The organism is Pseudomonas abyssi, from assembly GCF_003444685.1.
GTDB classification, from domain to species: Bacteria; Pseudomonadota; Gammaproteobacteria; order Pseudomonadales; family Pseudomonadaceae; genus Halopseudomonas; species Halopseudomonas abyssi.
Map to the genome: position 1 here is coordinate 136,191 of NZ_LMAZ01000004.1, position 57,240 is coordinate 193,430.

Annotated in this window: 48 protein-coding genes, 1 tRNA gene and 1 pseudogene (2 of these 50 running past the window's edge); 24 read left to right on the forward strand and 26 right to left on the reverse strand. The window is 60.4% G+C overall.

Annotated elements, in window-relative coordinates; genetic code table 11:
* The 7 genes from ASB58_RS13575 to ASB58_RS13605 all read right to left on the reverse strand — a co-directional run.
* Positions 1–224 carry the 5' portion of a YbaN family protein gene (locus ASB58_RS13575; RefSeq protein ID WP_235827302.1) on the reverse strand. The gene continues 151 nt to the left of window position 1, outside the view, so 224 of the gene's 375 nt are visible here — the first part of the coding sequence; its start codon is at positions 222–224; the stop codon falls past the left edge of the window.
* Between the two features lie 5 nt (positions 225–229).
* Entirely contained in the window at positions 230–856 is a 627-nt protein-coding gene (locus ASB58_RS13580; protein ID WP_118131238.1) for a biliverdin-producing heme oxygenase, read from the reverse strand.
* A gap of 128 nt (positions 857–984) precedes the next feature.
* A complete protein-coding gene (locus ASB58_RS13585; RefSeq protein WP_118131239.1) occupies positions 985–2,454 on the reverse strand; it encodes a surface lipoprotein assembly modifier in 1,470 nt (489 codons plus the stop codon).
* A gap of 120 nt (positions 2,455–2,574) precedes the next feature.
* Complete coding sequence (locus ASB58_RS13590; RefSeq protein ID WP_118131240.1) at positions 2,575–3,321, reverse strand: Slam-dependent surface lipoprotein; 747 nt, start codon at positions 3,319–3,321, stop codon at positions 2,575–2,577.
* Between the two features lie 99 nt (positions 3,322–3,420).
* Positions 3,421–6,438 carry a TonB-dependent receptor gene (locus ASB58_RS13595; RefSeq protein WP_118131241.1) on the reverse strand — a complete coding sequence of 1,006 codons (3,018 nt, stop codon included), beginning with the start codon at positions 6,436–6,438 and terminating at the stop codon, positions 3,421–3,423.
* A 136-nt stretch (positions 6,439–6,574) separates the two neighbouring features.
* Positions 6,575–7,516: a FecR domain-containing protein gene (locus ASB58_RS13600; protein WP_118131242.1), complete on the reverse strand. Its 942-nt coding sequence runs from the start codon at positions 7,514–7,516 to the stop codon at positions 6,575–6,577.
* Positions 7,513–8,031, reverse strand: coding sequence for a sigma-70 family RNA polymerase sigma factor (locus ASB58_RS13605; protein WP_118131243.1), 519 nt, complete (start codon positions 8,029–8,031; stop codon positions 7,513–7,515). Before ASB58_RS13605 ends, ASB58_RS13600 begins: the two co-directional genes overlap by 4 nt.
* A 247-nt stretch (positions 8,032–8,278) precedes the next feature.
* Between ASB58_RS13605 and ASB58_RS13610 the strand changes: the two genes are divergently transcribed.
* From ASB58_RS13610 to ASB58_RS13620, 3 genes are all read left to right on the forward strand, one after another.
* Positions 8,279–8,824 carry a sigma-70 family RNA polymerase sigma factor gene (locus ASB58_RS13610; RefSeq protein ID WP_118131244.1) on the forward strand — a complete coding sequence of 182 codons (546 nt, stop codon included), beginning with the start codon at positions 8,279–8,281 and terminating at the stop codon, positions 8,822–8,824.
* A complete protein-coding gene (locus ASB58_RS13615; RefSeq protein WP_181977937.1) occupies positions 8,814–9,791 on the forward strand; it encodes a FecR family protein in 978 nt (325 codons plus the stop codon). The genes ASB58_RS13610 and ASB58_RS13615 overlap by 11 nt, the downstream gene beginning before the upstream one ends.
* An 89-nt stretch (positions 9,792–9,880) precedes the next feature.
* The gene (locus tag ASB58_RS13620) at positions 9,881–12,403 is read left to right on the forward strand and encodes a TonB-dependent receptor (protein ID WP_118131246.1); all 2,523 of its coding nucleotides are present in this window, start codon (positions 9,881–9,883) and stop codon (positions 12,401–12,403) included.
* Here the strand turns inward: ASB58_RS13620 and ASB58_RS13625 are convergent.
* The 4 genes and pseudogenes from ASB58_RS13625 to ASB58_RS20600 all read right to left on the reverse strand — a co-directional run.
* Entirely contained in the window at positions 12,400–12,879 is a 480-nt protein-coding gene (locus ASB58_RS13625) for a pilin (protein ID WP_118131247.1), read from the reverse strand. The two genes, ASB58_RS13620 and ASB58_RS13625, sit on opposite strands and share 4 nt — an antisense overlap.
* Complete coding sequence (locus ASB58_RS13630; RefSeq protein ID WP_118131248.1) at positions 12,876–13,715, reverse strand: hypothetical protein; 840 nt, start codon at positions 13,713–13,715, stop codon at positions 12,876–12,878. The genes ASB58_RS13625 and ASB58_RS13630 overlap by 4 nt, the downstream gene beginning before the upstream one ends.
* Positions 13,716–13,822: 107 nt before the next feature.
* Positions 13,823–14,686 (reverse strand): methyl-accepting chemotaxis protein, encoded by an 864-nt coding sequence (locus ASB58_RS20595; protein WP_425221477.1) that lies wholly within the window; start codon positions 14,684–14,686, stop codon positions 13,823–13,825.
* Positions 14,681–15,448: pseudogene (locus ASB58_RS20600) on the reverse strand (MCP four helix bundle domain-containing protein); the annotation flags it as partial. The pseudogene ASB58_RS20600 and the gene ASB58_RS20595, both read right to left, overlap by 6 nt.
* Before the next feature lie 477 nt (positions 15,449–15,925).
* Here ASB58_RS20600 and ASB58_RS13640 point away from each other — a divergent pair.
* Positions 15,926–16,408, forward strand: coding sequence for a hypothetical protein (locus ASB58_RS13640; RefSeq protein WP_147336839.1), 483 nt, complete (start codon positions 15,926–15,928; stop codon positions 16,406–16,408).
* A 318-nt stretch (positions 16,409–16,726) separates the two neighbouring features.
* Here ASB58_RS13640 and ASB58_RS13645 read toward each other — a convergent pair whose 3' ends face one another.
* From ASB58_RS13645 to ASB58_RS13655, 3 genes are all read right to left on the reverse strand, one after another.
* Complete coding sequence (locus ASB58_RS13645; RefSeq protein ID WP_118131251.1) at positions 16,727–17,140, reverse strand: hypothetical protein; 414 nt, start codon at positions 17,138–17,140, stop codon at positions 16,727–16,729.
* A gap of 461 nt (positions 17,141–17,601) precedes the next feature.
* Entirely contained in the window at positions 17,602–18,678 is a 1,077-nt protein-coding gene (locus ASB58_RS13650) for an AbrB family protein (protein WP_118131252.1), read from the reverse strand.
* Between the two features lie 15 nt (positions 18,679–18,693).
* Entirely contained in the window at positions 18,694–19,953 is a 1,260-nt protein-coding gene (locus ASB58_RS13655) for an OprD family porin (protein WP_118131253.1), read from the reverse strand.
* A gap of 280 nt (positions 19,954–20,233) precedes the next feature.
* Between ASB58_RS13655 and ASB58_RS13660 the strand changes: the two genes are divergently transcribed.
* From ASB58_RS13660 to ASB58_RS13675, 4 genes are all read left to right on the forward strand, one after another.
* Positions 20,234–21,205 (forward strand): TAXI family TRAP transporter solute-binding subunit, encoded by a 972-nt coding sequence (locus ASB58_RS13660; protein WP_118131254.1) that lies wholly within the window; start codon positions 20,234–20,236, stop codon positions 21,203–21,205.
* 78 nt (positions 21,206–21,283) lie between these two features.
* Positions 21,284–23,161 carry a TRAP transporter permease gene (locus ASB58_RS13665; RefSeq protein ID WP_118131255.1) on the forward strand — a complete coding sequence of 626 codons (1,878 nt, stop codon included), beginning with the start codon at positions 21,284–21,286 and terminating at the stop codon, positions 23,159–23,161.
* A 122-nt stretch (positions 23,162–23,283) separates the two neighbouring features.
* Positions 23,284–24,165, forward strand: a complete 882-nt coding sequence (locus tag ASB58_RS13670; RefSeq protein WP_118131256.1) for a LysR substrate-binding domain-containing protein — start codon at positions 23,284–23,286, stop codon at positions 24,163–24,165.
* 48 nt (positions 24,166–24,213) lie between these two features.
* On the forward strand, positions 24,214–25,572 hold the full coding sequence (locus ASB58_RS13675; RefSeq protein WP_118131257.1) for an MmgE/PrpD family protein: 1,359 nt from the start codon (positions 24,214–24,216) through the stop codon (positions 25,570–25,572).
* Between the two features lie 329 nt (positions 25,573–25,901).
* Here the strand turns inward: ASB58_RS13675 and ASB58_RS13680 are convergent, their stop codons facing one another.
* Genes ASB58_RS13680 through ASB58_RS13690 form a run of 3 tightly spaced genes read right to left on the reverse strand, consistent with a single transcriptional unit; the run spans position 25,902 to position 31,243 of the window.
* Entirely contained in the window at positions 25,902–27,971 is a 2,070-nt protein-coding gene (locus tag ASB58_RS13680; RefSeq protein WP_118131258.1) for an FAD-dependent oxidoreductase, read from the reverse strand.
* Between the two features lie 10 nt (positions 27,972–27,981).
* Positions 27,982–30,072 carry an acetate--CoA ligase family protein gene (locus ASB58_RS13685; protein ID WP_118131259.1) on the reverse strand — a complete coding sequence of 697 codons (2,091 nt, stop codon included), beginning with the start codon at positions 30,070–30,072 and terminating at the stop codon, positions 27,982–27,984.
* 16 nt (positions 30,073–30,088) lie between these two features.
* Positions 30,089–31,243, reverse strand: coding sequence for an acyl-CoA dehydrogenase family protein (locus ASB58_RS13690; RefSeq protein WP_118131260.1), 1,155 nt, complete (start codon positions 31,241–31,243; stop codon positions 30,089–30,091).
* Positions 31,244–31,403: 160 nt separating this feature from the next.
* Here ASB58_RS13690 and pcaF point away from each other — a divergent pair, with 160 nt between their 5' ends.
* Positions 31,404–32,606: a 3-oxoadipyl-CoA thiolase gene (gene pcaF / locus ASB58_RS13695; RefSeq protein WP_118131416.1), complete on the forward strand. Its 1,203-nt coding sequence runs from the start codon at positions 31,404–31,406 to the stop codon at positions 32,604–32,606.
* Between the two features lie 351 nt (positions 32,607–32,957).
* The gene (locus ASB58_RS13700) at positions 32,958–34,328 is read left to right on the forward strand and encodes a transposase (RefSeq protein WP_118131261.1); all 1,371 of its coding nucleotides are present in this window, start codon (positions 32,958–32,960) and stop codon (positions 34,326–34,328) included.
* A gap of 270 nt (positions 34,329–34,598) precedes the next feature.
* Here the strand turns inward: ASB58_RS13700 and ASB58_RS13705 are convergent, their stop codons facing one another.
* Entirely contained in the window at positions 34,599–35,498 is a 900-nt protein-coding gene (locus ASB58_RS13705) for a LysR family transcriptional regulator (RefSeq protein ID WP_118131262.1), read from the reverse strand.
* 152 nt (positions 35,499–35,650) lie between these two features.
* Here ASB58_RS13705 and ASB58_RS13710 point away from each other — a divergent pair, with 152 nt between their 5' ends.
* Positions 35,651–36,862: an MFS transporter gene (locus ASB58_RS13710; protein WP_118131263.1), complete on the forward strand. Its 1,212-nt coding sequence runs from the start codon at positions 35,651–35,653 to the stop codon at positions 36,860–36,862.
* 348 nt (positions 36,863–37,210) lie between these two features.
* On the opposite strand, the gene ASB58_RS13715 is transcribed toward ASB58_RS13710, so the two are convergent.
* A tRNA-Arg gene (locus tag ASB58_RS13715) sits at positions 37,211–37,287 on the reverse strand.
* A 248-nt stretch (positions 37,288–37,535) separates the two neighbouring features.
* On the opposite strand from ASB58_RS13715, the gene ASB58_RS13720 reads away from it, so the two are divergent.
* Positions 37,536–37,955, forward strand: a complete 420-nt coding sequence (locus ASB58_RS13720) for a c-type cytochrome (RefSeq protein ID WP_181977938.1) — start codon at positions 37,536–37,538, stop codon at positions 37,953–37,955.
* Positions 37,956–38,008: 53 nt separating this feature from the next.
* Here ASB58_RS13720 and rep read toward each other — a convergent pair whose 3' ends face one another.
* On the reverse strand, positions 38,009–40,018 hold the full coding sequence (rep, locus tag ASB58_RS13725; RefSeq protein WP_118131264.1) for a DNA helicase Rep: 2,010 nt from the start codon (positions 40,016–40,018) through the stop codon (positions 38,009–38,011).
* Positions 40,019–40,257: 239 nt separating this feature from the next.
* Here rep and ASB58_RS13730 point away from each other — a divergent pair, with 239 nt between their 5' ends.
* The gene (locus ASB58_RS13730) at positions 40,258–42,021 is read left to right on the forward strand and encodes a putative bifunctional diguanylate cyclase/phosphodiesterase (RefSeq protein ID WP_118131265.1); all 1,764 of its coding nucleotides are present in this window, start codon (positions 40,258–40,260) and stop codon (positions 42,019–42,021) included.
* A 138-nt stretch (positions 42,022–42,159) separates the two neighbouring features.
* Here ASB58_RS13730 and ASB58_RS13735 read toward each other — a convergent pair whose 3' ends face one another.
* Complete coding sequence (locus ASB58_RS13735; protein WP_118131266.1) at positions 42,160–43,668, reverse strand: YifB family Mg chelatase-like AAA ATPase; 1,509 nt, start codon at positions 43,666–43,668, stop codon at positions 42,160–42,162.
* Between the two features lie 47 nt (positions 43,669–43,715).
* A complete protein-coding gene (locus tag ASB58_RS13740) occupies positions 43,716–43,961 on the reverse strand; it encodes an accessory factor UbiK family protein (RefSeq protein ID WP_065336106.1) in 246 nt (81 codons plus the stop codon).
* A gap of 323 nt (positions 43,962–44,284) precedes the next feature.
* Between ASB58_RS13740 and ASB58_RS13745 the strand changes: the two genes are divergently transcribed.
* The 4 genes from ASB58_RS13745 (at position 44,285) to ASB58_RS13760 (ending at position 48,575) form a co-directional block, all read left to right on the forward strand.
* Positions 44,285–44,482: a hypothetical protein gene (locus tag ASB58_RS13745; protein ID WP_096006494.1), complete on the forward strand. Its 198-nt coding sequence runs from the start codon at positions 44,285–44,287 to the stop codon at positions 44,480–44,482.
* Positions 44,483–44,537: 55 nt separating this feature from the next.
* Positions 44,538–44,876 (forward strand): P-II family nitrogen regulator, encoded by a 339-nt coding sequence (glnK, locus tag ASB58_RS13750; RefSeq protein WP_096006493.1) that lies wholly within the window; start codon positions 44,538–44,540, stop codon positions 44,874–44,876.
* Positions 44,877–44,928: 52 nt separating this feature from the next.
* On the forward strand, positions 44,929–46,179 hold the full coding sequence (locus ASB58_RS13755; protein WP_083725579.1) for an ammonium transporter AmtB: 1,251 nt from the start codon (positions 44,929–44,931) through the stop codon (positions 46,177–46,179).
* Positions 46,180–46,673: 494 nt separating this feature from the next.
* A complete protein-coding gene (locus ASB58_RS13760) occupies positions 46,674–48,575 on the forward strand; it encodes a carboxylesterase/lipase family protein (protein ID WP_181977939.1) in 1,902 nt (633 codons plus the stop codon).
* A gap of 40 nt (positions 48,576–48,615) precedes the next feature.
* Here ASB58_RS13760 and ASB58_RS13765 read toward each other — a convergent pair whose 3' ends face one another.
* Positions 48,616–49,962 (reverse strand): ATP-binding protein, encoded by a 1,347-nt coding sequence (locus ASB58_RS13765; RefSeq protein ID WP_118131268.1) that lies wholly within the window; start codon positions 49,960–49,962, stop codon positions 48,616–48,618.
* The gene (locus tag ASB58_RS13770) at positions 49,940–50,605 is read right to left on the reverse strand and encodes a response regulator transcription factor (protein WP_118131269.1); all 666 of its coding nucleotides are present in this window, start codon (positions 50,603–50,605) and stop codon (positions 49,940–49,942) included. Before ASB58_RS13770 ends, ASB58_RS13765 begins: the two co-directional genes overlap by 23 nt.
* 159 nt (positions 50,606–50,764) lie before the next feature.
* On the opposite strand from ASB58_RS13770, the gene ASB58_RS13775 reads away from it, so the two are divergent.
* The 7 genes from ASB58_RS13775 to ASB58_RS13805 all read left to right on the forward strand — a co-directional run bounded on the left by ASB58_RS13775 (position 50,765) and on the right by ASB58_RS13805 (position 55,962).
* Positions 50,765–51,271 carry a cupredoxin domain-containing protein gene (locus ASB58_RS13775; protein ID WP_118131270.1) on the forward strand — a complete coding sequence of 169 codons (507 nt, stop codon included), beginning with the start codon at positions 50,765–50,767 and terminating at the stop codon, positions 51,269–51,271.
* The gene (locus ASB58_RS13780) at positions 51,261–52,946 is read left to right on the forward strand and encodes a copper resistance system multicopper oxidase (protein WP_118131271.1); all 1,686 of its coding nucleotides are present in this window, start codon (positions 51,261–51,263) and stop codon (positions 52,944–52,946) included. Before ASB58_RS13775 ends, ASB58_RS13780 begins: the two co-directional genes overlap by 11 nt.
* Positions 52,943–53,659: a copper resistance protein B gene (locus tag ASB58_RS13785; RefSeq protein WP_118131272.1), complete on the forward strand. Its 717-nt coding sequence runs from the start codon at positions 52,943–52,945 to the stop codon at positions 53,657–53,659. The genes ASB58_RS13780 and ASB58_RS13785 overlap by 4 nt, the downstream gene beginning before the upstream one ends.
* 139 nt (positions 53,660–53,798) lie before the next feature.
* Positions 53,799–54,539, forward strand: coding sequence for a MauE/DoxX family redox-associated membrane protein (locus tag ASB58_RS13790; protein ID WP_118131273.1), 741 nt, complete (start codon positions 53,799–53,801; stop codon positions 54,537–54,539).
* A gap of 62 nt (positions 54,540–54,601) precedes the next feature.
* Entirely contained in the window at positions 54,602–55,063 is a 462-nt protein-coding gene (locus ASB58_RS13795) for an ATPase (protein WP_118131274.1), read from the forward strand.
* Between the two features lie 27 nt (positions 55,064–55,090).
* On the forward strand, positions 55,091–55,516 hold the full coding sequence (locus ASB58_RS13800) for a secondary thiamine-phosphate synthase enzyme YjbQ (RefSeq protein WP_118131275.1): 426 nt from the start codon (positions 55,091–55,093) through the stop codon (positions 55,514–55,516).
* 122 nt (positions 55,517–55,638) lie between these two features.
* The gene (locus ASB58_RS13805; protein WP_118131276.1) at positions 55,639–55,962 is read left to right on the forward strand and encodes a hypothetical protein; all 324 of its coding nucleotides are present in this window, start codon (positions 55,639–55,641) and stop codon (positions 55,960–55,962) included.
* 28 nt (positions 55,963–55,990) lie between these two features.
* On the opposite strand, the gene ASB58_RS13810 is transcribed toward ASB58_RS13805, so the two are convergent.
* Positions 55,991–56,701 carry an HAD family hydrolase gene (locus ASB58_RS13810; RefSeq protein ID WP_118131277.1) on the reverse strand — a complete coding sequence of 237 codons (711 nt, stop codon included), beginning with the start codon at positions 56,699–56,701 and terminating at the stop codon, positions 55,991–55,993.
* Positions 56,698–57,240, reverse strand: partial view of a tyrosine recombinase XerC gene (gene xerC, locus ASB58_RS13815; RefSeq protein ID WP_118131278.1) — the 3' portion only. It continues 381 nt past the right edge of the window; the window shows 543 of its 924 coding nt (coding positions 382–924); the start codon falls outside the window, past its right edge; its stop codon occupies positions 56,698–56,700. Before xerC ends, ASB58_RS13810 begins: the two co-directional genes overlap by 4 nt.

Consider the following 57,240-nt stretch of genomic DNA (forward strand, 5'->3'; position numbering starts at 1 on the left):
TTGGCCCTGCGCGGAATGGCACGCTCGCTCTGCCACTGACGCAGCGGCGGGCCGAAGCGCGGGTGGTTGAGCAACCACTCGGCCAGCGGTGGCCAGCCCTTGCCCGCAGCCCACACGGCCAGCAGCATGAACACCGTGGTGGGCATACCGGGCAGCACCGCGCCAATCAATCCCAGGCCGACAAAAGCCAGTGCCAGCAGGCGCCAGCAAAGCCGCAGCAGCATGGCGCTTAGACGGCGGCGGCGGGCTGTTGGCCGGCCATCAGCTCTTCTACCGAGGCACGGACAAAGGCAAAGGCGTCACGCGCGCCCTTGACCGCCTCGGCCCGCTGCTCAGCTGACAGCGGCAGCGCATCCAGCGCGGCCTTGAACTGGCGCCAATGCAGCCCGCGGCCATCGGTGTGGCCGACCAGATGGCGCGCGCCAAAGGTCTCCGACAGGCCCAACTGCTCGCGGGCATGCTTGAGCAGGAAGGCCGCGCCCAGGGTCGAACCCTCGTGGGTATACAGCCAGCCCAGCGCCTCGGCAGTGCTGCCCGGGTGCACGCCATTGCCCACCTCGGCATCGGCCTGCTGCTGCGCCTGGCTGATATCAAAATCGGCGCAGTCCAGCTGAATCGCTTCCAGGCGGTTGCGCTCGGCCAGATCGGGCAGCAGCGCCTGCAGCTCGGGGTTCTGGTACAGCGGCGCGGTGGCATGGTGCAGACGCAGCTGCATGCGCAGGAAGCAGGCAAAACGCTCACGGCTGGAGAACGGCGCCAGCGCCATGATGCGCTGATCCAGGCTCTCGTGGGTCGAGGTGGTCTGTTCTTTCAGGTAGCTGCTCAGGGGCAATGCGCTGCTGTCTGCTGTGGTCATGGCGGGTCCTTGCTTGGGGAGTCTGATCGGATTGGGGCGGGGCGCGATAAAAAGCGCACGCCAATATCTACTTAACGAATGAGCACCCCCAATCCCGTAATGCGAGGGCTAAAAAAATCCAGCTGAGGCTAAAACAGCTTCTCCATGCGCAGGCTGAGCTGCGTGCGTTGATAGGAGTAGAGCCAGTTGACGTTGCTGCGCACGCGCGTGTGTTTCAGTGTCAGGTTGGGGGTAAAGCCCAGCAGTGCCCAACGGGGCGCACTGACAATCAGCGTGTGGCTGGACTCGTCATCGCGGCGGCGGCTGCCGAGCAGCGCGTTGAAGTCGTTGTATTCGCGGTGGCGGAAGCTGCTGAACAGACTCGTGTGCAGGCCGCTCTGCAGGGTCATTGAGGCGCCCAGCCTGACACCGCTTTGCAGATAGCCGTAGGCGCTTTCTGCGGTTCTGCGCTCGCTCACATCCAGCCCGCCAAACAGCGTCCAGCGCGGCGAAAGCTGGTGCCAGGCGGTGAAGTAAAGCGCGCTGTTGCCGCCGTTGTTGTAGCGATACACCTGCTCGCGGTAGCGCAGGTCGCGGTAGTTGGCCTCCAGCTTGAACGCGCTGCGCTGGCTCAGGGTGTGCAGCCACTCGGCCCGGGCACCCCAGGCCGAGTACATGGCCTCGTTGCCGACCCGGTTGGCCTCGAAGCTCGGCGCCAGGCTGTAGTGATTACGCGCGTCGCGGTAGCTGTAGCCCAGGTTGGTGATCAGCGTGCTCTCGTTGTACTCGCTGTGGTCTTGATAGCTGTAGCCATACAGCAGGGCGCGGGCGTAAACACCGTGATGGCCGCTGAGGGCGACGCGGCGATTAAGCGTGGCCTCGTAATCCAGGCCGCTGGCGCTGATCGCTTCGGGCAGGGTGCGGCGCACGATGCAGGTGCCGCTGCCGGCACTGAGCAGGCAGGTGTCGCTCTCGGAGCTTTGGTTGAGGTTGTCGCTCCAGGTCGCGCCGAGGTTGATGGAGCCCTGCCAGCGTTGGCGCTGATCCAGTGCGGCTAGAAAACGGCCGACGCTGGTGCGCACGCCCTCTGCGCGCGGGTCATCAGCTGGAAGCCGTGCCCGTATCCGCTGAAACAGGGCCTGGGCTGCGCGGTCCTGCTGATCTTCGAACAATACCCGCGCCAGTTCCAGCTGGCCCGGCAGAAACTCAGGGCGCAGCGTCAGCAACTGGCGAAAGTGCGCCTCGGCCTGGGTAAACTCGCCGCGCACGCGGGCCAGCATGCCGTCGGCGTAGGCGAGCAGCATGGGGTCGGCGTCGGGCAGGGCACGGTAGCGTTGCAAAAAAGCGCTGGCGGCCTGCCATTGTTGATGGCCGAGCGACAGGTACAGCGCGCGGCCGAGATCGTTGGCGTTGTTGCCGATGGTGAGGGTTTCGCCATTGAGGGTAATGCTGGGCTGCTCATCCAACTCGCCCTCAAGCAGCTGTTGCTCCTTAACGCTGGCGTTGCCTTCAATGCGCTGGTTGAGCCGCAGGTTGGTGTCTTCATCGGCGGCCTGCAGCCCAGCGCTGGCGAGTAGCAGGAGCAGGGCGGGAATCACAAGACAATGGTGGCGGAGCATAGAAACTCTTGCGTGGCTGGCCGTGTTGCGCGGCCGAAACGGGCAGGGCCGAAGCCACCTCTGCAGCGGTGACTTCGGCCCGGTATCAGCACCTGCCATGGCCGTGGCAGGCAAGCGCGATCAGTCTTTGGTGCCGCCGAAGGCGGTGTCGTAGTCGCGGTTGCTGAAGGTGGCGATACCCGCAAGGGCGGCTGCGTCGTTACCGAAGAAGTTGCCGCTGACCTGGCCGCCGGTTGCCACGCCTGCCGAGCCGTTGGCAGTGGCGGTTGTGCTGCTGATGTTGCCTGCACTGTCGAAGCTGGCGCTGCCGATATTCACCGCCAGGCTGCTGTTAGACAGCGAACCGGTCAGGCTGTTGGTGCCAAAGTTGGCAGTGAAGGTCCCGCTCATCAGGTTGCTGCCGGAGTAGTCATTGATGCCGGCCACGCTGTAGGTTGCCGTGCCGCTGGTGGGCACGCTGGTGCCGGTGTCGTCGCCGACGTAGTACACGGTGCGGCTGCTGTCGCCGCTGGCGCCGGTTTGTGACCACTCGCCAAAGTAGACATTGGCGTTGCTGACCTTGGCAAAGTTGAAGACGCCCATGCCACTGTGGTCAGGTTCGTCCACATCAATCGGCGCGCTTAGGGTATACACCCCGTTGCTTTGGGTGCTGTAGCTGCTCAGGCCGGCAAAGTCGACTGTATTGCTCACGCCCGTGGTGTAAATACCAATCCCCGGCAGGCCAGCGGTATGGGGCCCGGCACCGACGATGGAGGCACCAACTTTTACGTAGGTATCGTCGCTTTCTGCACCGATAACGGCGGCCTGCGACAGGGCGCTGACACTCAACAGGCTGGTGGCCAGAACAGACAGATAAATCGCTTTCATGTGAATCACCTTATGTTTGATGTGTGAGTTGTACTGCGCTTGCTTGGGTGTTGCGGTTACGGGTCTATGGGGTAGTGCACCTCCTGGTTGAGGGGTGAATCAGAACTGCGCCGTGAGGCTCAGTTTCAGCGCGCGGCCGGGGGCCGCGACGGCAGAACGGGTGGTCGGGTCGATGTAGTACTCGTCGGTCAGGTTGCTGCCGACCAGCTCCAGGGTGATGTCGTCTCTGGGCCGAAAGCTGACGTAGGCGTCGTAGGTGGTCACGCTGCCCCAGGACAGTGGCAGGTTGTAAATGGCGAGCTTGTTGGTCTCTGCGTTGGCCTTGTAATCGTCCAGGTCGCTGTTTTCATGTTTGCTGTAGTAGGTGACGCGGCTGCCGAGTTCGAGCTTGTCGTTGAACAGCCGGCCGCCAATATTGAGGTTGGCCGAGTAACGCGGGATGGCGTGGGAGATCAGATAACCACCCATAAAACCGTTCTCCACGCAGTCGGGCACTGACCCATAGTTGGGGTCAGCCAGTACGGCGGAGTTCTTGTCGCAGACTTCATTTTCCAGGTTCCATGCCAGGCTCAGGTCGCCAAACAGACCGCCGTTGTCGTAGCGGGTCTGCAGCTCGATGCCGCGCAGGGTTTGCTGGTCAATGTTGTAGAACAGGAAATTGCTGCTGCGCTCGATCACGTCCTTGGTGCGGTGCTGGTAGTAGGCCAGCTTGAAATCGGCGTAGCGTTCGGCGTTGAGCAGACCGGTGAGGTTGTGCACGTAGCCGATCTCGTAGTTGAACGCGTGCTCAGGTTTGAGGGTGTAAAACGGGTTGAGCGAGGCAGAAAAGCCGATGGTGCTCTCGAACATGCTGGGGTAACGCACGGCCTCGCTGTAGCGCAGGTAGACACGACTGTCATCGCTCAGGCGCAGGGCGGCCGAGGCGACCGGGGTCCAGTCGTGACCGCGGCGGGTTTTGACCCGTGTGGCTATGGTGCTGACGGTGGTGCTATTGGCACTGCAGCCTCTTTCGGTGTCGATGTTGTCGAGACTGCCGTTAAGGCAGGCATTGTTCTCGCGGCTGTAGCGACCATCGCTGTCGGGTAGCCAGTCGACCACATGGGTGGCGGTGTAGGTGGTGCTCAGGTTGGCAAGAATGTCGGCTATTTCAGCTTCGGAGAAGCCGAAACCTTCCAACTGTGGCCGTGTGCTCTCTCTAAGCGCCTCCATTTCTTCATCGGTATAGGTCTCGATAGTGCGATAAGTAGCACTGCGGCTTGTGATAGCGGTACCGGTAAGCATATTGCCCGCCGCCTGCTGCTCGGCCAGAAAGTCATCCTTGGCCCAGTAGGATGAGTAGCGGGCGCCCAGATCCAGGGTAAGAAAATCGGTGGGGCGCCAGTCGAAGTTGAAGTTGAACTCGCTCTCGGCGCGCCGGCCGGCACGCGGAAACATGCGCCAGCCATCTTCCACGCCGCCGTACTCATCACCGGAGCGCAGCTTCTCGTGCTGGTAGCTGCCGCCCAGAGTCAGATCCAGGCTGCTGGCCAACGCCAGCTGGTTGCTCAGGGTAATGCCCACGCGGTTCTGATCGGCATTGGCCACGGCGGTATTGCGCAGCACCGGGTCTGCCCAGGTGGCGTAGTTGGGAAAGCCGCCGGCGCTGTAGGTTTCGCTCTCGGTACGCGTGGTCCAGAGGTTGGCGTACAGGTCGATCCAGCGGTTGTCCGGGTTGAACTCGTATTCCAGGTTGTAGGCTTTGGCATCCACATGGCTGAGCGGCCATTGCACCGCGCCCTTGTCGTCGGCGTTGGCCAGCCGGGTAGGCAGGATTTCACCGTAGAGCATGTCGGTGTCGCGGTAACCGAAGGTCAGGCTGTGGTCGTCGTCGAACTTCCAGCGCGCCTTGAACAGCCAGGATTCCATCTTGCTGGAGGTGTTGGGCACCTCGTCGCCGGGGTGAAAATCCAGCGCCAGGCTTTGCGAGTATTCCTGGGTGCGCTCGCCGGTATCCGGCTGTGAGTAGAAGCCAGCGCCGTTCTTGCCGGAGAAGTAGTTGCCGTGCTCGCGAAAGGCGTAGGCGCCGAGCAGCTCGAAGCGTTCCTGCCGGGCGCCGAGCGCCAGCCGGTAGGCGTGATCGTTGCCCGACAGCAGTTTGTCGTCGCTGCTGGTCTTGAGGTTGACGCGCAGGGTCGGGTCGCTGCTGGGGATGCTTGGGTTCGCCGGGAAGCCCGGAACGTCGTAGTAATTTTCACCGGTGTGCAGCTGCGGGATGCGCGGATTGACGGTGTTGTTGCCGGCCTCCAGTTTCAGCTCGCCGCCAAAACGCTCGCCCTCGGCCAGGATGTCATCCACGTCGATGGTGCTGGCGACCACGGCGCCGCCCACCGAGCTGTTGACGTTGCGCTCGATGTTCGGGCCCTTGATCACCTTGATGCCGCCGATCAGGTTGGGGTCGATGTAGCTGCGGTTGGAGGCGCCGTTGTAACCGCGCCAGACCGACATCGCCTGCTCGGTGCCGTCGATGGTCAGCGGCACCCGGCCCGGGCCCTGAATGCCGCGAATGTTCGGGTCCAGGCCGCCGCTGTTGCGGGCGTCGCCGGTGTAGACGTTGAGCATGCCCTTGAACAGGTCAGCCGGGTTGGCACCCTTGTAGCGCTCGATCTGTTCCTTGCCGGAGTAAACGCTGGAGATGTTGTCGTCGTAGACGCTGTCGTGGCCGGCTTCATCGCGGCCGTATAGCTGATCGGCGTTGGTCTGGATGGTCAGCGGTGCGAGCGACAGGCTGTCTGGCTCGCTGCCCAGCGCGTACAACTGCCAGGCGCCGTCGCTCTGCTGGCGAGCACTCAGGCCGCTGTTGGCGAGCAGCCGCTGCAAGCCCTGATCGACGCTGAAACTGCCCTGCAGGCCGGCGCTCTGGCGGCTTTGGGTGAGGGCAGCATCCAGATACAGCTCGATACCGGCGTCCAGCGCAAAGCGGTTGAGCACCTGATCGAGGCTGCCGGCGGGAATATCGAAATGCTGCGTTGCTTCGCTCTGCGCCGCGCTCGGCAGGCTGAGGGTCAGGGCGCTTAAACCCAGGCCCAGATGCAGGGCGAGGGCGAGTGGGGCGTGGCGAAAGGCGAAACCGCGTGGCATGACTGTTCCTGTCTCGTGTTATCGGTGTTGGCTGTATTGCCCTGTACACCGAGCGAGCAGGTCAAAGCCTCAATGCAAATGCGAAATATTTTTATTTGATGGGCGTTGGGGGCTGTTTCTGCGGCCAGGCAAGCGCTCATGCTGGCTCGACACTCACCCAGTAGCGGCTGATGTAGCGCAGCTTGACCGGCAGTATTGTCGACAGGCGTGCCAGGGTTGCGTGGGTGTCCTTGAGGGAGAACACGCCGGTCAGGTGCAGGTCGGCAAGCCCCGGAGCAACGCGCAGCACGCCCGGGTGATAGCGCGCCAGCTCGCTGACAAACTGCGGCAGGCTCTGGCGCTCGGCGACCAGGCGCCCGGTGGTCCAGGCCAACTGGTTCGGGTTGGCTGCCTGGGTCGGCGCAATGCCCTGTGCCGAGAAACGCACCGCCTTGCCGGCGCTCAGGGTGACGCTGCTTTGTTGCTGCTGCAGTTGCAGATCGGCGCTGCCGGCCAGCACCGTCAACAGGCTGTCTTCGGCATTCTGGCGCAGGCACAGGCGGCTGTTGCGCGCGGTAATGCGGGCATCACGGCAATCCAGCTGCAAGGGCCATGCGTGCTCTGGGCTGTCGATCAGCAGCTCGCCCTGCAGCAGTTGCACCTGGTGGCCGCTGGCGTTGCTGTGCAGGTTGAGGCTGGTGGCGGTGTTGAGTTGCAGCCGGGTGCCGTCGTTCAAACGCAGGCTGCGCATCTCGCCGGTGCCGGTGCGTTGATCGGCCAGCAGCGGTTGCCACTGCTGGCGCGTGCCAACGCCCGCCAGGCTGGCGCTGCCGCCAAGCAGGCCGGCCACAGCGAGCAGCTGGCGGCGGGACAGCCCGCGCCGAGCAGCGAGAATGCGCCGGCCGGACGCTGCCGGCACCGCGTCGAAGCGGCTCTGCAACTGCTGTAGTTGTTGCCAGGCGTACTCGTGCGCCGGATCACCCTGACGCCAGCGGGCGCAGGCGGCGATGTCCTCCTCGGTGGCGTCTTCGGACCACAGCCGCGCCTGCCATTGGGTCGCCTCACGGATCTGCTCGGGCGAGAGCATCGGCACGCTCACAGGGTCTGCTCCAGGGCCACCATCAGGCAGTGCTGCAGTGCCCGGGCGATGTACTTCTCGACCGATGACACCGAGACGCCAAGCTGCTCGGCAATCTCGCGGTAGCCCATGCCGTCCAGCCGGTGCATCAGCAGGGCCCGGCTGACGTTGCTGGGCAAGCCGCGCAGTAGGCGGTCGATCAGCATCAGGGCTTCGACGGCCTGGGCTTGCACCTCTGGTGAGGGGTGGCTTGCCTCGGGCTGGCTGGCCAGCTCGTCCAGATAGGCCTGCTCCACTCGCCGCCGCCGGTACAGGTCGATCACCAGCCCTTTGGCAATACGCGTGAGGTAGCCGCGTGAGTGCGCATGCTCCGGCAGACGCCCGCGGGTGAGCAGGCGCAGATAGGTGTCCTGCAGCAGGTCCGCAGCACTGTGCGAGCAGCCCAGACGGCGCTGCAAAAAACCGGACAGCCAGCTGTGATGGTCGCGGTAGAGCTGCTCCAGTTGCTGCTGCTGGGCGGGAGAACGCGTGGTCATGGCGTCAGTCCTTGGCATTAGACATGCGCTTAATGAGAATCGTTATTATTTATGCTGCGACAGCAGGCCGATCATGTCAATCCTGCGGTGAAGCAATCGATAGTTGACAGCAGGCCTGCGCAGATTGAGATAATGATAATAATTCCCATATAAGGATCGTTCTGATCCTGGGCGCCGTGCGCGATCTGTCGCGCGTTGTCGGAGGCTGTTGCCGTGCTGTTCCCTTCCCTGTCCCTGGCATTGCGCCATGGATGACCTTTCCAGATTGCCGGGTGCCGCGCAGCTCAGTGGCTTGCGCCTTGAGGTGCGGCGTTTTCTCGGCAAGCGACTGCACAGCAGTGCCGATGCCGATGACCTGGCGCAGGACGCCTTTGTGCGCTGGCTGGGCAGCGCCGAAGCGGATCAGCCGGTGCCGCCGCGGCCGCTGCTGTTCAGTATCGCCCGCAACCTGCTGACCGATCACTGGCGGCGCCAGCAGGTGCGCAGTGGCAGCGGTCTGGTTGAACTGGACGAGGCCGCAGCCGAGGCCGACGACGCCCTGCAAACGGAGGGTCCCTTGCAGCAGATTGAACAACAGCAACGCTTGCACTTGTTGGCCAGCGCGTTGGAAGATCTGCCCCCAAAACGCAAGCAGGCCTTTGTCCTGCACAAGTTCGACGGCCTGTCGCAGGCCGCTGTGGCCGAGCGCATGGGGATATCCTTGAGCATGGTAGAAAAGCACATTGCCAGCGCCATGCTGCACTGCCGCCGCCATGCTCTGGCGCGCCGCAAGGGAGGCAGTGATGACCATTGAGCAGGGAATGGCCGAGATTGATGAGCAGGCTGCGCTCTGGTTCAGCCGGCGCAGCAGTGGCCGCTTGAGCGCAGCTGAAGAGGCAGAATTTGCCGCCTGGCTCGCCCACAGTGAGCAGCATGCCCAGGCCTATGCCGACATGCAGCTGTTGTGGGATGACTGCGACCAGCTGGCGCGCCCGGATGTACCGGCGGCTGAGCCGGCGCCAGTAACGCCGCTGGCGCCGCGCCGGCGCGCGCCCACAGCCTGGCTGGCGCTGGCCGCCACCGTGCTGTTGGCGGTGGGTGGGCTGCTGGGCTATCAGTGGCGCCAGTTGCCGCAGCTGGAACTTAGCGCCAGCGCCGGCCAGCATGAGCTACGCCAGCTGCAACTGGCGGACGGCAGCGAGCTGACGCTGAACCTGGGCTCCACGGTGCAGGTACGTTACTACCGCGACCGGCGCGAGGTCAGCCTGATTGCCGGCGAGGCCTACTTCTCGGTGGCGCCAGATGCCGAGAGGCCGTTTCGGGTTGATGCCGGCGCCGGCCGGGTTGAGGTGGTTGGCACGCGGTTCACCGTGCGCCGCAGCCTGGCAACGCTGGCGGTGGCCGTCGAGCAGGGCCACGTTGCAGTGCAGCCGGGGCGCGACGGGCTGGCCTTGCAGCAACTGCAACCGGGCGACAGTCTGGAGATCGACTATCAGCAGGGTGCGCTGCGGCGCAGTCAGGTTCCGACGGCTGAGGTGGGTAGCTGGCGCGATGGGTTGCTGGTCTTTCGCGACCGCCCGTTGGGTGAACTGGCGCAGGAGCTGAGCCGCTACCGTGGGCGCCCTGTGCAGCTTGACGGCGCCGGACTGGCCGCGCGCCGGTTGTCCGGGAGCCTGGATATCCACCAGCCCGAGCGCTTTGTGCAGGCGTTGCCGCAGTTGCTGCCGTTGGAGCTGATCGAGCAGGCGGATGGAGTCTTGCTGTTGCGCGAACGTAAATGAAAATTTTTTTCATTTGAGAGGTGGGGGTTTGCCCGACTGCTGCGTTCTCTGGGGTGTTACCACTCGGCGTACAGCCCAAGGAGAGCGCAATGAAGCCCTGCCACCCCCGTTCCGCCCTGTCCCGTCTGACCCTGTCCTTGCTGGCCGCCGCCAGCCTGCAGGCACAGGCGGCCAGCCTTGACCTGAACCTGCCAGCGCAGCCGTTGGCTGCCTCGCTGACCAGCCTGGCGCAGGCCGGGCAACTGCAGATTCTGTTCGACGAGGCGCAGTTGCGAGGCTTGAGCGCGCCGGCGGTGGATGGCCGTTATGAGCCTGAGGCGGCCTTACAGCTGTTGCTGCAGGGCTCCCACCTGGAGCTGGTGCCGGTTGATCAGGGCTTTGTCATTCGCCCGCGCCCGCGGACATCGGGCAGTGACAACGGCATCACCCTGCAAACCCTGACCGTGGTGGGCGATGGCCTGGAGGTCAACTCCGCCAACATCGGTCGCTCAACCCTGGGCCGTCGCGAGATCGAGCGCCAGCAGGCCAACAACATCCCCAGCCTGCTGCAGACCCTGCCGGGTGTGACCATGGGTGGCTCGGCCAAGCCGGGTGGGCAGACGGTTAATATCTGGGGTCTGGGTGACGCCGAGGACGTACCCTTCACCCTGGATGGCGCCAACAAGAGCGGCTTTGAGCGCTATCAGCAGGGCACCATCTTTATCGAGCCCGAGCTGATCGAGCGCGTTGAGGTGGAGAAGGGCCCTTACTCGGCGTTCACCGGTAACGGCGGCTTTGGCGGTACCGTGCACATGGAAACCCGCGATGCCACCGACATGCTCAAGCCGGGCCGCAACAGCGGCGCCTTTGTGAAGTACGGCTACCAGAGCAACGACCAGCAGCGCAGCTATACCGGCGCCCTGTTCGGCCGCACCGACGATGGCCTGTTCGACGGCCTGCTGTACCTCAATCACCGCGACAGCGATGACATCAAACTGGCCGGACACATCGATCAGGGCGAAGGCTACTTGTACCCCGAGCGCTACCCCTACACCGCGCAAAATCAGGATGCGGTGCTGTTCAAGGGCAACTTCAACCCGAGCCCCGAACACAGCTTTGGCCTGACCTACAGCCGCAGCAAGCTGGACCTGCGCAGCCCCTTTAGCGCCGTGACCTTTCTGGTGCCGAGCAAGTGGTCGATTGATCGCTACGGCAGCCTGGAGGCGGCCATGCACCGGCTGCTGTCCAACCGCGAGCTGATCGACACCACCTGGTCCGGCAAGTACCACTACCAGCCGCTGAACAACCCGCTGGTGGACCTGGAGATCAGCTACTCGCTGTCGGACACCGACCAGACCGACACCCGTGATGATGACGCCAGCTACAGCTCTTCCACCGGCGGCAAGTACATCAACACCCAGTACCGCGACAAGGTGTTTGAGGTACGCAACACCAGCCTGTTCGACAGCGGCGCGCTGGCCCACGAGCTGACCGCCGGTATCCAGTGGCGGCTGCATACCCGTGACGTGCTGATGTACCTGCCGACCTTTGCCAGCAACCCGGATTACAACTTTGGCTGGTATCAGCCGCAGTTCATGCCGGCCGGTGAACAGGAGGCCCGCAGCCTGTTCCTGCAGGATGCGATTACCCTCGGCGATGTCACCATCACCCCGTCGCTGCGCTATGACCATGTCACCAATCGCGGCAAGCGCAACCTGGCCGTGCGCTACAACAACCCGGACATGAACCACGATTACCGCTCGGTCACCTACACCGGTTGGTCACCACGTTTGTCGGTGTTCTGGCGGGTCAACCCGACTCTGGGCCTGTTCGTCGATTACGCCAAAACCTGGCGTGCGCCGGTGCTGGATGAGCAGTACGAAGTGCAGAGCAGCTCCACGCTCAGCGGCAGCAGCCGTGATCTGGATGCCGAACAGATGCGTGGTGTGCGCGGCGGGGCGGTGGTCAGCCTGCCGGACCTGATCAGCCAGGGCGACAACCTGCAGGTGCGTGCAACGCTGTTCCGTCACCGCATCAGCGACGAGATCTTCAAATTTCGCTCCATCGCCTGCCAGGCGCAGGCCGAGAATGGCGGCAGCATCAGCGATAACTGTGGCGACCTGCTGCCCCTGTCCAACTACCGCAACCTGGACGGCCTGACCATTCGCGGCGCAGAGATCGAGAGCTACTACGACAGCCAGCGGGTGTTTGCCAGCCTGTCCTACTCCTGGACCGAGGGCCGTCACGACGGCGCCTACAGCAACCCCTGGGGCCCCAATGTCTGGGCGCGCGATATTCCGCCGGTCAAATGGGTCGCCATGTTGGGTGTCAAGGTGCCGGAAATCGACGTGCAGCTGGGCTGGCAGGGTGAGTTTGTGCGCAAGAGCGATCGCCAGCCCTCGGATCGCTACGACGGCAGCGGCGAGCGCTACTGGGATAGCTTTGATAACGGCAGCTACGACGTTCACCGCGTGTTTGCCGACTGGTCACCACGCACTGGTCAGCTGGCCGACCTCAGCGTCAAGCTGACCGTGGACAACATCTTCAACCGCTTCTACCGCCCGGCGATGTCCGGTGACAACGCCTACTCACAAGGCCGTAACGCCAAATTCAGCGTCAGCTATGCGTTCTAGCCACGGCACGCCGCTGGCAGAAACTCGCGGTCCAGATCCGTCTTGTTGGCGCCGCGGGTTTCCATGCCGGTAACCGGTTCGTCATAGCCGCACAGCCAGGCAATCGGGCTGGTCGGGCTGCCGGTCACGACCGCCGGGCGAAAGGTCAGCGTCTTGCCCTGCAGCGGCTGGGAGGCCTTGTTGCCCAGGGTCACGTGGATGGCGCCGGACTCGACGACCACACCGGTGATGCGGTTGCCGATCAGCTGCTGCGGCGCAGGCATACCCGCCGCGCCGTTGTCCGCGGGAAAGGCCAGGCGCTGCTCGTAGTAGTCGTTGATGCGGCTTTTGAGCGAGCCGGCCATGCTCACGGCCTCGGTAATCTCGCTGCGCTGGATGTAGGTCTGGTATGAGGGGAGGGCGATGGACGCCAGGATGCCGATGATGGCGCACACCACCATCAGCTCGATCAGGGTAAAACCGTGGTTGTGCTTCATATCGCCTCTCCCAGGCTGAAGATGGGTGCATAGGCACTGGTCAGGAACATCATCACCGCCACGATCACGACCACCGCGACCAGCGTTGTCAGGGCTTTGAGCTGTTTTTCGCAGGCCTGCAAAAAGCCTTGCATCTGCACCTCGGTCAGGGCCTGTATCTCGATGGCCAGGTCCATTCCGCGCTCTTCAACCTGCTGCAGGTGACGCAGCACCGGGCTCTGCTCTGACAGCGCGTGCCGGTCGAGCGTCGGGTATTGCAGGGCATCGGCCATCTGACGGTAGGCGCGGCGGCAGCTGGGCAACACCAGCAGGCGGCAGGCCAGGCTGTCGTGGGCGTTTACCTTGAACTGGAACAGCCGCCGCATCTGCAGCGCACTCAGCAGCGCCAGTAAAATCAGCAGTGAGATGGCCAGAATGAACAGGCTCCAGTAGGTCTGGTACAGCGCCAGGTAGGCAGGAGGCGCCATCTCGAGATTGTTTAGCAGGTCGCTGAACGTGGGGGTGATCTTGAACTGGTAGATGCCTGCGACCATATAGAACACAAAGGTAACGTAGGCGAGGTAGGCCAGCGCGCGCTTGAACTTCACCGGGGCTTCGAGCTGCCGGCCCAGGTTGAGCTGCTGGTAGGTGTTGAGCGCGCGCTCGGCGTTGTCGGGGTCGGGTATGGCAGCAAGCCGCGTCAGCAGCTGCGCGGGCCAGCTGTCGGCCTTTGGCGCCGGCCCGTAGAGCGAGCAGGCCTGTTCGGACTGCGCCTGCTCAAGCCGCGCCGCGAGGCTGGCGCCGCTACTGTCGTTGCCTGCCTGGCGGCAGATATAGCCAAATCTGTCCCACGTCATGTGCGCTGTGCTCTCCCTGCTCTGACTGACCAGCCCGCGGGGTCAGCGGGCTGCGGCGCAACAATCGCACACTCGGGTCAGCGCCACAAGCGCCTGAAGGGGGCTCTTTACAGGCGGAAGCGGGCAACCAGATCCCGCAGTTGCACGGCCAGTTTCGACAGCTCCTGACTGGCGCTGTTGGTCTGCTCGGCGCCGGCGGCGCTTTGCGTCGACAGGTCACGGATATTGACCAGGTTGCGGTCCACTTCCCGCGCTACCTGCACCTGCTCCTCCGAGGCGCTGGCAATCACCAGGTTGCGCTCGTTGATCGAGCTGACCGCGCGGGTAACGCCCTCCAGCGCCTCGCCGGCGGCCTGCGCCAAACGCAGGGTGGTGGCGGCCAGGCCGGTACTGCCCTGCATGGCCTGCACCGCACTGCTGGCGCCTTTTTGCACACTGCCGATCATCTGTTCGATCTCGGTGGTCGACTGCTGGGTACGGTGCGCCAGTGCTCTTACCTCGTCGGCCACCACGGCAAAACCGCGCCCCTGTTCACCGGCGCGCGCGGCCTCGATGGCAGCATTGAGCGCCAGCAGGTTGGTTTGTTCGGCAACCGCGCGGATGACATCCAGCATCTGGGTGATGCTGTTGACCTCGGCAGCCAGCGATTCAACGTTCTCGGCGGTTTCGGTCAGGTCATTGGTCAGGGCATTGATCGAGGACACCGTCTGGCGCACCTGATCCTGGCCATTGCGCGAGTGTTCATCGGTCTCACGCGACGCGTCGGAGGTGCTCGCGGCGTTGCGGGCAACCTCTTCGACCGCGGCGGTCATTTCGTTGACCGCGGTGGCGGCCTGCTCAAGTTCGTTGTTCTGCTGGCGCAGGCCGCGGGCGGAATCTTCGGTAACCGCATTCAGCTCTTCCGAGGCGGACGCCAGTTGAGAGGAGGCGTTGCTGATGCCTTCAATGGTGTCGCTCAGGCTGTCGCGCATGGCGGCCAGCGCCTTGAGCAGCTCGGCCGGTTCGTCGTTGCCCTCGGCCTGCACGCGCTGGGACAGGTCGCCCGAGGCGATGGTGCGCGCCACCTGCAATGCCTGGTTGATCGGCCCGACAATGCTGCGGGTCAGCATCAGCGCCAGCACAATGGTGGCAATGACCGAGGCAATGGCCAGGGCGAGCACCATCTTCACGCTGCCACCGTACACGTCGGCGGTATTGCTGGCGGCAGCGGAGGCGCCCTGCTGATTCAGTTTGGTCAGCTCGGCCAGCCGGGCGACCATGTCGTCGGCGTAGCCGTTCAGTTTGCTGGATACGGCGTCTTCAGCCGCCTGCCTGCGCCCTGACTTGACCAGGTCGGTGACGACTTCTTGCTGCGCCATGTAACGGTCGCGGGCGGCAACAAACTGGCCGTAGGCTGCGCGCTCCTGCTCGGAAGAGATCAGCGCCTCGTAACGGCCATCCGCCGCGTCCAGCGCTGCCTTGCCTTCCTGCATGCGGGCCAGGGTGTCGTTGATGTCGGCCGTGGACTCCTGGGTCAGCAGGCGCAGGGTCAGGGCGCGCACCCGCGAGGTCGCCAGGCCAATGTCGTTGCTGGCGAGAATGGCCGGCAGCCAGTTCTTGTCGACCTCATCCGAGTAAGAGTGCATGCGCTGCATCTGCAAGAGCGCAAAGCCACCCAATGCCACCATGAGCAGAGTCATCAGTGCAAAAAATAGGCTGGCGCGTAGGCCGATGGTGAGGTTTCTGACTGACATGGGGTCTCCAGGTGGCAGTGGCCTAAAGATAAGGGTGCTGTTGCTGTGCTTCGACTGACACTCAAGCAGGCGAACGACATTGACCAGTCAATCGGCTGGCTCGGTTCGGGCAGCGTTCTCTACTGAGTATATCGGAGGTTTCAGGTATTTCTTGATGTTACACAGCGGAGGATTTTCACGGGCAAGCGTAGCCAATAGCATGGCTCAATGCCATTAAACCTTGGTGCTAAACGGGGCCGGTGGTTGTGCGATGCGTGCTTGTTGGTGTCGTCGGTTATCGCGCTGCTGACGGTGCCGGTATTTGCCCGGTGTTTGTCCCCAGTCTGCGGCGCTATGAGGGCAACCGGTACCGGACTTTAGGTCTGTGACGCTCTGACCTCCAGCGCCGGCATCTCTGTGTCAGCGGATACTTACACTGGACAGATGCTCACGATAGCGGCCTACTGCTGGGGTGGACGGATTTTGGGTATATGCGCGATGACAAAGAAACCGGCTTTCCTCGTAAAGTCGCTTTTCTGGGGCATGGTATTTCTGATTGCCAGCCTCTTGATAATGGCAGCCGTGTCGTTTCGCGGTGTGGTGGTTTACCAGAGTCAGGATCTGCCGGCGCTGGAAGCCAGCAGAGGCCAAAGCTTGTCGGCTGACCAGATGGCGGCGAACCAAGCTGCCGCTGAACGGCATTTCGAACAATGGATGCAACGTGAGCGCCAGCTGTCGTCGACAGAGCAGCTTGCCCGGTTTAAAGGGGGGAGCTATTACCTGACGTGGCTTCCCTGGCTTGTGTTCGGCTGGTTTTTCTATCGCTGGCCGCTGCCCAATTTGGGACTCGCCTTGCTGCCAGCGCTCGGGTTTTGCCTGGTGGGGCTGGTCTGGCCGGTTGAGGTAGTGCTGATGTTTCTAGCAACCCTGATAGCCGCCTTGGTGACGCGACTTACACGACGGGTTGCTCCTGGCCGTTGATACTGTCAAACGGCTTTGGCGCGTCCCAGCTCCTTATTCGCTTGTCAAAACCCAAACCACCAAACTAGGGAAACAAGGGCGACCAGAAGCGGCAAGAGGACCGTATCCTTGTATTCCTTTTCACTCCCAAGTGTGGCCCGCCAATACTATTCCCTGGCCACAACCTTGATCACCTTTCTACCCTTGAAGCGGAGTGCCGCTACATGCTCGTAGCGTCCGTTCGTTTTCACGTCCTTGAGACTGGGTAGTTAAACCCTGCGCTCGCTTGGCGACATGTTAAATCTGGCTTTTGATTAACTCAGCACAGTAGTGGCCCAGCTACGCACCATCGATGCCTCGGGTTTGCTTGTAGGCCGGGTAGGCCGATACGCGCCAGGCCAGCAGCGACGCCGGCAGGGTGATAACACCATACACCCAGGAAATGTCGGCGACGCTGCTCTCAAACAGATACAGCTCAACCCCGATGGCAATCGCCTGAATCGTCAGTACAAACAGCAGCAGTGACGCCCATGGCTTCAACCGCAGCAGCGCCGTAACAGCCAGCAGAACGGCACCACCCGGCAGCGCAAGCACCAGCGTCACCACAAAGCTTAGCCCGCCAATCAGCAACAACTCCGACCCCACAGAGCGCGCCGCCACAGCGACTGCGATGGCGTGAGCTACTGCGGCGAAGCAGGCCGTGATGAGGGTGGCCGGCAGCAGGTGGGCTAGGTGTTGCCGCAATCGGGGCATGGGCTTCTGTCCGTGGTGGGGTGGTGTTGTTTTGATGCAAGCGTGCATTGGTGGGTGGGCAGGGGCAAGGCGTGGGCGATGGTCGGTGGTTTTGGAAGGGCGGTGGGTAAGCTGTTTAGGGGGGAAGGTGCGGACGTTGGCAGGTTCGGCTTGGGGCGCTTCATCGGGGCGGGGCATTTGGCGGTGGCGAGGGGCTGTGTCAGATGCTGACGCCGTTGGCATCGCTGTTTTATCGGCAAAACTTGAAGGAGCCCAGGAAAAACTGATCAGGTTCTGGGACGTGAGCTGTAGCCTTCGAAGGCATTCAAAGCGTTGGCTGTAGCGGATGGTCGCCCTCGTCGCCTGGCCGGGTGCGTGGTGGAAGAATGCCTGCACAGTTCATATTGGTGGATTTGCGCTCCTGGTCGGTAGCTGACGGCAAGCAACATTATCCTTTGTGCAACTGAAGGAAGTCCTCGCTATTAATGACCACTAAACTTGGTAGAGAGCTTTATCACGAGGTTGCTGCAGACAGCGCCGCAAAGAACCACGCCGAGAAGGCGGAGAGTCTGCAGTGCGACTACGAAACTGGCATCTGATCCGGTCTCGACCGCGATGATGGCCATTGAATCCAGCCCCCCTGGGCTTGTAGCGAGAAACATCGACAAGAAGTCCTTTTGGAATACCCCGCTTAGTGGCCATGCCAGTAGGCCGCATAGAACAATAAGCACGATATTTGCTGTCAATATAACCGGTACCAGGCGTGCGACCTGAATGATGGTAGCGCGAGTGAAACGCAAGCCGATATAACCGCCGATTGCTCCGTAGGCAAGTGTCATGATGGTGTCGTTGAGGGTGATTTCCATGTAACCGGATAGTTGCAGTGCGGTACCCAGAATTATTGGTGTAATAAGCGCGCCTGCCGGAATCAGGTTGCCGCTGAGTGCGCCCATAAAGGCCAGGGCAAGTGTGGCAAGTAGTCCCAGCCAATTAGCGCCTACCTCCATTTGAGTAAGCTCATGCATCGCGCCGGGCGCAACAAGCATATGGGACACCCAGGCGCCTAGCATCACAACACAGACCACTCTGATGTATTGCATGCTGGCGACAATGCGGCTGTCGGCACCTTGCTCTTCGGCCATGGCGATCATCGCTGAGGCTGCGCCTGGGCCGGTACCCCAGGCTGCGGCATCTGGCGGGATCTTGCTGGCGCACGCCAGAATAAGTCCAACGCCGAAGCTAAGAGCAATCGTCAGCAACGTAACCAGCGCCATCAGATACCAGTCTTTAGCAAGGGCAAGCAAAACGCTTAAGGTCACGGATTTTGCGACCAAGAGTCCGACGACACCCTGTCCGCTGCGGAACAGTATGCGTGGTACCTGAATGCGTGCCCCTAGTGTGCCCATCGCGATGGCAACCAGCATGGGGCCCAGCAGCAAGGCAGCAGGCAAACCGGCTTTATGCAGAATAAAGCCGGCGAGCCCTCCTGCGACTATCAGAACTATCCATTGCAGCGTTTTATGAGCTTTGAATGACGGTGATAGGCGCAGAGGGCTCATTTGGCATTTCCAGTGTTACAGGAGGGGAATGGTATAGCCGAGGATGACTCGGTTCTCGTCTGTGTCTCTAGCGAAACTGGAGCGGAAAGATGCGTTCCGGTATCTGACGAACAGGTTCTTCAGTGGCCCACTTTGGAAGTCGTAGCGCATCTCACTGTTGCGCTCCCACTCCTGACCGGTCTGGGTGGACCCAATAACTTCCGCTCCAGAGCCACGAACGTAACGCGTCATGAAGGTCAACCCGGGAATACCAACGCCTGCAAAATTGAAGTCATATCGCATTTGCCAGGATTGCTCATCGGGGTTGGCAAAGTCATTGAGCTGGGAGAAGTTGACCAGGAAGGGGTCGGTACCGTTCACGTAGGCGAAGCCGGTGTTTCCCATCATTTTTTGCCATGCAAGGCTGAACGTGTGATTGGGAAGACTGTAGGACAACATGGTGCTGATGGCTCTGTTGTCAACGTCGCCACCCAGACTCTGCCCAATATCACTTGCTGTGAACAGGCGGGTGTCGAGTTTCAGTGAGCCTTCTGGCAAGGCGTGTTGGTATTTGGCGCCCAGATAGTGCTGACGATAGACGTCATCCAGTTCAGCGGAATACCAGGTGGCCGTCAGGTTTTCACCAAGCGGAGCGTCGGCTCCGATAAAACTGAAATGGTCTGCCTCAACCGCTCCGGCGAATCGACTGTTCTTGTTGTTTAGCTGCAAGCCCTGGAAGTCAGAGGAGTTGCGCTGTTTAACATCATCGAAGCGGCCCAGCTTGAAGGTCAGGTTCCCGATGTCGTTGCTGGTCAGCATAACCCCGTCAAATGTTTGAGGAATGATGCGGCCGTTGTTTGGTTTCAATACCGGCAAGGGTTGCAGGTGCGTCCCTACGCTCAGTACCGTCTCGGACACCTTTGCCTTGGCGGTCATGCCCAGGTGAGAAAACTCGTCGGCGGCGCGCCCATCATCATGTGTCGGCAGGAGGCCGGTATTTACACGGTCAGGGGATGAGTCGAGTTTGATCCCGAGCATTCCCAGCGCGTCGACTCCAAAGCCAATCGGGCCGGAGGTATACCCGGATTGGAACTTAAGCAGGAAGCCTTGAGCCCATTCGTCTCTCTTTGACTGGCCTGTGCCTTCGCGAAAGTCGCGATTCAGATAGATGTTGCGCAGCTCCAGGGAGGCTTCGCTGTCCTGGATAAACTCGGCGAGAGCGGGCTGGCTGCATGCCAGTGCAGCGATGGTCATCAATGAAGCAGAGGCCAGGCGACTGTTCTTGTTTTTCAACATGGACACCTTTTGCTTGTTGGTTATAGGAAGGTTGTCTGCCCGTAGCTCCGGGCGGAAATCACTCTAATCACTGGCAAGCGGGGGCGGTTTTCACATATCTCATCGATACATGATTTTTCGTAAAACCACGCTGTGGAGGCTTCGTTATGATGTGGGCTCGTGGCATCAGGCACGCCGTGGTTCGTTCTTTTCTGCAAGATGCTTGACGCTGAATCAACGGCTTGCGTTTGGATGACATGCCTGCACGTTACTGATTTGAATAAAAATATCGGAGTCAAAAATGTGGAAAAAAAATAACAAGGCTAAGGTTCGCTCGATAATTTTCGGGGCGATTGGCGCTGCTGCCTGCGTATGCGCGGTACCAGCCAGTGCAACTCAGTTGTCGATTGCTACGGCAGGTACTACAGGTGTTTTCTATGCCTATGGCGGGGCGTTGGCCAGCGTTGTGGGCAAGCATGTCCCGGAAATTTCAATGACGGCTGAGTCTACCGGCGGCACAGTCGAGAATATGAAGATGCTATCGAAGGGGCAGGCAGACCTTGCGACGGCGTCGGCCGATGTTGTTCACGAAGCCTATACCGAGTTCGCAAGCTCCAAGCACTTTAAAGAAAAAGTGGACATGTACGCGCTGTTTAATATGTATCAGCAGCCGCACCACATTGTGACCCTGCAAGGTTCGGGCGTGAATGATATCGCCGATATTCGTGGAGAGCGGGTTGTGGTTGGTGCTCCTGGCTCGGGTACGGAAGTAAAGACACGGATGCTGCTGGACTCTCTGGATATCACTTATCGTGATTTTCGTCCGGAGTTCCTGACCTTTGCCGAGGGCGTTGAAGCGCTGCAGGATGGCACCGTGGAAGCGACCTTCCTGGGAGTCAACTACCCGGCACCAGCCATCATGAGCCTGGCGCTGACAAACCCCATCGATTTGCTTTCGTTGACCGACGATCAAGTCACAACGATCCGTACTCGTTACCCCTTTCTGGATCGTGCAGTGATTCCCGCAGGCACGTACAAGGGTGTTGATCACGACACCCAAACGGTCTCTGTTCAGACTCTCGTTGTGTCGAGCACGGATTTGTCTGAAGAGACGGCTTATCAAATCGTCAAGGCTGTTTTCGAAAACAAGGAAGAGCTCGAAAGCATCAACCATGCCTTCAAGCAAACCACGCTTGAAAATGCCACGAATACCGTTGTTCCGCTTCACCCTGGCGCCGCTCGTTACTTCCGTGAAGTCGGTGTCCTCAGGTAATCGGTTGAACGATGCTGAGGAGGCTCGGCTTCTCAGCATTCGATAGGACTGAAGTTGTCCGTTAGAGGAAATAGCAACATGGCTTCTAGCAAGACTATAGGGGGGGTGATTATTGTCATTTCCCTGCTTTTTACCGTGTTCCAGGTTTACACGGCAACCACTGGCCTGATGACGGCCATTTTGCAGCGTGGAATTCACCTGTCCTTTGTATTGGCGTTGGTTTTTCTGTTCTTCCCTGCAATTAGCGGTACGAAGCGCACTTTGTTTATCGATGTTCCGCTGATCTGTGCTGCTGTTTGCAGTGGTGTTTATCTCTACATGTCATTCGATGATTTGATCTATCGAATTGGTGACCCAAATCTGCCGGATATGATCGTTGGTTGTGTCACCGTTGTCGTGCTGCTGGAGGCGACTCGCCGCACGGTTGGCTGGGTGATGACGATGTTGGCTGTTATTTCGCTGCTGTACAGCTACTTTGGTCATTTCCTGCCAGAACCCTTTGGTCACTCGGGGCGCGATCTGGAACGCATCGTTACGCAGATGTTCTTTTCTACCGAGGGTATCTACGGCGTGCCGCTGGGTGTTGCTGCGACCTACGTGTTCCTGTTTATTTTGTTCGGATCCTTCATGGAAAAGAGCGGCGTGGGGACGTTGTTCATCAATTTGGCCAACGCATTTGCCGGTAAGTACCAGGGAGGGCCGGCAAAGGTCGGCATCATCTCGACTGCCAGTGTGGGAATGGTGTCCGGTAGCCCCGTTTCAGATGCAGCGACTACCGGCGCTTTCACCATTCCCATGATGAAGCGGGTTGGCTACAAGGCGCGCACTGCTGCAGCAATCGAGGCGGTTGGCGCTTCAGGTGCTTCGCTTATGCCGCCGGTCATGGGGGCGGGTGCATTTGTCATGGCTGACATGAGTGGCGTGCCCTATAGCGAGATCATTCTGCACGCGATTATTCCAGCCATGTTGTTCTATACAGCCTTGATGTTTGTCGTCGGAAACGAGGCGCGCAAGACTGGGGTCAAGGCGCTGCCGGCGGAGGAAATCCCCGCCAAGAAAGATGCCCTGCTGAAAAGCCTGCGTCTGCTGGTGCCGTTGCTGGTGCTGATTTTTTCGCTTGCGGTTCTCAGGGTCTCGCCGTTGCGGGCAGCGCTTTTCGCCACGGCTATCGTTGTTGTTACGACGTTTCTCTACAACTTCTTCAAGCCCGAACTGAAGGTGCCTGCCAAGCACATGCTGGAGGCGCTGATAGAGACACCGCGCAAGATACTCGTCGTGTCGGTTGCGTGTGCAACAGCAGGCATCATCATTGGCATGCTGGGTATGACCGGCTTGGGGCTCAAGCTTTCCGACATCCTGATGTCTATTTCCCAGGGGCATCTGCCTATTGCCTTGCTCTGTGCCATGGTGATCTCGATTGTGCTTGGCATGGGGCTGCCGCCCACCGCAGCCTATATTGTGATGGCCGTAACTGCAGCGCCGTTTCTGGTGCAGATGGGCGTCCCTGTGGTCGTCGCACATTTCTTTGTCTTTATGTACTGCTGTTACGCGCCGATTACCCCGCCGGTTGCGCTTGCGGCTTACACAACAGCAGGTATCGCTGGCTGTGATCCCTTCAAAGCCGGTCTGGATGCGTTCCGCATCAGCCTGACAGGCTTTGTTTTGCCGATCATGGTGGTTTACAACCAGTCGCTGCTTGGGCTGGGCTCCTGGGTCGATATCTTGACGGCGTGCGCCCTTGGGCTGGTTGCCGTATGGATGATGTCCATTGCATTGGTGGGTTGGCTGCAACGCCGTGTCGGTGTGATCTGGCGCCTTGTTCTTGCCATGGCTGCCGTTGGGTGTCTGACACCGGTAACATGGGCTCACCTCTGCTCGTTCGTTGTGTTGTTGGTATTTGTCTTCACACAGACGAACTGGCTGGTGAAGCGGTTTTCTTCAGCAACCCAGCTGTAGAAAGCAAGGGAGTTCGTGAGGAGGTGCCTCGGCTACCTCCTCGCGCTGGTCCTTGCAGGCAGTTCGGACAAGCAATCATTGACTGCAGCCGCTTGCAAAACTCCCATAAAGGCTGAAACCAGATGAGAAATATCCCACCCCTAAATGCACTGCGTGTTTTCGAAAGTGTTGCCAGACTCAAGAGTTTTTCGAAGGCCGCAGACGAACTTCACGTAAGTCAGTCGGCCGTAAGCAAGCAAATTAGCTTGCTCGAGAATTACCTGGGTGTTCAGTTCTTTCTGCGTGACCGAACGGGTATCCAGCTTACGGAGCTTGGGCAGCGCTATTTTGAAGGTGTGCAGCCGGCGTTCGAGCGAATCGTGGCTGCAACTCAAGGTTTAACGGCCCAGGTAGAGGATGAGCCGCTGCGGGTCCGCGTTTACTCGACGTTTGCCGCGCGCTGGTTGATGCATCGCTTACCCCGTCTGCAAAGCAGACATCCCGACCTCCGCATTCGTATTTCGACGGCAGTTGCCCCGGTGGATTTCGCGATCGAGCGCGTTGATGCGTCGATTCAGCTGGGCAAAGGGGAGTGGGAAGGGATGCAGCAAGATTTTCTGTTTGCTGATGAGCTGCGGCCGGTGTGTCGGCCAAAGCTGGTGGCAGGGCTCCCCGCCGGGAGGACGCCAGCAGATCTTGTTGGGCGGCGGCTTGTTCACTCCCGCTACCGGAAGAATGACTGGAGCGACTGGTTTGCCTCCGCCGGTATCGAGTATCAAATGGAGGAGGACCCCTTCATGTTGCCAAGCTCCCTGCTGGCCTATCAGGCGGCGCAGGACGGGCTGGGCATTGCGATCGCGCAAACCCGTATGGTCGAACGGGAGCTGCGTGCAGGCACCCTTATTTATTTTTGTGAACACACTCTTGTTCGAGATCTGGGCTATTACCTGGTCACGCCGATGAACTCGCCAAGGGAAGACAAGATAACCCGTTTCAGAGAGTGGCTTGCCCTGGAAATAAGCTAGCCGTCTCGAGACGGGCTCAACCTACTGTGAATGGATGATGAGACTGATATGGCCACGTTAATTGAGCAACTCGCCGACTTTGCCGTAAGTACTGCAGATTCGCGGATGGACGTCGACGTTTTGCACCATAGCAAGCGTGCAGTTCTGGACTGGTTTGCATCACTGTATCCGGGCACCCGTGAGCCGGTAGCGATGAATCTTGCTGCCGCCCACGCGGACGAACGCAATCTTGGCAAGAGCAGTCTGCCGGGTTTCGGGGCGACATCCTTGCCGGCGACAGCGGCGTGGATCAATGGCACGTCTTCCCATGCTGTCGAGTTTGATGACATTTTTAAGGATGCTGTCTATCACCCGGGGGTGCCGACGGTTGCCTCAGCGCTTGCAGTAGGCGAACACATCGGTGCTTCGGGGGCCGATTTTTTGCGGGCTATCATGGTTGGCTATGAGGTATCGACCCGTATTGGCGCGGCAGTGCAGCCATCCCATTACCATTATTTCCACACTACTGGCACCATCGGCAGCTTTGCTAGCGCCGCGGCTGCGGCGTCCCTGCTAGCGCCCACCAGTCGGGATGTTATGGCTCATGCGCTTGCAACCGCCGGGTCATTTGCGGCTGGGCTTCAGCAGGCGTTTCGGTCCGACTCAATGACCAAAGCGCTGCACGGTGGACATGCCGCTTCCTCGGGAGTTACCGCAGCGCGGGCGGCTTATAACGGCGTGACTGGCGCACTGGATATTCTTGAGGGAGAGGTCGGCTTTGGTGCGGCCATGAGCAAGTCGCCTCAATGGAACAAGGTGACCCAGGGCTTGGGAGAGGTCTACAACATCACTCGGGTGACTCACAAAAGTCACTGCTGCTGCGGCCACACCTTCGCTGCTATTGACGGTGTGCAATCGCTCCGCTCGCAGTTGTCGGAGTCCGAGCTTGCTGATGTCGAACGCATTGAGGTTGACACCTATCAGACGGCTTTGGATGTAACAGGTAACTATGCGCCTGTATCAGCCTATCAAGCCAAGTTCAGCATGCCCTATGTGCTGGTGCAGGCGTTGCGCTTTGGCAGCGTCAGACTGGAAGCCTTCTCGAATGAGCGTCTGTTGGATGGCGCAACACGTGAGCTCATGCAGCGCGTCGTGCTCAATGCTTGCCCGGAGCTGAGTGCACGGTTTCCTTCGAGCCGCTCGGCACGGGTTCGTCTTGTACTCAAGGGCGGGCGTGTGTTGGAGCACTTCGCTGCGCATCGCAGAGGCGATCCGGAAGCCCCGTTGAGTGACCGGGAGTTGAATGACAAGTTTTCCGAATTGGTTGTGCCGGTTATCGGTGCTGGTGCAGCGCAGGGGTTGGCGGAGAAAATCTGGTCCCTGGATAGCATCGAGCTGCGTGAGCTTAACCTCGTCTCTCTGGGATAGGGCCATTTGTCTGCATCATGTTGCTTGCCAGGGCCGGCAGCATGATGCAAGTACACCACGCGCTTTACGCCCTTGCAGGGTTGCAAGTCAGTGGCTGTGTTCCTTTGACTCTTCGCGTGGTCTTCCGCATATATTGGTATGAGCCGCGGCGACGTGCTGGTTTAGTGGGCTGTTAATGCGCGTTGGATAGCCTTCGTCGAGGTGCTTTCCGTGTCAATGTACGCGGCTCTGGGTGTGATAGGGCAGCGTATGGACCAGGCCCGATGCTGAGCATCGGGCCTGGTCGTTTTCCGTGTGGCTGAATATGGCAGAGAAACTCTGCACAAGGGTCATGCAGAGCGTTTTGATGGCTGGTTGTGCAGGTAATGGAATACCGACAGATCACCCATTTTGAATGTACTTCCCGATACCTTCGCCAGGTTTGATTGCTGGGCGTTCAGCTTGCTCAGTGGCTGGTTTGCAGCCCAAAAGCCCGGTCCGCCCTCCCATTTCGGGAAACCAAAACCATTAACCATGACCAGATCAATGTCTGTTGCTCGCGTCGTAACGCCTTCTGCCAGAAGCAGCGCAGCTTCGTTGGCGATGGTAAGCAGTGCGCGCTCAATGATTTGCTGCTGTGTAAACGCCTGTCGGGTAAACCCCTTACTACGGGATTCCTGCAGAATCAGACTGTTGACCTCTTCTGCCTCCTGTCGGTTTCCGCGCTCGTCGTAGCTGTAGTATCCACCCTGAGTCTTTCGGCCCAGTCGGCCTTGCTCGCACAACAGGTCGGGAATACGGCAGTAGCGCTCGCCCTCGGAACGCAGATGGGCGCGAGCCTTGCGCATACGCCATGCGATATCCAGACCGGACAAGTCCGCTACCGCGAAAGGCCCCATTGCCATGCCAAAAGCCTCCATGGCCTGGTCAATTTGCGACGGCAGTGCTCCTTCCTCCAGCATGTACTCACATTGCTGACGGTACGCAGCGTAAAGTCGGTTGCCGATAAAACCGAAGGCGTTGTTTGCAACGATTGGCAGTTTGCCCAGACGCCTGGCGAGAGCAAAGCCGGTGCTGACAGCGGCGGGCGCGCTATACATTCCGGAAATCACCTCAACCAGGCGCATTACGTTGGCAGGACTGAAAAAGTGCATGCCAATGACTTGCTGAGGTTTCTGCGCGGCCTCGGCGATCTGGTCAATATCCAGATAGGAGGTGTTTGTGGCGAATATTGCGCCATCACGGAGCAGTGGCTCCACCTTGCGTAGCAGCTCCTGCTTCACTTGCAGATCTTCAAAAACAGCCTCAATGACGAATTGGGCTGCCGACAGCTGGGCCCAGTCGACAGTCGGGTTGAGTCTGGCCAGTGCATCATAAGCTGATGCCTGAGAAAGACGGCCTTTTGCGACGCGGCGCTGGTACTCCTGAGCAATCCGCTCTTGGCCGGTTTGCAGGGCGGTCGGGTTCTGTTCGAGCAGAATAACCTCAAGGCCAGCTTGCAGCAGCGCCAGTGCAATGCCGCAGCCCATCGTCCCGGCCCCAATGACGGCAACGCGGTTCACTTCAGCCCCAGGCACACCATCCAGCTCGAGCCGTTTGCTTGACTGGCGTTCGGCAAAGAAGAGGTGGCGTAGTGCAAAGGCATCATTTGACAGTCGCAGGTCTTGGAAAATGCGGCGCTCTTCCGCCAGTGCCAGGTCGGCTGGAGTGCTAGCCGCGCTTTTAATCGTATCGATGGCTGCGATGACTTGCGGACGATGTCGTCCTGCTTTGAGTGCCGCAGCCGCGGCCGCCTCGATATCCTGGGTCTCGGCGGCAGGCGTCGACAACGCCAGAACCTGACGTTTGCTGCCGAGCGTTCGCAGGTAGTCCACTGCGAAGTCGGCCAGGTTGCCAATGGAAATGGCATCAATAATGCCCAGGCGGTGTGCTTCTTCGGCTTTGAGGCGGGTGCCCGCGCAAATCAACTCAATTGACTTGGGTATGCCGACGAGGCGAGGCAGGCGCTGCGTACCGCCTGCGCCAGGAATCATGCCAAGGGTCACCTCCGGCAGTCCAACCATGCTATCGATGGCGGCTACCCGGGCATCACAACCGAGGGCTAATTCCAGCCCTCCACCCAGTGCAGAACCATGAATTGCAGCGATCACCGGTTTGCTGCAGCGCTCAATTGCTTTGATTACGCTGGGGAGCTGGGGCTCTTCCAGGGGCGCGCCAAACTCCTTTAGATCAGAGCCGGCAATAAACGTTTTTCCCGCTCCGATAAGGACGGCACCAATCAGGGCTGAATCATGCTCAACCAGCTCAATAGCCTCAAGTATGCCCCGACGGACCGCCAGTGAACCTGCGTTCACGGGCGGATTGTTTATATAGACCAGCGCAACGTTACCGTTGCGCTGGATGCTGATGTAGTCACTCATCAAAGGCTCCTCAGGCGATTCGGATCAGCGCGTCCACGGCAACCACGCCGTCGCCTTTGCCTTTCACAAGCAAGGGGTTCATTTCCGCTTCAATCACAACGCAGTCGGTCTGCATGGCCAATTTGGAGAAAGCACTAACAGCTTCAGCGATGGCTTCGAGGTCACCTTCCGGTCGTCCGCGATAGCCTGCCAATGCCTGCAATGCCTTCACCTCACTCACCATTTCCCGTGCTTGCTCAACACTAACCGGCGCCAGGCGCATGGCCCGGTCGCAGTAGATCTCCGTCAGGATGCCGCCAGCTGCGAGCATGACGAGAGGGCCCGCGTCGGGATCGCGGCGATAGCCTACCAGCACCTCACCAAGGCCCTTGTCCATCGCCTGAACCAGCACTTTTTCTATCGTTAGTTCTGGCAGATGCCTGCCGACGCTGGTGACGATCTGCTGCATCGCTTGAGCGAGCTGCTCGGCGTTCGCGACTGGCAGCACGACGCCGCCGACGTCGGTTTTGTGGGCGATTTCATCGTGCAAAACTTTGACGACAACCGGGTAATCAAACGGGAGCTCCGGGACCGGCTGGTTGACATCCAGGACTTGGAAAGGAGCATGGGTGACGCCAAGAGGCTTAATCATCCGGTAGGCGTCACACTCGTTCAGCATGCGTTGTGCGCCTGGCTCAACGGCCGGCAGTTCGCAGCTATTCGGATGGCGTCGAGAAAAGGCGGCGGTTATTGCATCGCCGCATGCCTCAGGAGTGCGGAAGCACGGCACGCCGGCGGAGCTCAGCAACTCGAGTGCTGCAGGCGCTTCAGGCACAACAAAGCAAGCCAGCGGCTTGTCACTAAAACTCAGCGAGTCGACAACCGGCTTGACCGCAAGGTCTGCGTTGAAGCGGGCAGAGGAGCCGACGGTAGCCAATACCATGTCGAACTCAGGCGCGGTCAGCATGACTTCCAGTGTCGCTTTCATCACTTCATACTTGGTTCCTGCCAGCGTCAGATCGACAATCCCGCCCGGGTTGACCTCGACGCCGCGAGCAGCCATGCGGGCCAGCGTTTCAGCAGAGGGAGGCACCACGGCCAGGCCGCGCACCCCGAGCTGATCAACGGCCATGGCGGCACCGCCACCCGTGGTGGTCACGACACCGATAGAGGGACGTTTACCGGAACGGAGGCGAGCGTTCTCCAGCGGAATGCGTGACAGCAGCGGAATAGCTTCCAGAAAGCCTTCCAGGGTTTCAACGCGTGCGATACCGCAATCTCTGAAGAAGGTCTCAGCAACGGCGTCTTCGCCTGCCAGCGCTCCGGTATGAGAAACTGCCAGCTCCGCTGCTACGTCAGAGCGCCCCAGCTTGTAGGCCACTACGGGTTTGCCTCGCTTGGCTGCAGCCAGGGCAAAGCGTCTGAGGTCATTGGCATGATGCAGCGACTCGAGAAACAGCATGTAGCCGGTGATCTTGGGATCATCCAGAGTGCTCTCGCAAATACTGCCAATGCTGATGTTGGTCTCGCTTCCGACCGATATCAGCCCCGCAAAACCAACGTTCTTACTTTTTCCGCGCGATACCAGGGCTCCCAGCATACTGCCACTATGAGATGCGCAGAATATGCCGCCGGTAGGCAGGTCGGGTTCAGCAAACGCGGCGTTGGCTGTCAGAATCAGACTTTCGTGCAAATTGACTACGCCAAGGCTGCTGGGCCCGAGGATGCGGACGCCGGTCCGTTCGGCGGTTTCGAGCAGTTTCAGCTCGCGCGCCTTGCCTTCCTCTCCCGACTCTGAGAAGCCGCCAGCCAGAATGGTCGCCACCGGAATGCCAAGGCGTCCGCATTCTTCGATGGCGCTTACTGCCAGATCGGAGTTAGTCAGGATAAAGGCATGCTCAGGAACTTCCGGTAGCGCACTCAGGGAGGGGTAGGCCTTTTCGCCCTGCACCTCTGAGCGGCTTGGGTTGACGTTGTAGATAGTGCCCTGGTAGCCGGCAGCCCGGAGAAAACGCAGTGGTCTGGATGCCGTTTTACTGCTGTCATCAGAGATGCCGACGAGTGCAACGCTTTTGGGCCGCAAAAGCGCATCCGCAACCGAAGAAGTAAGGGGTTTAAGCATAAATTCTGCTCCCTGCTCAGGCTTTCTTGGCGCGTTGATCGAAGCGGCGTCCAAAGACATCCTCGGCGATACGGTTCTTTAGAATTTCAATCGAACCGCCAGCAATCATCCAGCCGCGGGTCCGTTTGACACAGTACTCAACCAGCGCTTCTGACGAGTAGCCATAGCCCCCCATCGCCTGCAATGCGCTGTTCGAAACCTCCCAGCCAGCCATGTTGCAGGCGTACTTGGCAACGCTGGTTTCATAGGCAGACGGCAGACCGCCATCGGCGTTTGCCGCGGCCCGGTAGAGCAGCATCTGTGCCGACTCAAGCTTCACTGCCATTTCCGCAAACATCCATTGCAGACCCTGGAATTCGCACAACTGACGACCAAATTGCTCCCGGGTCAGGCAGTGCTCTTTCGCTACGTTGAATGCGTGACGACCGAGCGCCAGTGCGCGGGAAGAGTTACCGATACGCTCTACGTTAAAGCCGGAAATTTGCTTCTTGAAGCCGCCGGGGCCAAGCAGCACGTTGGCTTTCGGGATTTTGCAGTCGGTGAAGTACAGCTGGCACCATTCCTCCCCGCTCATGAACGAGGACGGCTGGCCCACTTCGAAGCCGGGCGTGCCTCGCTCCACGATGACAGAGCCGATACCGCTCAGGCCAGGTCCGAAGCGAACGTAGATGAGGAAGGTGTTGGCGTGCGGGCTGTGGGTTGAGAACACTTTTGAGCCATTAATGATGAAGTGGTCCCCATCTTCAACGGCTGAGGTTTTCAGCTCTGTTACTGCAGAGCCGGCACCAGGTTCGCTCATGCCCAATGCCAGCAGGCTCTTACCCGCAATCAGATCAGGTAGAAAGCGCTCTTTCAGCTCGGGAGATGCGTATTCGGCAAACGTGCGGATCGCACCGAAGTTGCCGGCCTGCACAACGTCCGCACTTTTGGGGCAGACCAGAGCCAGTTCCTGAATGGCAATGACGGCGTCCATCAATGAGCCGCCGATGCCGCCATCTTCCTCTTTCACGGTGATGCCAAGCATCCCTTGGGCGGCCAGCTTGGAGGCTACATCCCACGGGTAGTCGTGGGAGTGCGCTCGTTCCAAAGCGCCATCAGCGAGTTCGCGCTGAGCGAAGCGTCGTACGGAGTCTGCAAAGGCTTGTTGTTCTTCTGTGAAGTGGAAATGCATAGATCTAAATTCCGCTGCTTGGTGAATGTGACGCCGATGTTAGTCAATGCAGTAGTTATGAGGGTTTACTAAAAATCATCCTGCCATGACATATTCGAAAGCGGTTAACAGCGCGCTGCTGGCTACTATCGCCGCTCTTTCAATCGAGTGGAGCAGGCTTATGGCGACCTACATATGCGATGCAATCAGAACACCAGTTGGCCGCTTCGGAGGGGCACTGTCTGCAGTGCGCGCCGATGATCTGGCTGCCATCCCGATCAGAGCATTGATGGAACGCAATCCGGATATCCCCTGGGATGCTGTGGACGAGGTGATTCTCGGCTGCGCCAACCAGGCTGGTGAAGACAATCGGAATGTCGCACGGATGGCCGCGCTGCTGGCAGGGGTGCCCGTCTCTGTGCCGGGAACGACAATCAATCGTTTGTGTGGATCAGGGCTGGACGCACTGGGCACAGCGGCTCGTGCGATTAATTCGGGTGAATGCAGTTTGATCGTTGCCGGCGGCGTAGAGTCGATGAGCCGTGCGCCCTTCGTGGTCGGCAAGGCGGATGCGGCATTTTCACGAGGCATGACCATGCAGGACACCACCATCGGCTGGCGATTCGTCAATCCGGCGATGGCTCATCTTTACGGTGTTGATTCAATGCCGGAAACCGCCGAGAACGTGGCCGACGAGTTTGCTATCTCTCGTGAGGACCAGGACCTGTTTGCCTTACGAAGTCAGGACAAGGCGGCCGCGGCCATCGAGAACGGTGTACTCGATTCCGAGATTGTGCCGGTCGTAGTGCATCAGAAAAAAGGTGAGCCGAAAGTAGTCTCGCGAGATGAGCACCCGCGCAAAACATCGCTGGATGCGCTGGCCCGCTTGAAACCCGTGGTGCGCGCTGGCGGCACCGTTACCGCGGGCAACGCCAGCGGAGTGAATGATGGTGCTTGTGCCTTGCTGTTGGCTGACGAGCCCACCTGTCAGCGGCATCAGTTGCAAGCGCGAGCCAAAATTCTGGCAACAGCAACGGCCGGCGTCCCGCCAAGAATCATGGGGATCGGTCCGGTGCCTGCTACTCGGAAAGCGCTTCAGATGGCAGGCCTGGCTATCGCCGATCTGGATGTGATTGAGCTCAATGAGGCGTTTGCCAGTCAGGGCCTGGCTGTGCTCCGTGAGCTTGGCATCGCTGACGACGACGAACGGGTTAATCGATACGGTGGAGCCATTGCGCTGGGACACCCTCTTGGTATGAGTGGTGCACGACTGGTCACTACTGCTGTTAATCAATTGGAAAGAATTAATGGCCGTTACGCCCTGTGTACCATGTGTGTTGGTGTTGGACAGGGTATTGCGATGGTCATCGAAAGAGTGTCATAGCTAGAATAGTTATTAGCTAGGTGCCTGATATGTAACGCATTCGAAATGTCTCACGGTGCGCGCTTATCAGCACCCTGCTACTGGTGGTGAGTCTATTTGAAGGCTTGCGCAAATGCTCCGGTACCCCTTGGTTGGGAAGGAAGTTGCAAGCATATGAAGGCAGAAAAAGGTAAATCGAGAGTATCTCTGGGTGCTGATGGGCACGCGCCACGCACGCGTGCTCCTAGGCGTCGCCGCAACATCATTCACAGCCCTGTGAACGATCTCTTTTGGGTGATTCTGTTGAAAAAGTAGCTGCGATCTCATGCCGTTGGCAAAATTGAGCCATCAGCCAATGTGGGAGCGAGCAGCATGATGGGCCAGTTACCGGGAGGACAGCATCGGCTGTTTTACTCGTTCAACCTAGAAGACCACGTCCCAGCTCAGCACCTGCTACGCAGCATCGACCAGTGCCTAGATCTCTCGGATCTACGCTCCTACCTCGCGGACTTCTATAGCCCCATTGGGCGACCCTCGGTTGATCCTGAGCTGATGGTGCGGATGCTCATCGTCGGCTACTGCTACGGCATTCGTTCCGAGCGCAGACTGTGCGAAGAAGCGCATTTGAACCTGGCCTATCGCTGGTTCTGCCGATTGGGCTTGGAGGACGAAGTACCCAATCACTCGACCTTTTCTAAAAAACGCCATGGCCGCTTCCGTGACAGTGACCTATTTCGTTGGCTGTTTAACGAAGTACTGCGGCGCTGCATGGCAGCCGGACTGGTGAAGGGAGAGGGGGTCGCTGTCGACGCCAGCGTCATCAAGGCAGACGCCAGCAAACAACGTGGTATCGCAAGAGATGAAGTCGACTGGAGTAACGCAGCACTTAGCAGCCGAGCGGTGCGCGAGTACCTAGAGGCGCTGGATGACGAAGCGCTGGCTGAAACGCTGCCCAAGAAAGTGTCTCTTTCTGACCCTCAATCACGATGGACTGCAGCACCCGGTGGCCCCGCCTTTTTTGCCTATTCGACGAACTACTTGATCGATACAGAGCACGGCGTGATCGTCGACGTGGAAGCGACGCCGGCGCACAGAACTGCCGAAGTTGACTCGACCAGAACAATGATTGATCGAGCTGAAGCGCAGTTCGACCTGACGCCTGCACGTCTTATCGGCGATACAGCCTACGGCACTGCCCCGATGCTGGCTTGGATGGTGGAAGAAAAAAACATTGAGCCGCATGTGCCCGTCTGGGATAAGACCGAGCGTAAAGATGATAGCTTCTCCAGTAACGATTTCCGGTGGCACCCGGAGGCTGATGAATACCGCTGCCCTGCAGACAAGCCGCTTCGAAACGGATGGCGTATCGTTAGCCAACAACGGTCGAAAGTGACCAAGGACAACACCATCATCTATCGCTCCAGTCGAGGTGACTGCGACACATGCCCTCTGAAGTCAAAGTGTTGCTCCAACACACCGACCAGAAAGATCGCACGCAGCATCCATGAGGCCGCCCGCGATGTCGCTCGACGCGTAAGTAACACGCCGCAGTACATCGTCTCGCGCTGCGAACGAAAGAAGGTCGAGATGCTTTTCGCCCATCTTAAACGCATCACGAAGCTTGATCGTATAAGGCTTCGAGGCCTGAGCGGTGCTACCGATGAATTCACTATAGCTGCATTGGTGCAGAACCTGCGGCGCATGGCGAAGCTATTGCCTCAGGGCCCACCGCATACAGGATAGGTGCGCCCACTCGCTGCACAAACCCTCGAATTAACCCTCAAACCCGGGCAAAACAGCCCAGCGAAGTACCGGAAGGTCATGCGATGCCGTGATAACCGTGCTGGCGGCAACGGCAGCACAGGTCGTTACTCACGCTGAACCGAGTTTTTCAACAGAATCGGCCAGAAGCTGCCAGCCGAGGTATACGGGACACAGGGCAGACCAGCGAACACTGGGGAGCGGAGTAACCCCGTCTTAGCAAAGCAACTCGTAATCAGCCCCGGTCTTTCCTTACGCCACCACCTGTTTCGCAAAAAGCGCCTCGACCATAAAGTCGATAAAGACACGAAGCTTCGGCGCAAGATGCTTACTGGATGGCCAGAGCAACCGGAAAGTGCCTTGGTGTTCGATGTATGTGTCCAGCACGGAATCCAGCTGCCCCCGTTCGATGGCCTGCCGCACCATGAAGTCCGGTAGACATGCGATGCCTAGGCCCGCTAAGACTACATCCATCAACCCCTCAGACGTATTGCATATCATCGAGGCAGGCATTGTGAATTCTGGCGCGCCTTTAGAGCGCTTTAACGGCCACGGCTCGAGCTTTCCAGAAGTGGGGAACTTGTGGTGCAAGCAGGTGTGATGTACCAAATCGGTAGGAACCTCGGGTGGCCTGTGGCTTGCAAGGTAGCCAGGCGAGGCAACAAGTTGCAGCCGGTAGCTTCCGAGTGGACGCGACATGAGGCGCGAATCGGTCGGTTCTCCCGTACGCATAACGACGTCGAAACCTTCCTCGATCACGTCTACTAGACGGTCCGAGAAATCAATGTCCAACTCGATGGCGGGGTAGCGGTGCATGAAGGCAGTCAGTGCGGGCATGACCAGCGTTCGGACCTGGGGCAGGCTAATGCGCAGCCGCCCCTTTGGCGCTTGCTGGGTTTCGGACAGTTCCAGTTCTGCCGCCTCGACTTCGCACAGGATTCGCCGACAGCGTTCAAGGAACAGCGCGCCCTCGGCAGTCAACGTGATGCTGCGCGTGCTCCGATGAAACAGACGCACTCCCAGTCGATCTTCCAGTCGGGACACGCTTTTCCCCACGGCCGACGAAGACACGCCGAGGACACGCCCAGCCTCGGTAAAGCTGCGGGTTTCTGCCGCTTGCACGAAGAACGCTATGCCGTTGAGGGATTCCATTGTCTTGCCTGTCTGTGAATTTTTGTCCGATATGTTCTGAAAATTAGCATTATTGTCTTGTTTCTAAAATACTTTCAGCATAACGGCCTACATTCATTTCGTGCCGATTCCACGCCATTTGTGCCTGTCATCGGTACCTAAAAGGCAGGCCTATGGAAACTTCTACTACATCTCTTGGTTTCGGCGCGCAAAGTGCACGCCTTCCTATTGCATCACTGCTGGCCCTGGCATTGGCTGGCTTCGTCACGATTCTGACCGAAGCCTTACCGGCCGGATTATTGCCTCAGATTAGCGTCGGCTTAGGAATATCCGAGGCTTTGGCAGGGCAGTTCGTAACGATCTATGCCATCGGCTCGCTGGCCGCGGCAATCCCCTTGACTGCCGCCACGCAGGGCGTACGCCGCCGCCCGTTGCTGCTGGCGACCCTCGCCGGCTTCGTGGTTGCTAACACCGTGACCACGTTTTCCGGCAGCTTCGTGCTGACGATGGTTGCACGCTTCTTAGCGGGGGTGTCGGCTGGGCTGCTTTGGGCGCTTCTGGCTGGCTATGCAGCGCGCATGGTGCCCGAACACCAGAAAGGCAGAGCTATTGCCATTGCGATGGTGGGCACGCCATTGGCTCTCTCGTTCGGCGTGCCGGCTGGAGCCTTCCTCGGCAATTTCGCGGGGTGGCGGACGTGCTTCGGAATAATGAGTGGACTAGCACTGATTCTAATGGTCTGGGTACGCATCAAGATGCCGGACTACGCAGGGCAGGTACCGAACAAGCGATTGTCGCTGGGGCGTGTGTTCACCGTGGCAGGTGTGCGCCCGGTGCTTTTCGTGGTGCTGGTCTTCGTGCTAGCGCACAACATCCTGTACACCTACATTGCGCCGTTCCTTGCGGCGACGGGAATGGCCGAACGCATAGACTTGGTGCTACTGGTGTTTGGTGTCACATCCCTGCTGGGTATCTGGCTCGTCGGCGTACTAATCGACCGTCATCTGCGCATGTTGACGTTCACTAGCACGGCCTTGTTTGGCCTAGCGGCGTTGGTACTCGGTGTAGCGGCTGATGCACCGACCATGGTTTATGTTGCGGTGGCCACTTGGGGCCTGGCGTTCGGCGGCGCGGCAACGCTATTCCAGACTGCCATCGCCAAGACCGCTGGCGACGTGGCCGACGTTGCGCAGTCAATGCTGGTCACCGCTTGGAATATGGCTATCGCGGGCGGCGGCATAATCGGCGGCGTTCTGCTGGACCGCCTAGGCGTGGCGGCATTCTCCCCGGCGCTGCTAATTTTGTTGGTCGCAACGCTTATTGTTGTGTGGGCAGCGAGGAATCATGGCTTTCCTGCGCATCAGGAAAAAGATTGCGACCTATGATGCGGCTATCGGCCGAAGGAGGACGCTCCATCCCAGCTCTTAGCACGCCTGCGGTAATCTAGAGAGTTGCCAAAATTCGACAGTTTGGAGTCGCGTTGCGATGTGTCGGGTGAAAGCTGCGAGGGGTATCAGGGTAGGCCTTGCAGAGCAGCAGGCGCGCTTTTGCCCTGGCGTGGTCTAAGCGAGACAGGATTGGCTGCGAATCGCTTTGGCGATTCTTGGGGCGTTGCCCCGTCGCTTTGCTCCGCCCAAATCGCGTTGCGATTTGTCGAACGACAGGTTGGTATCGGCCGTCAGGCCACCACACAAAGCAAAAGGCCCAGCGGTTGCTGGGCCTTTTGCTTTGTGTGGCGCACCCGACAGGATTCGAACCTGTGACCCCCGCCTTCGGAGGGCGGTACTCTATCCAGCTGAGCTACGGGTGCGTGATGTGGCTGCGCTCAATGCGACCAATGGCCGCAGCCCGTTAGCCAGTGGCTGGAATGGGCTGCGCTGCAGCGCGGCAATGATACGCACTGCGGGCTGTGGCGTCCATGCCTGTGAGGGGATTCGTTGGTCTGCCGCGACCGCTTGGCACTTTGTCGGGTGTGGGTTTATCGGTATACTCGCGCTCATTGTCCGGGCAATGCACTTGGGCGCAAAACATATAGCCATGATGAGGATGCACAAGGTGATGACTTTGAAGAAGATTCTGCTGGCCTCGGCGGCCATGCTGGCGGTGGTTGCCGGTAATGCTTTCGCGGCAACAGCGAACGAAGAGGCCATCGCGGAGCGTCTGAAACCTGTTGGTACCGTTTGCCTGGTTGGCGATCCTTGCGCCGACGAAGTAGCCGGTGGCGGCGGTGCAGCGTCCGGTCCGCGTTCCGGTGCCGATGTTGTCGGCAAGTTCTGCTCTGCCTGCCACAGCGCTGGCGTGTTGGGCGCTCCGAAAATTGGTGACAGCGCTGCGTGGACAGCCCGCCACGGTGGTGACCTGGACGAGCTGCTGAAAAACGCTATCGCCGGTCTGAACGCCATGCCGCCGAAAGGCACCTGCGGTGACTGCTCCGATGAAGAGCTGATGGCCGCGATCAAGGAAATGTCCGGTCTCTGATCAGACGTTCCGCGCTGTACTAAACGCCCCGCCCTGTGCGGGGCGTTTTGTTTTTAGCTGCCTTTGAGCATATCCCGCAGGTTGGACAGCGCGGCCTTGCCGCGGGCCTGTTTCTGCTCCACCGGGGCTTCTTCGCTACCTTCCCACTCCAGATCTTCCGGGGGGATTTCATCCAGGAAGCGGCTGGGGGCGCAGTCGATGACTTCGCCAAACTGGCGACGTTTGGCGGCAAAGGTAAAGGCTAGGGTTTTGCGTGCGCGGGTGATGCCCACGTAGGCGAGGCGGCGCTCTTCTTCGACGCTGTCTGCCTCGATGCTGGAGCGGTGGGGCAGGATCTCTTCTTCCATGCCCATGATGAACACGTGCGGGTACTCCAGGCCTTTGGAGGCGTGCAGGGTCATCAGCTGGACGCGGTCTGCGTCTTCTTCCTCTTCCTGGCGTTCGAGCATGTCGCGCAGCACCAGCTTGGCAATGGCATCCTCGATATTGCTCTCGCCGCTGTCATCTTTCTCGAGAATGCTTTTGATCGAGTCGAGCAGGAACCAGACGTTGCCCATGCGCTTGGCAGCGATCTCGTCGCTGGAGCAGTTCTGGCGAATCCAGTTTTCGTAGTCCAGGTCCAGCACCATGCGCCGCAGGGTTTCAATCGGGTCGCCTTCGTAGCACTGCTTGCGGATACCGTCGAGCCAGGTGATGAAGCGCTGCAGCTTTTCGGTGTAGCGGGCATCCAGCCGCTCGCCCAGGCCCATTTCGGTGCAGGCCTGGTACATGGTGATCTGGCGTTCGTTGGCGTAGGTGCCGAGTTTTTCCAGCGTGGCTGGGCCTATCTCGCGGCGCGGTACGTTGATGACCCGCAGCAGCGCGTTGTCGTCGTCCTGGTTGACCAGCAGGCGCAGGTAGGACATCAGGTCCTTGACCTCCTGTCGGCTGAAGAAGCTGGTGCCGCCAGACAGGTGATAGGGGATCTGGTGGTGCTGCAGTTTGAGTTCGATCAGCCGCGCCTGGTGGTTGCCGCGATAGAGGATGGCAAAGTCGCGCCAGGCACGCTTGTGCTGGTGGTGCTGATTCTGAATCTCGACCGCTACGCGCTCGGCTTCGGCTTCTTCATTGCGGCAGCGGATCACGCGTAGCGGCTCGCCGTAACCCAGCTCACTCCACAGTTGCTTCTCGAACACATGCGGGTTGTTGGCGATCAGCGTGTTGGCGGCGCGCAGGATGCGGCTAGTGGAGCGATAGTTCTGCTCCAGCATGACCACTTTCAGATGCGGAAAGTCTTCCTTGAGCAGCGCCAGGTTTTCCGGGCGGGCGCCGCGCCAGGCGTAGATCGACTGATCGTCGTCGCCCACCACGGTAAAGCGCGCCTGAGTGCCGACCAGCATTTTGACCAGCAGGTACTGGCTGGCGTTGGTGTCCTGGTATTCGTCGACCAGCATGTAGCGGATGCGAAACTGCCATTTCTCCAGCACGTCGGGGTTGTCGCGAAACAACACCACCGGGATCAGGATCAGGTCGTCAAAGTCGACCGCGTTGTAGGCCTTGAGCGTGCGCTGGTAGTGCATGTAGACGCTGGCGGCGGTCTGCTCCTGCGGGGTCTTGGCCTGGGCCAGTGCTTCATCCGGCAGGATCAGGTCGTTCTTCCAGTTGGAGATTTGCGCCTGAATGCCTTCGATGCCGTCTTCGGCGCCGTAGTCCTTGTGCATCAAATCGGTAATCAGCGCTGTGGCATCCTGTTGATCGAAGATCGAGAAGCCGGGCTTGTAGCCGAGGCGCTGATGTTCCTTGCGGATGATGTTCAGCCCCAGGTTGTGGAAGGTCGAGACGGTCAGGCCACGGGCGTCCGGGCCGCGCAGCAGTTGGCCGACCCGTTCTTTCATCTCGCGCGCCGCCTTGTTGGTGAAGGTCACGGCGATGATGTGTTGCGCTCGGATGCCGCACTCCTTGACCAGATAGGCAATCTTGCGGGTGATCACGCTGGTCTTGCCGCTGCCGGCCCCGGCCAGAACCAGCAGCGGCCCGCTGATGTACTCGACGGCTTCCTGTTGGCGGGGGTTGAGGCGTGACACGGGGTATCTCCGGAGGCTGAGGGCGGCAAATGGTAGCAGCTTCGGGGTGGCATCGGGTGCCGGCCATCGGCCAGGCTTGGTTATTGGCGCGATATTCGCTATAACTTGCTTCACAAAAGTGCTGTAGATACTTAAATTTTAAAGATTCTTTTATCGGAGACCACTCGCAGTCGACTGAATTTATCCCTGACTTGATGCCAGCCAGGCAAAAGACCCCGGTAAATCAAGCAGATAGCGGCATGAGCCGTGCATGGATACGACTGAGAGCCTTGTTCCACCCCAGGGGAGATCGCCGCTTGAGCGATGACAGTCCAACACAGCGAGTTGTTTTGCTGGATACCGACCACGGTGCCTACGTGCAATTGTGTCGTCGGCTTGCTGTGGTTGGCGCTCTACCGTTCACCCTGGAGCGCGTCGAAGACTGGCATCATCTGCAAACCGGTATCGACCGGGGCGAGGTGCAGGCGGTGCTGGCGCGTTCCGACAGCCTGTCACTGCTGCACGATTGCGGCGTGCCGGTGATTCATCTGGCCAGCGAGCCCGACTTTTCCCGCATCGGTAATGGCCTCAATGACGTCCTCTGGGATCAATCCTCGGCCAGCGAAATCATTCGCTGCTGCCAGTACGCGATGGAGCGTCATCGCCTGCGCGGCGCGCTGGACCGGGCTGCCAGCTACGACCCGCTGACCGGCACCTGCAATCGGCAGATGCTGCAGGATCGTCTGAAGCAGGGGATGCGCCGGGCGCTGCGCAGCAATCAGCCGCTGGCGGTGTTCTGCGTCGATCTGGATAACTTTCGTCACGTCAACGACAGCCTCGGGCACAGCGCCGGTGACGCCATCATCTGCGAGGTGGTAGACCGGCTGCGCGCGGTGCTGCGCAACACCGATACCATCGGGCGCATGGGCAGCGACGAGTTTGCGCTGGTGATCGAGGACTACACCTCATCCAGCAACCTGTTGCAGATTGCCCAGAAGATCATCAACGAGCTGGCCGAGCCCTTTACCGTCAGCAATGAAGGGCTGCTGATGGGCTGCAGCGTGGGCATCGCGACCTATCCGGAGGGCGGCCAGACCGTCGACAGCCTGTTGCTGCACGCCAACCTGGCGATGCTGCAGGCCAAGGGGCAACGCGGCTGCAGCTTCCACTTCTACGATGAGCGCATCAACCTGCAGGCGCACAGCCTGATCGAGTTTGAGTCTTCCCTGCGTCAGGCGCTGCGGCGCAACGAGTTTGAACTGCACTATCAGCCGCGGGTAGATCTGGGCACTGGCCGGATTGTCGGCCTCGAGGGGCTGATCCGCTGGCGCCATCCGGAGCGCGGCCTGCTGGGCCCCGGTGAATTTATCCCGCTGGCTGAGGAAACCGGTCTGATCGTGCCGATGGGCTACTGGGTGATTGCCCGCGCCTGTCACGATCTGGCGCGTATGCAAAAACGCGGCATGCCGCCGGTGCATGTGGCGGTCAACATGTCGTTCCGCCAGTTCCAGGACAGCCGGCTGCTGTCCACCGTGCGCCGCCTGCTGGAACGCACCGGTATCGACCCGCACTGGCTGGAGTTTGAGCTGACTGAAACGGCGGTCATGCAGCAGCCAGAGCAGGTGCTGATGACCATGGACGGCATGACCGGCCTGGGCCTGCGCTTCTCGCTGGATGACTTTGGCACCGGTTTCTCTTCTTTTGTCCACCTGCACAGCCTGCCGATCAATCTGCTGAAAATTGACCGTGGCTTCGTCAAGGCGATCGCCGAACGCTCAGCCGACCGGCAGCTGGTTGGCGCGATGATCGAAATGGGACACAGCCTGGGGCTGGAAGTGGTGGCCGAGGGTGTGGAGCAGCGTGAGCAGCTGGATATCCTGCGCAGTCTGGGCTGCGATCAGGTGCAGGGGTTCTTCATCAGCCCGGCGCTGCCCTTTGACGAACTCTGCTACTTCATGGATGCCTATCAGATGGGCCGTGAGGCGTCGCCAAAAGAGAGCGGCGTGGTGCGGCTGCTGTCCTGAGCGGCTTACAGCTCAATGGATACAAGGCGACCACCGGCGCCGCTGGCGCCAGCTCGTCGGCACCGGCGCCGCCCTGTCTGTTTACTCTAGTCGTCTTTTCCGTTATTGCCCGTTTTTTCATTGCTGTTTGCCGATTATTCACCTCGGCGGCTGGCGGTCTAGCTGCCGATACTGCAATGCCTCGGCCAGGTGCGCGCGTTCAAGGTTCGGGCTGCCTGCCAGGTCGGCCAGGGTGCGCGCCACCTTGAGTACCCGGTGACTGGCCCGTCGCGATAACCCCAAACGCTCTACTGCCTGCTCCAGCCATTGCCCGTCCGCGTCGCTGAGCGCGCAATGCTGCTGAATGCCGGCCAGGTCCAGGTGGGCATTCAGGCATTGCTGGCGCTGCTGCTGGGCGTGCCTTGCCGCGGCTACCTGAGCGGCTGCGGTGGCGGTGTCCGGTTTGCTGCGGCCGGTCTCGCCGGTCAACTTGAAGGGCTCATTGCGCATGGCCAGGTGCAGGTCGATGCGGTCGAGCAGCGGGCCAGAGAGTTTGCCGCGATAGCGTTGTATCTGTTCTGGCGTGCAGCGGCAACGGCCCGAGGGGTCTCCCTGATAGCCGCAGGGGCAGGGGTTCATCGCGGCGACCAGTTGAAAGCGCGCCGGAAAACGCAGCTGTTCGCGTGCGCGGGCAATATGGATGCTGCCCGACTCCAGCGGCTCGCGCAGCATCTCCAGCACCTTGCGATCAAACTCCGGCAGTTCATCCAGAAACAGCACGCCGTTGTGCGCCTGGCTGACCTCGCCGGGGCGCGGGTGACTGCCACCCCCCACCAGCGCGGCGGCAGATGCACCATGGTGGGGCGCACGGAATGGGCGGCCCGGCCAGGCCTGCAGTGGCGTGCGTTCGCAGACGGATTGAATGGCTGCAACCTCCAGTGCTTCCTGCTCCCGCAAGGGCGGCAAGATGCCCGGCAGGCGGCTGGCCAGCAGCGTCTTGCCGGTGCCCGGTGGGCCAAACAGCAGCAGGTTGTGCCCGCCGGCGGCGGCGACAATCAACGCCCGCTTGGCCTGCTCCTGACCCTGCACCTCGGCCAGCTCGGCGACCGCCGGCGGCGCTGGGGTCGTTGCTGCGGGCAGTGGCGGCAGGGTTTCCTCGCCGCGCAAGTGAGCGCACAGGGCCAGCAGCTGGTCGGCGGCAATCAGCTCTACCCCGTCGACCAGCGCGGCTTCGGTGGCGTTGGCGCGCGGCAGGATCAGGCGGCGCCCGGCCTCGCGGCAGGCCAGTGCCACGGGCAGCACGCCTTGCACCGGTCGCAGTTCACCCGACAGGGCCAGCTCGCCAATGCATTCGCAGTCTTGCAGTGCGGCGGCGGGGATCTGGCCGCTGGCCGCGAGTAACCCGAGGGCGATGGCCAGATCAAAGCGGCCGCCCTCCTTTGGCAGGTCGGCAGGAGCCAGGCTGATGGTGATGCGGCGGCTGCCCGGAAACTCCAGCTGGGCATTTTGCAGGGCGCTGCGTACGCGGTCCTTGCTTTCGCGCACGGCGGTTTCCGGCAGCCCGACCAGGGTCAGGCTGGGCATACCGTTGGCCAGGTGTACTTCAACGCTGACGGCGGGGGCGTCGATACCCAGGCGGGCGCGACTGTGAACAATAGCCAGGGACATGATCACTCCTTGATCAGTGTGGCCTGATACTGCCGAGGGTCAGGCGGTTACTGCGTTTTTGCTTCCAGCTCGCTGACGCGCTTTTCTAGCGCTTCAAGGCGTTCGCGGGTGCGCATCAGCACCGCCTGCTGGGTATCGAATTCGTCCCGGCTGACCACATCCAGCTTGGACAGGGCGCTCTGCAACAGGGCTTTGAGGTGCTTTTCCACCTCTGGGCCGGGCAGGCCGCCCTCGTTCATCAGCAGGCGTGAGGCCTGGGCGCTGAGGGTATCAATCACCAGTTTGTGCAGCATGGGCAAGTCTCTGCGGGCTGTGCTTGGGACGACGGCCATCGGGCCGGTGGGCGGGCAGTGTAGCACGCTCAGGTTATCGCGCCGCACTTGTGCGTCCGCTGTGCACGCGCACCACGACCATGCACTATGCTGGTGCATGAAAGGCGTCCTGTTCTTGGGTTTTAAATGCTTTTGTTTTGCAACTATTTGAATTCTATTGAAAAAATTAAATTGGCAGAGTTTCTGCAAAGCATGCTGCAGCTGATTCCAACAGTGAACCCCATAACGGGGCACGCAGTTGGCGCACAGCCAGAATCGTGAGCGATCACATCGGGAGCACAATAATGAAGCGATTGACCCTGACAGGTTTGACCCACGCCGCGCTGCTCGCCAGCGACGACACCCGGGCGCTGTCAGTGGGGGCAGGGAAGCATTTGATCTCTGCCTGTGTCGAGATGGGTGCGCCGGCATGTGCAGGGCGTGTCGGCGATTCTGACGACTGCGACAGCACTTTTGGTTTGTCCGTTTCTAAAAGCCTCTAACTCGGCATAGACTTGTGCTGTCCCCCAGGGCAGTCCATTACACGGGAGTAGCAAAATGAAACTAGTAACGGCGGTAATCAAGCCCTTCAAGCTGGACGACGTGCGTGAAGCACTGTCCGAGATCGGCGTGCAGGGCATCACCGTAACCGAGGTCAAGGGTTTTGGCCGTCAGAAGGGTCACACCGAGCTGTATCGTGGCGCTGAATACGTTGTCGACTTCCTGCCCAAGGTCAAGATCGACGTCGCCATCGCTGATGACATGCTGGATCGCGTCATCGAGTCCATCACCAAGGCAGCCAACACCGGCAAGATCGGCGACGGCAAGATCTTCGTGGTGAGCCTGGAGCAAGCCATCCGCATCCGTACCGGCGAAACCGGCACCGACGCCATCTGACCGCAGGTCGTTTTTCAGACTGCAGTAAACAAGCCTATATGGGGGGCTTAAAATGGAAGACATCGTACAAATCAAGTACGCACTTGATACATTCTACTTTCTGATCTGTGGTGCACTGGTCATGTGGATGGCAGCCGGTTTTGCCATGCTCGAGGCCGGTCTGGTTCGCGCCAAGAACACCACTGAAATCCTTACCAAGAACGTCGCGCTGTTTGCGATTGCCTGCACCATGTACCTGCTGGTCGGCTACCACATCATGTACTCCAGCCCGGAAGGCGGTATCTTCCCGAGCTTCGGCGTACTGATCGGTGCCGAAAACACCGTTGAAGACGTACTCGCCGGTGGCGACGATGCACCGTACTACTCGGTTGCTTCCGACTTCTTCTTCCAGGTGGTGTTCGTGGCGACTGCCATGTCCATCGTTTCCGGTGCGGTTGCCGAGCGCATGAAGCTGTTCGCGTTCCTGGTCTTCGCCGTGATCATGACTGGCTTCATCTACCCGATCCAGGGCTTCTGGAAATGGGGCGGTGGCTTCCTGAACGAAGCTGGCTTCCTGGACTTCGCCGGTTCCGGTGTGGTGCACATGACCGGTGCTACCGCTGCTCTGGCTGGTGTCCTGCTGCTGGGCGCTCGTAAGGGCAAGTACGGCTCCAACGGCCAGATCAACGCTATCCCCGGTGCCAACCTGCCGCTGGCTACGCTGGGTATGTTCATCCTGTGGCTGGGCTGGTTCGGCTTCAACGGTGGCTCGCAGCTGGTTGTGTCCAACATCTCCGACGCCAACGCGGTTGCTCAGATCTTCGTCAACACCAACGCAGCTGCTGCTGGTGGTCTGATCGCTGGTCTGGTTGTTGCCCGCATCCTGTTTGGCAAGGCTGACCTGACCATGGCTCTGAACGGCGCCCTGGCTGGCCTGGTTGCCATCACCGCTGAACCGCTGACGCCGAGCGGCCTGCAAGCCACCCTGATCGGTGCTGTTGGCGGCGTGATCGTAGTCTTCTCTGTCCTGGCTCTGGACAAGCTGAAGATCGACGATCCGGTCGGTGCCATCTCCGTTCACGGTGTAGTGGGTATCTGGGGTCTGCTGGCTGTATGCCTGACCAACAGCGACGCTAGCCTGACTGCTCAGCTGATGGGTATCGTGGTTATCTTCCTGTGGGTGTTCATCGCCAGCCTGATCGTCTGGAGCATCATCAAACTGGTGATGGGCCTGCGCGTCAGCGAAGAGGAAGAGTACGAAGGTGTGGATATTTCCGAGTGCGGTATGGAAGCCTATCCGGAGTTCACCAGCAGCAAGAAGTAATGGCTGACTGAGTACTCGCAACACCAGACGGGGCGCCCAGTGGGCGCCCCGTTTTTTTGTGTGTACTGCAGAGATTGATACGGTGAATAGCGATTTATGGAGCTGATGCAACGTTAGCTTATGTCTCGTTGTGACTGTATTTCGCGATGCGGTCATATCCATTTTTATCCCAGACCTGCCGTTGCTACCCGATAGAGTGGGTGTTTCAGATTGAAGCCCGGTTGGGTTGTGCGCGCGCAAAGGGTGCAGCCGGCCAGGTCAATGTGATCTGTCTTATTGCGAGCCATCTTGGCTTGCTGTTTTTAGGTGTGAACGTTCATTCCTTTTTTGTTTGTTGGCGTTAAGCTGCCGTTTGTGCTGCGCGCATCGATGGCGTGGCCCTACACCAATATCGCTAATAAGAAAGGTGGTTTATGAATACCCCTCCGTTTCATCTAAAACGGTTTTGCAAGCCGCTCTGCTGTTTCTCTCTGCTGGCGCTGGCTGCGGTCGGTGTGAGCGGTTGTAAAGATGGTGGTGACGGCTCCGACTCGTCACTGCGCACCGGTGTGTTTACCGATAGTCCGGTTGCCGGGCTGCATTATCAGACCGCGACCCAGTCCGGCGTCACGGCTGCGGATGGTTCGTTCCGCTATCAGTCTGGAGAGGTTGTAACCTTTTCTCTTGGATCGCTGGAATTAGGGCGCGCCACGGGTGCCGAGCAGCTCACTCCGATGGATCTGGTAGAGGGGGCGACGACGGTCGCCGACAACCGGGTAACCAACATGCTGGTGCTGTTGCAGAGTCTGGATGCCGATCGCAGTCTCAACAACGGCATTCAGATATCGCCTGCCATTGCCGATGCGGTTTCTCTCTGGGCCGATTCGATTGTCTTCGATCAGGCGCCAGCCAGTTTTGCCACCAGCAGCCAGATTCAGGACCTGCTGGCCGAGCTGAACGCGGCTGAGCCGCCGGTATTTACTGAAAGTGATCCGCGGCCACGGACCCTGCGCAGCGCTGCAGAGGCTCAGGCGCATATGCAGCGTACGCTCAGTGAGCGGCGCGTGGTGAAGACCCAGTCTGGTGAGGTCGCCGGGTTCTCGCCCGATGACAAGGCGTGGGCCTGGTATGGCATTCCGTATGCTAAACCGCCGATTGGAGATCTGCGCTGGAAGCCGCCGGTGAAACCGGATAGCTGGGATGGCGTGCGCGAGGCGACAGCCTGGGCAGACCAGTGCGCTCAGCCGTCTTATCTGGAGGCCTACGGCAAGGGCAGCATGAGCGAGGACTGCCTCTACCTCAACGTGGTTGCGCCAAAGGGCTATGAGGGTGATGCGCTGCCGGTGATGCTCTGGTTGCATGGCGGTGGGTACGCGATCCTGACGTCCAACAGCACGACTTATAACCATACGGCGCTGCCGAGTCAGGGCGTGATCTTGGTGACGGTGAACCACCGTCTGGGGGCGCTCGGCTATATGGCGCATCCGGAGCTTACCCGCGAATCAGCGCAGCATTCCTCAGGCAACTATTCGCAGCTGGATCAGATTGCTGCGCTGGAGTGGGTACGCGACAACATCAGCGAGTTTGGTGGAGACCCGAATAATGTGACTATCTTCGGCCAGTCGGGGGGCGGATTGAAGGCGATTTCCCTGCTCAATTCGCCGTTGGCCGAGGGGCTGTTCCATCGGGCTGTCATCATGAGCGCCGCACCGCCGCCCACCGATACCGTGCGGCCGATTTACAACACCCTGGAGCAGGAAGAGGCTGGTGGCGTGTCGTTGGTACAGCGCCTGGGGTTGCAGGATGAAGAGGATGTGATCGCAGCCATGCGCGCGGTGTCCTGGGTTGATCTGACCAACGCTGCCGCCAGTTACGGTGTCGATTACTTTAAGCCCAATGTCGACGACTGGTATGTGAAGACGGACATCCGTGAAAACGGCTTTCACAACGATGTGCCGCTGATTATCGGCACCCCGCGCAATGACGCCGAGTGGGTCATCGACGGTCTCAAGTGGTACCTGCCATTCCTCAAGCAGAACCACACCTCCGATGTCTTTGCCTACGTGTATGACCATGTACCTGAAAACTGGGCAAACCGTGGCGTCGGCGCCTATCACAGTATCGACGTGGTCTCCGTGTTTGGTGATCCGGATGCCTACTACAACCAGTACATTCTGGGGTTGACCGGTTTGCCGAGCCCGAGTCCGGCCAATTACGCTGACAACCTGCCTGGTTGGGGCGCTATTGATGAGTCTATTGCGGCTGATTCCATGGCCCTCTGGGCGCAGTTTGCGCGTAGCGGAAACCCGTCCACTGATGCAATCGAGTGGCCTGCCTATACCAACGCGGGTGAAGAGTTCATGTTGATGAATTACGACATGCAGGCACAAGAGGGGCTGCAAACCTTCTGGCCTTAATCAATCTGACTGGCTGTCTGGCCCGCTTTCCGGCGGGCCTTCAGCCTTGCCTGATCTGCAGCTGGAGGCGCGCCGAGAGACCGCCCAGCTCACTGGCTTCGAACTGGATGGTGCCCTGATAGCGCGCGGCGAGGTCGCGGACAATAGCCAGTCCCAGGCCGTGCCCCGGCATCTGCTGATCCAGCCGCCAGCCCCGGGTACCTAGCTGCTCGCGCTCCTGGGCCGGAACCCCCGGACCGTCATCTTCGACAACCAGCACGCGTTGCCGGCCGTTTTCGCTGAGGCTCACCCGCACGCGACTATGTGCCCACTTGCCGGCGTTGTCGGCCAGGTTGCCCAGCAGTTCGCTGAAGTCCTGCTCGTCAATCGGCCAGCGCGTGTTGTCGGGTAGCGTGCAATCGAGTTCAAACTCCACGCTGGTGTGCAGGCGGCCGAGCATCCATAGCAGTTCACGCGTTTGCTCTAGCGGCAGGCAACTGGCCCCGGCCAGTGGGCCTCCGGATTGGCTGGCGTGCAGGCTGCTGTCGAGTTGGCGGCTGATGTCTTCCAGTCGTTGACTGATCTGACTGCGCGCCTCTGGCGTGATCGGTTGGCTGCTGCTGACCAACTGGTTGATCGCCGCAATCGGCGTCTTGATCCGGTGCGACAGGTTTGCATTGGCTTCGCGCACTTTCTGCAGGCGGTGCTGCAGGGTGTCGAGCAACTGGTTCAGCTGCGCGATCAGGCCGCTGAACTCCTGTGGCACCGCATCGCTAAGTCGCTGCAACTTGCCCTGCTTGAGCGCCTGCAGATCCTGTTGCAGCTGGCGGACCGGGCGCATCGACAGCTGCACCGCGAGCAGGATCAGCGCAAACAGTACGACGAGCAGGCCAATGGCAACGGCGGCAGTCCACAGGTGCAGTTCATGGGTGCCGGCCTGCAGGCGGCTGTAATCTTCGGCGGCCACGATTGTGACCGGGGTGCCGCTAATCTCGCGCTCTGCGCGCCAGGCCATGTAGCGATGGGTGCTGTTCTCGTCATCCGGGGTGCCCTGCAGTTCGATCAGCCCTTGCGCCGGCAAATCGAGCCAGGGCTGCAGCATGGCGGACCACTGGGGGTGGGAGAGCTGGGTCTGCGCGCCGAAGCGGATGGCAAACAGGTGGTGCGAGAGGGCGCCGAAGTAGCTGCTGTCCAGTGTCTGCAGTCCGTCGCGGCTGGTCAGCTGCTGCTCGATCATGGCGACTTCCTGCTGCAGCCGTTCCTCGACAAAGTCGCGAGACATGCGATCTAGCAGGGCGCCATGCAGATACCAGGCGAGCAGCATAAACAGCGTCGCAAAGGGCAGCAGCCAGAGCAGCAGGGTGGTGCGGATCGAGCGGCTGCGCTCAGTCTTCGGCGGTAAAGACATAGCCTTGCCCTCGCTGGGTCTTGATGGCGTTGCGGCCAATCAGCAGGCGCAAGCGACGGATGTAGGTTTCGATGGTGTTCAGCGTCGGCTCGGCATCGAGGTTGTAGAGCTGCTCTAGCAGGGCTTCCTTGGGGTGCAGTCGGTTCGGACGGCTCATCAGGCAGCGCAGCAGGCGAAACTCGGTGCCGGTCAGTGGTTGCCATTCACCGTTCGGGATGCGCACGCGCTGGCGTTCCTCGTCGAGCAGGTAGTTGCCGGCACGAATCTGCGTGTGACTGCGGCCCTCGCTGCGACGCAGCAGGGCCTGCAGGCGCGCCAATAGCTCTTCCGGGTGGAAGGGTTTGGTCAGATAGTCGTCGGCTCCGGCCTTGAGGCCGTTGACCTTGTCCTGCCAGCGGTCGCGGGCGGTCAGCAGCAGAATCGGTAGATCGCGCCCGGCGTCGCGCCAGCGCGCCAGCAGTTGCAGGCCGTCACCGTCGGGCAGGCCGATGTCCAGCACGATCAGCCGGTAGTCTTCCTGCTGCGCCAGCTGGTCGGCGGTGAGCGCTGAGCCCGTTGCATCGACCGCAAAGCCTGCCTGGCTCAGGCTTTCATGCAGGCTGCTGCGCAGCAGTTCATCGTCTTCCACCAGCAGCAAACGCATGGGCGGTTTCTCTTTTCTCAATGGGGTTCAGTCAGGATTCAGTTTCGCTCGGCAAGCTGCGCTCATTCCCGACGGGTGGGGCAGAGAGTGCATCGGCAACCGGGGTGGTTGTCAATGCTGCGGCCGTCGGCAGGCCTTTCAGTGACAGGAGATATACCCATGCAGCGGACATTTAACGGGTTGGCGGCAGCAATGCTGTTGGGCGCGGCGTCGGCGGGGGCTGCGATTAGCGAAGGCGGTCAGCCTGGCGACCCGCAGCAGGTCAGCCGCACTATCGATATCGTCATGTACGACAACTACTTCGAGCCCGAGCAACTGACGTTTGCCGCGGGCGAGACGGTGCGTCTGAAGGTGCGCAACGAGGGCGCGCTGGTGCACGAGTTCAATATCGGCACGGCTGCCATGCACGAGGCCCATCAGGGACAGATGCAGATGATGGTGGATCACGGCGTGATTCAGGGCGATCACCTCAATCATGAACGCATGAAGATGGACATGGGCGGCGGACACACCATGGAGCACAGCCACGCCAACAGCCTTCTGCTGGAGCCGGGGCAGGAAGCCGAGCTGGTCTGGACCTTCGCCAGCGCCGACAGCCTGGAGTTTGCCTGCAATGTGCCCGGCCACTATCAGGCCGGGATGGTCGGAGGCATTCATGTTGAGTAAGGGGGTTGCCGCCGCCTTGGCGCTGCTGCCGCTGATCAGCTGGGCTGGCGAATACAACCTGACCGTCGACCGGGTGACCATCGACACCGGTGAGTTTCGCAAGCAGGGCATTGGTTATAACGGCGCCTCGCCCGGGCCGATTCTGCGTTTTCGCGAAGGCGAAGACGTCACTATCCACGTGACCAACAACCTCGATGAGCCGACCTCGGTGCACTGGCACGGGCTGGTGCTGCCATTCCAGATGGACGGCGTACCCGGGCTGAGCTATCCGGGTATTGCGCCGGGCGAGACCTTTACCTATCGCTTTCCGATCAAGCAGGCCGGCACCTACTGGTTTCACAGTCATTCGGGTTTTCAGGAGCCGGATGGTGCTTACGGCGCCATCGTGATCGAGCCGCAGGGGCGCGAGCCTTTCCGCTACGACCGCGAATACGTGGTGCAGTTGACCGACAAGCACCCGCACTCGGGTGACCGCATTATGCGTAACCTCAAGACATCGGCGGACTACTACAACCGCCAGCAGCAGACGGTCGGTGACTTCTGGCGCGACAGCCGCGAGCGCGGTCTGGCGGCGACGCTGAAGGATCGGCTGATGTGGGGCGATATGCGCATGATGTCCAGCGACATCGAGGATGTGCAGGGCTTTACCGGGCTGATCAACGGCAAGGGCCCGGAGCAAAACTGGACCGGCTTGTTTCAGCCGGGTGAGCGGGTGCGCCTGCGGCTGATCAACTCCTCGGCCATGACTTATTTCGATGTGCGCCTGCCCGGCCTGAAGATGACCGTGGTGCAGGCGGATGGCAATAACGTGCAGCCGGTTACCGTGGATGAGCTGCGCATCGGTGTCGCGGAAACCTACGATGTCATCGTCCAGCCCAAGGAAGACCGCGCCTACACGGTATTTGCCGAATCCATGGGCCGCTCGGGTTTTGCCCGCGGCACCCTGGCGCCGCGTGAGGGTATGCAGGGCGAGATTCCCGAGCTGCGTCCGGCACCGCTGCTGACCATGGCTGATATGGGCATGGCGCATGCGGGTATGGATCATGGCGACATGGCCAGCATGGACCACGGCAGCATGGACCACGGCGATATGGCGGGCATGGATCACAGCGGCATGAGCCACGGCGATATGGCGGGTATGGACCACGGCAACATGAACCATGGCGAGGTCGCAGCACTGCCCGCTGATCCCTTTTACGCCCAAGGCAGCGGGTTGATTCCCCAGGCCTATAACGATGGTCGCTTCCTGTCCTATGCCGATCTGCGCGCACAGAAACCGTTGTATGAAGACCGCGAACCGACCCGTGAGATCGAGTTGCGGCTGACCGGCAACATGGAGCGCTATATCTGGTCGATCAACGGCATCAAGGAGTCGGACGCCGAACCCATTCGCCTGCAGTACGGCGAGCGCGTGCGCTTCAAATTCGTCAACGAAACCATGATGACCCACCCGATGCACCTGCACGGTATGTGGTCGATTCTCGACGTCGGTGCCGACCAGTGGAACCCGGTCAAGCATGTGATCAGCGTGGCGCCGGGCACTACGGTGTATATGGAGACCGAGGTGGATGCGCCCGGCAAGTGGGCGTTCCACTGTCACCTGGCCTATCACGCGGCTGCGGGAATGTTTCGTACCGTGATTGTTGAGGGTGGGCCCGAAGGAGGTGATTCTTGAAGCGGCTTATCCTTCCGCTGCTGATGCTGGCCACGCCGGCAGGCGCCGAGCAGATGGCTCACTCGATGCACCACGGCTACTTCTGGGGGCTTCAGGCCGACGCGCTGGAATACCGCCACGGCGATAGTGGTGAAGAGTTGGGGTACTGGAGCACCGAAGCCTGGTGGGGCACCGATGAATTGAAGGCGCTTTGGCTCAGCGAAGCCGAATACAGCTTCGACCACGACAGCTGGGAGACGCTGGATAACCGCCTCGCCCTGCAAACCCCGGTCAGCGACTTTATCGATCTGCGCGGTGGCCTGCGCTTTGACACACCGGGCGCTGAGAACCGGCACTACGCTTTTGTTGGCCTGAATGGTCTGCTGCCCTACTGGCTGGAGCTGGACAGTAACCTCTACCTGAGCGAGCACGGCGATCTGTCGCTCGATTTGGCGCTGGAGTACGAACTGCTGCTGACCAATCGCCTGCACCTGATCCCCGAGCTGGAGCTGGATGCGGCGTTGTCCGACGACGAGGCGATGGGCGTTGGCCGCGGCCTCAGCGGGATGGAGGCGGGGTTGCGGCTGAGCTACGACCTGATTGACCGATCCATCGTGCCTTACGTTGGTGTGCACTATGAGCGGGCGTTTGGGCGTACTGCCGACTTCGCCGCAGACGAGGGCGATGATCGGGACGGCTGGTTTGCTGTGGCAGGTGTGCGGCTGATGTTTTAGCCGCCAGTGCTGCGTTGCCGGTTGGAACCTCGTCGCGGGTCGGGCGGTCGCAAGGAAATGGCGGCAGTGTTACCCGCCGCTGTGCCGAGAGGCGCCGGAGCTGCCGCGACGACGCAAACCAGACAGCAGGAGTGACCCGATGACGGATCAGCCGCGCGACGCGACACTCTACCGTATGGTGATGAAAAACCACCTCTGCCCCTTTGGGTTGAAGTCCCTCGATCTGCTCAAGCGCGAGGGTTTCACGGTGGACGACCGGCATTTGACCAGCCGCGAGGAAACCGACGCATTTCAGCGCGAATACAACGTGAACACCACGCCGCAGGCCTTTATCGACGGCCAGCGCATCGGCGGCCACGACGAGCTGCGGCGGTACTTTGGCAAGCCGGTCAAGGCACCGGATGAGGTGACCTATCAGCCGGTGATCGCGGTCTTCGCCTGCACCGCGCTGATGGCGCTGGCGGTCAGCTGGACCGCCTTGGGCACGGTATTGACCGTGCGCACGCTGGAGTGGTTTGTCGCTATCTCGATGTGTGTGCTGGCGATTCTCAAGCTGCGTGACCTGGAAAGCTTCTCCAACATGTTTCTCGGCTACGATCTGCTGGCGCAGCGGTGGGTGCGCTATGCCTATCTCTATCCCTTCGGCGAGGCCTTGGCCGGCATCCTCATGATCGCTGGCGCACTGCTGTGGTTGGCAATTCCGGTAGCGCTGCTGATCGGGGTAATCGGCGCAGTCTCCGTTTTCAAGGCAGTGTACATCGACCGGCGCGCACTCAAATGTGCCTGCGTGGGCGGCGATAGCAACGTGCCGCTGGGGTTCATTTCACTGACCGAGAATCTGATGATGGTGGGTATGGCTGCCTGGATGTTGATCAAGTAACGCCAGGCAGATCGACAGACACGCAGACCCGCGCAGTGCAAACGGCGGCAACAGGAGGCTTGATGAAAGCAGAAACCTATCGTGACTTGATCGAGTGGACACAGCAACTGCATGGCCAGTTGGCCAGCCGGCTGGAGGCCGGGGCGGCTGACAGCCAGACCGGGGAGCGCATGAGCGCGCTGCTGCAGTATCTGGCCGAGCACGAGCGCCGCATGCAACAGATGGTGCTGCGTTTTGAGCAGCAGGCCGATATCAAGGTGCTGGACAGTTGGGTGTACGACCACTTTACCGACAACCCGCGCGTTCGCACGCTGGACGCAGGGCAGAGCTTTGTCGGGCTGGACCACGACGCTCTGTGTGCGCTGGTGTTTGATCTGCACAACGACGCGCTGGACCTGTATCGTTACCTGCTGGGCCGAGCAGAAACGGCGGGTGGGCGTGAGCTGATGCAGGATCTGCTGGCGATGGAGAAGCATGAAACCTTGCGGCTGGCCGAGCAGGCCCAGCGAGCTCAGGATCTGTAAAATCCGTCACACAAAGGTGAAAGCAGCATGTGGTTGCAGAAAGAGATTCGCCTCAAGCCCCGCGCGCGGGGCTTTCACTTGATTGACGACGAAATTCTGCCTGCGCTGCCAGAGCTGACGGACGTGCGCGTGGGCCTGCTGCACCTGTGGCTGCAGCACACCTCGGCCTCACTGACCGTCAACGAGAACGCCGACCCGCTGGTACGCGGCGACTTCGAGGCGTTTTTTCGCCGCGCGGTGCCGGATGATGCGCCGTACTTCAAGCACACTTATGAAGGCCCGGACGACATGACCGCGCATATCAAGTCGAGTCTGCTCGGTGTGCAGCTGACCCTGCCGATAACGGCTGGCAGGCTCGCCGTTGGCACCTGGCAAGGTCTCTACCTCGGGGAACACCGGGAGCATGCCGGCAGCCGCCGGGTGCTGGCGACGCTGCAGGGGCAGTGCGACTGAGCAATATCGCTTCAGGGCCCGTCACAGAGGCGCTGCCGGGATGAAAAAAAGTTGCGCGCGGGACTAGCCAAATCCCCCCGGTGAACTATATATAGCCTGTTTTCCATTGTGAGGATTCAGGCATGAGTGATGATCTGGACGACGATCTCGACGGTATGGACGATTCCGAGGTCGACGATCAGGACGATGTGACGGATGGCAGCGACGATGTTGATGACGGCGATGATGGTGCCGAGGTCAGCAGCAAGTCGCGCAAGAAGAAGGCCGCAGCCAGCGATGACTTCGAAGGTGCTTCGATGGAAGCCAAGGAGCGTGAGCGGGAAATGCTGGCCCGTCAGATCGAAGAGTTCATGGCGCGCGGTGGCAAGGTGCAGCAGATCGACGACAACGTGGTCTCCGATCCGCCGAAAAAGCCTGAAAACAAGTACGGCAGCCGTCCGATCTGATTGAATCGGGCCTTGCCGCCGTGCCCGTTCAGCGTTTGGCGTAACGCTGGTAGCGGTTCAGCCAGGGCGGAATCTCGCTCAGGCAGCGCACCTCGCCATGGGCCCGTTGCTGGCCCGTCCAGGCATTGCCCTGTGGGTTAAACCACAGGGTATGCATGCCCACATCCAGGGCCCCCTGGATGTCGTCCCCCGGATGATCTCCGATATGCAGCGCCTGCTGCGGCTCGACCCCGGCGTTGTCGAGCGCCGCCAGGAAGGGTGCCGGGTCCGGCTTGCTGATACCCACCTCATCCGCTGACACGATGATGCTGAAATAGCGATCCAGCCCCAGCCGGCGTACATCGGCGTTGCCGTTGGAAATGCAGGCCAGCCGGTATTGCTGCGACAGCAGCTGCAGCACCAGCTCCATATGCGGGAAGTACTCCAGCCGATGGCGAGCATCAATGAACACCTCGAAACCGGCGCGTGCCAGCCGTTGGGCTTCGTCTGCCGGGTATCCCGCCTTGCGCAGACCCAGTTCCAGTACCGCGATGCGCAGTGGCGTCACTCGGTGGCGCAGGTCGGGGTCGCCATCCAGCACCTCGGCCAGCAGGGCCTTGCGTGCGTCCAGATCGCGCGCGGCGGTGTAGTCCGGCGCCTGTTTGGCGAGCCAGTCGGCCAGCACCCGCTCGGCGTTGGCCACCACCGATTCGGTTTCCCACAGGGTGTTGTCGAGGTCAAAGGTCACCAGCTGAATCATTTGTCTGCCTTGCGTTTGGCTCTGGGGTGGGCCTGATCATACACCTGGGCCAGGTGCTGGAAATCAAGGTGAGTGTAAATCTGCGTGGTACTGATGTCCGCGTGGCCCAGCAGCTCCTGGACCGCCCGCAGGTCGCCGGAAGACTCCAGCATGTGGCTGGCGAACGAATGCCGCAGCATGTGCGGATGCAGGTGTTGGCCGATTCGCTCCACGCCATGCCGACGCAGGCGCAGTTGAATGGCGCGCGGAGTCAGCGCGCTGCCGCGCTGACTGACGAACAGCGGCTGTGCTGCCTGGTCGCTGGCTGGGCGCACACTAAGCCAGTCCTGCAGGGCGCGCCGCGCCATGCGGCCGACGGGCAAGACGCGGGTCTTGTTGCCTTTGCCGGTCACCCTGACCTCGCCCTGCTGCAGGTCGAGGTCGGCGATGTCCAGGCCGGCCAGTTCGGACAGCCGCAGGCCGGAAGAGTAGAACAGCTCCAGCATGGCCTGGTCGCGGCGACCGAGCCAGTCGTCCTCGCCCGGGCTGTCGAGCAGCTG

Coding starts and splice junctions, on each gene's coding strand:
- ASB58_RS13615 (WP_181977937.1), top strand. CDS start 8,814: ATGACCATTGAGCAGGGAATGGCCGAGATTGATGAGCAGGCTGCGCTC.
- ASB58_RS13590 (WP_118131240.1), bottom strand. CDS start 3,321: ATGAAAGCGATTTATCTGTCTGTTCTGGCCACCAGCCTGTTGAGTGTC.
- ASB58_RS13690 (WP_118131260.1), bottom strand. CDS start 31,243: ATGCATTTCCACTTCACAGAAGAACAACAAGCCTTTGCAGACTCCGTA.
- ASB58_RS20595 (WP_425221477.1), bottom strand. CDS start 14,686: ATGCGCGACAGCCTGAGCGACACCATTGAAGGCATCAGCAACGCCTCC.
- ASB58_RS13645 (WP_118131251.1), bottom strand. CDS start 17,140: ATGCCCCGATTGCGGCAACACCTAGCCCACCTGCTGCCGGCCACCCTC.
- ASB58_RS13770 (WP_118131269.1), bottom strand. CDS start 50,605: ATGCGTTTGCTGCTGGTGGAAGACGATGAACTGCTGCGCAGCAGCCTG.
- ASB58_RS13810 (WP_118131277.1), bottom strand. CDS start 56,701: ATGATTCAGCTGGTGACCTTTGACCTCGACAACACCCTGTGGGAAACC.
- ASB58_RS13735 (WP_118131266.1), bottom strand. CDS start 43,668: ATGTCCCTGGCTATTGTTCACAGTCGCGCCCGCCTGGGTATCGACGCC.
- ASB58_RS13800 (WP_118131275.1), top strand. CDS start 55,091: ATGTGGTTGCAGAAAGAGATTCGCCTCAAGCCCCGCGCGCGGGGCTTT.
- ASB58_RS13710 (WP_118131263.1), top strand. CDS start 35,651: ATGGAAACTTCTACTACATCTCTTGGTTTCGGCGCGCAAAGTGCACGC.
- ASB58_RS13795 (WP_118131274.1), top strand. CDS start 54,602: ATGAAAGCAGAAACCTATCGTGACTTGATCGAGTGGACACAGCAACTG.
- ASB58_RS13765 (WP_118131268.1), bottom strand. CDS start 49,962: ATGTCTTTACCGCCGAAGACTGAGCGCAGCCGCTCGATCCGCACCACC.
- ASB58_RS13585 (WP_118131239.1), bottom strand. CDS start 2,454: ATGCTCCGCCACCATTGTCTTGTGATTCCCGCCCTGCTCCTGCTACTC.
- ASB58_RS13755 (WP_083725579.1), top strand. CDS start 44,929: ATGGAAGACATCGTACAAATCAAGTACGCACTTGATACATTCTACTTT.
- ASB58_RS13745 (WP_096006494.1), top strand. CDS start 44,285: ATGAAGCGATTGACCCTGACAGGTTTGACCCACGCCGCGCTGCTCGCC.
- ASB58_RS13665 (WP_118131255.1), top strand. CDS start 21,284: ATGGCTTCTAGCAAGACTATAGGGGGGGTGATTATTGTCATTTCCCTG.
- ASB58_RS13630 (WP_118131248.1), bottom strand. CDS start 13,715: ATGACGTGGGACAGATTTGGCTATATCTGCCGCCAGGCAGGCAACGAC.
- ASB58_RS13705 (WP_118131262.1), bottom strand. CDS start 35,498: ATGGAATCCCTCAACGGCATAGCGTTCTTCGTGCAAGCGGCAGAAACC.
- ASB58_RS13580 (WP_118131238.1), bottom strand. CDS start 856: ATGACCACAGCAGACAGCAGCGCATTGCCCCTGAGCAGCTACCTGAAA.
- ASB58_RS13675 (WP_118131257.1), top strand. CDS start 24,214: ATGGCCACGTTAATTGAGCAACTCGCCGACTTTGCCGTAAGTACTGCA.
- ASB58_RS13605 (WP_118131243.1), bottom strand. CDS start 8,031: ATGACCACGCGTTCTCCCGCCCAGCAGCAGCAACTGGAGCAGCTCTAC.
- ASB58_RS13655 (WP_118131253.1), bottom strand. CDS start 19,953: ATGTTGAAAAACAAGAACAGTCGCCTGGCCTCTGCTTCATTGATGACC.
- ASB58_RS13790 (WP_118131273.1), top strand. CDS start 53,799: ATGACGGATCAGCCGCGCGACGCGACACTCTACCGTATGGTGATGAAA.
- ASB58_RS13650 (WP_118131252.1), bottom strand. CDS start 18,678: ATGAGCCCTCTGCGCCTATCACCGTCATTCAAAGCTCATAAAACGCTG.
- glnK (WP_096006493.1), top strand. CDS start 44,538: ATGAAACTAGTAACGGCGGTAATCAAGCCCTTCAAGCTGGACGACGTG.
- ASB58_RS13685 (WP_118131259.1), bottom strand. CDS start 30,072: ATGCTTAAACCCCTTACTTCTTCGGTTGCGGATGCGCTTTTGCGGCCC.
- ASB58_RS13730 (WP_118131265.1), top strand. CDS start 40,258: ATGAGCCGTGCATGGATACGACTGAGAGCCTTGTTCCACCCCAGGGGA.
- ASB58_RS13740 (WP_065336106.1), bottom strand. CDS start 43,961: ATGCTGCACAAACTGGTGATTGATACCCTCAGCGCCCAGGCCTCACGC.
- ASB58_RS13780 (WP_118131271.1), top strand. CDS start 51,261: ATGTTGAGTAAGGGGGTTGCCGCCGCCTTGGCGCTGCTGCCGCTGATC.
- ASB58_RS13610 (WP_118131244.1), top strand. CDS start 8,279: ATGGATGACCTTTCCAGATTGCCGGGTGCCGCGCAGCTCAGTGGCTTG.
- ASB58_RS13805 (WP_118131276.1), top strand. CDS start 55,639: ATGAGTGATGATCTGGACGACGATCTCGACGGTATGGACGATTCCGAG.
- ASB58_RS13640 (WP_147336839.1), top strand. CDS start 15,926: ATGACAAAGAAACCGGCTTTCCTCGTAAAGTCGCTTTTCTGGGGCATG.
- ASB58_RS13720 (WP_181977938.1), top strand. CDS start 37,536: ATGACTTTGAAGAAGATTCTGCTGGCCTCGGCGGCCATGCTGGCGGTG.
- ASB58_RS13670 (WP_118131256.1), top strand. CDS start 23,284: ATGAGAAATATCCCACCCCTAAATGCACTGCGTGTTTTCGAAAGTGTT.
- ASB58_RS13595 (WP_118131241.1), bottom strand. CDS start 6,438: ATGCCACGCGGTTTCGCCTTTCGCCACGCCCCACTCGCCCTCGCCCTG.
- ASB58_RS13660 (WP_118131254.1), top strand. CDS start 20,234: ATGTGGAAAAAAAATAACAAGGCTAAGGTTCGCTCGATAATTTTCGGG.
- ASB58_RS13620 (WP_118131246.1), top strand. CDS start 9,881: ATGAAGCCCTGCCACCCCCGTTCCGCCCTGTCCCGTCTGACCCTGTCC.
- ASB58_RS13680 (WP_118131258.1), bottom strand. CDS start 27,971: ATGAGTGACTACATCAGCATCCAGCGCAACGGTAACGTTGCGCTGGTC.
- pcaF (WP_118131416.1), top strand. CDS start 31,404: ATGGCGACCTACATATGCGATGCAATCAGAACACCAGTTGGCCGCTTC.
- ASB58_RS13775 (WP_118131270.1), top strand. CDS start 50,765: ATGCAGCGGACATTTAACGGGTTGGCGGCAGCAATGCTGTTGGGCGCG.
- ASB58_RS13625 (WP_118131247.1), bottom strand. CDS start 12,879: ATGAAGCACAACCACGGTTTTACCCTGATCGAGCTGATGGTGGTGTGC.
- ASB58_RS13700 (WP_118131261.1), top strand. CDS start 32,958: ATGATGGGCCAGTTACCGGGAGGACAGCATCGGCTGTTTTACTCGTTC.